The sequence below is a fragment of the Pseudomonas sp. IT-347P genome (genome assembly GCF_949768005.1).
In the GTDB taxonomy this organism is placed as follows: Bacteria; Pseudomonadota; Gammaproteobacteria; order Pseudomonadales; family Pseudomonadaceae; genus Aquipseudomonas.
Genome location: NZ_CATKPQ010000055.1, coordinates 287,945 through 345,615, shown reverse-complemented (window position 1 = coordinate 345,615; position 57,671 = coordinate 287,945). Strand labels below are relative to the sequence as shown.

At 60.9% G+C, this 57,671-nt stretch carries 47 protein-coding genes and 2 pseudogenes (2 of these 49 running past the window's edge); 32 read left to right on the top strand and 17 right to left on the bottom strand.

The window, feature by feature from the left end; genetic code table 11:
• Positions 1-3,081 carry the 3' portion of a trifunctional transcriptional regulator/proline dehydrogenase/L-glutamate gamma-semialdehyde dehydrogenase gene (putA, locus tag ACM6IV_RS21195; RefSeq protein WP_414871495.1) on the top strand. The gene continues 873 nt to the left of window position 1, outside the view, so only the last 3,081 of its 3,954 coding nucleotides appear in the window; its start codon lies off the left edge, out of view; its stop codon occupies positions 3,079-3,081.
• A gap of 258 nt (positions 3,082-3,339) precedes the next feature.
• Positions 3,340-5,142, top strand: a complete 1,803-nt coding sequence (locus ACM6IV_RS21190; protein WP_414871494.1) for an acyl-CoA dehydrogenase — start codon at positions 3,340-3,342, stop codon at positions 5,140-5,142.
• 216 nt (positions 5,143-5,358) lie between these two features.
• Here the strand turns inward: ACM6IV_RS21190 and ACM6IV_RS21185 are convergent, their stop codons facing one another.
• The 4 genes and pseudogenes from ACM6IV_RS21185 to ACM6IV_RS21170 form a co-directional block, all read right to left on the bottom strand.
• Entirely contained in the window at positions 5,359-6,090 is a 732-nt protein-coding gene (locus ACM6IV_RS21185; RefSeq protein WP_414871694.1) for a methyl-accepting chemotaxis protein, read from the bottom strand.
• Between the two features lie 135 nt (positions 6,091-6,225).
• Positions 6,226-7,251 (bottom strand): annotated as a pseudogene (locus tag ACM6IV_RS21180) (cache domain-containing protein); the annotation flags it as partial.
• Positions 7,252-7,395: 144 nt separating this feature from the next.
• The gene (locus ACM6IV_RS21175; protein ID WP_414871493.1) at positions 7,396-7,698 is read right to left on the bottom strand and encodes a cell division protein ZapA; all 303 of its coding nucleotides are present in this window, start codon (positions 7,696-7,698) and stop codon (positions 7,396-7,398) included.
• On the bottom strand, positions 7,695-7,925 hold the full coding sequence (locus ACM6IV_RS21170) for a hypothetical protein (RefSeq protein ID WP_007909525.1): 231 nt from the start codon (positions 7,923-7,925) through the stop codon (positions 7,695-7,697). Before ACM6IV_RS21170 ends, ACM6IV_RS21175 begins: the two co-directional genes overlap by 4 nt.
• A 248-nt stretch (positions 7,926-8,173) precedes the next feature.
• On the opposite strand from ACM6IV_RS21170, the pseudogene ACM6IV_RS21165 reads away from it, so the two are divergent.
• The 6 genes and pseudogenes from ACM6IV_RS21165 to trxC all read left to right on the top strand — a co-directional run.
• Positions 8,174-8,926, top strand: a pseudogene (locus ACM6IV_RS21165) (MCP four helix bundle domain-containing protein); the annotation flags it as partial.
• A 30-nt stretch (positions 8,927-8,956) separates the two neighbouring features.
• Entirely contained in the window at positions 8,957-9,829 is an 873-nt protein-coding gene (locus tag ACM6IV_RS21160; protein ID WP_414871693.1) for a methyl-accepting chemotaxis protein, read from the top strand.
• 323 nt (positions 9,830-10,152) lie between these two features.
• Entirely contained in the window at positions 10,153-11,895 is a 1,743-nt protein-coding gene (locus ACM6IV_RS21155; protein ID WP_414871492.1) for a potassium/proton antiporter, read from the top strand.
• 34 nt (positions 11,896-11,929) lie between these two features.
• A complete protein-coding gene (gene mscK, locus ACM6IV_RS21150; RefSeq protein WP_414871491.1) occupies positions 11,930-15,283 on the top strand; it encodes a mechanosensitive channel MscK in 3,354 nt (1,117 codons plus the stop codon).
• 48 nt (positions 15,284-15,331) lie between these two features.
• Positions 15,332-16,795 carry a protein adenylyltransferase SelO gene (gene selO / locus ACM6IV_RS21145; protein WP_414871490.1) on the top strand — a complete coding sequence of 488 codons (1,464 nt, stop codon included), beginning with the start codon at positions 15,332-15,334 and terminating at the stop codon, positions 16,793-16,795.
• A 79-nt stretch (positions 16,796-16,874) separates the two neighbouring features.
• Complete coding sequence (gene trxC, locus ACM6IV_RS21140) at positions 16,875-17,309, top strand: thioredoxin TrxC (RefSeq protein ID WP_414871489.1); 435 nt, start codon at positions 16,875-16,877, stop codon at positions 17,307-17,309.
• A gap of 130 nt (positions 17,310-17,439) precedes the next feature.
• Here trxC and ACM6IV_RS21135 read toward each other — a convergent pair whose 3' ends face one another.
• Positions 17,440-18,210: a ParA family protein gene (locus tag ACM6IV_RS21135; RefSeq protein ID WP_186531847.1), complete on the bottom strand. Its 771-nt coding sequence runs from the start codon at positions 18,208-18,210 to the stop codon at positions 17,440-17,442.
• A gap of 356 nt (positions 18,211-18,566) precedes the next feature.
• Between ACM6IV_RS21135 and ACM6IV_RS21130 the strand changes: the two genes are divergently transcribed.
• The 22 genes from ACM6IV_RS21130 to ACM6IV_RS21025 all read left to right on the top strand — a co-directional run bounded on the left by ACM6IV_RS21130 (position 18,567) and on the right by ACM6IV_RS21025 (position 38,169).
• Entirely contained in the window at positions 18,567-19,292 is a 726-nt protein-coding gene (locus tag ACM6IV_RS21130; protein WP_414871488.1) for a beta-ketoacyl synthase chain length factor, read from the top strand.
• Positions 19,268-20,080: a lysophospholipid acyltransferase family protein gene (locus ACM6IV_RS21125; RefSeq protein ID WP_414871487.1), complete on the top strand. Its 813-nt coding sequence runs from the start codon at positions 19,268-19,270 to the stop codon at positions 20,078-20,080. Before ACM6IV_RS21130 ends, ACM6IV_RS21125 begins: the two co-directional genes overlap by 25 nt.
• Positions 20,058-20,333 (top strand): phosphopantetheine-binding protein, encoded by a 276-nt coding sequence (locus ACM6IV_RS21120; RefSeq protein ID WP_414871486.1) that lies wholly within the window; start codon positions 20,058-20,060, stop codon positions 20,331-20,333. Before ACM6IV_RS21125 ends, ACM6IV_RS21120 begins: the two co-directional genes overlap by 23 nt.
• A 9-nt stretch (positions 20,334-20,342) precedes the next feature.
• A complete protein-coding gene (locus ACM6IV_RS21115; protein ID WP_064388843.1) occupies positions 20,343-20,597 on the top strand; it encodes an acyl carrier protein in 255 nt (84 codons plus the stop codon).
• The gene (locus ACM6IV_RS21110) at positions 20,594-21,139 is read left to right on the top strand and encodes a hypothetical protein (protein WP_414871485.1); all 546 of its coding nucleotides are present in this window, start codon (positions 20,594-20,596) and stop codon (positions 21,137-21,139) included. Before ACM6IV_RS21115 ends, ACM6IV_RS21110 begins: the two co-directional genes overlap by 4 nt.
• On the top strand, positions 21,136-22,815 hold the full coding sequence (locus tag ACM6IV_RS21105; RefSeq protein WP_414871484.1) for an AMP-binding protein: 1,680 nt from the start codon (positions 21,136-21,138) through the stop codon (positions 22,813-22,815). The genes ACM6IV_RS21110 and ACM6IV_RS21105 overlap by 4 nt, the downstream gene beginning before the upstream one ends.
• Positions 22,816-22,892: 77 nt before the next feature.
• Complete coding sequence (locus tag ACM6IV_RS21100; protein WP_414871483.1) at positions 22,893-23,627, top strand: glycosyltransferase family 2 protein; 735 nt, start codon at positions 22,893-22,895, stop codon at positions 23,625-23,627.
• A complete protein-coding gene (locus tag ACM6IV_RS21095) occupies positions 23,624-24,571 on the top strand; it encodes a glycosyl transferase (RefSeq protein WP_414871482.1) in 948 nt (315 codons plus the stop codon). Before ACM6IV_RS21100 ends, ACM6IV_RS21095 begins: the two co-directional genes overlap by 4 nt.
• Positions 24,552-26,096, top strand: coding sequence for an HAL/PAL/TAL family ammonia-lyase (locus tag ACM6IV_RS21090; RefSeq protein ID WP_150692986.1), 1,545 nt, complete (start codon positions 24,552-24,554; stop codon positions 26,094-26,096). Before ACM6IV_RS21095 ends, ACM6IV_RS21090 begins: the two co-directional genes overlap by 20 nt.
• A complete protein-coding gene (locus tag ACM6IV_RS21085; protein ID WP_414871481.1) occupies positions 26,089-26,514 on the top strand; it encodes an acyl-CoA thioesterase in 426 nt (141 codons plus the stop codon). Before ACM6IV_RS21090 ends, ACM6IV_RS21085 begins: the two co-directional genes overlap by 8 nt.
• The gene (locus ACM6IV_RS21080) at positions 26,511-27,113 is read left to right on the top strand and encodes an outer membrane lipoprotein carrier protein LolA (RefSeq protein WP_414871480.1); all 603 of its coding nucleotides are present in this window, start codon (positions 26,511-26,513) and stop codon (positions 27,111-27,113) included. Before ACM6IV_RS21085 ends, ACM6IV_RS21080 begins: the two co-directional genes overlap by 4 nt.
• Positions 27,097-29,436 carry an MMPL family transporter gene (locus tag ACM6IV_RS21075; RefSeq protein ID WP_414871479.1) on the top strand — a complete coding sequence of 780 codons (2,340 nt, stop codon included), beginning with the start codon at positions 27,097-27,099 and terminating at the stop codon, positions 29,434-29,436. The genes ACM6IV_RS21080 and ACM6IV_RS21075 overlap by 17 nt, the downstream gene beginning before the upstream one ends.
• Positions 29,433-30,596: a sodium:proton antiporter gene (locus tag ACM6IV_RS21070; RefSeq protein WP_414871478.1), complete on the top strand. Its 1,164-nt coding sequence runs from the start codon at positions 29,433-29,435 to the stop codon at positions 30,594-30,596. Before ACM6IV_RS21075 ends, ACM6IV_RS21070 begins: the two co-directional genes overlap by 4 nt.
• A complete protein-coding gene (locus tag ACM6IV_RS21065; RefSeq protein WP_414871477.1) occupies positions 30,583-31,830 on the top strand; it encodes an NAD(P)/FAD-dependent oxidoreductase in 1,248 nt (415 codons plus the stop codon). Before ACM6IV_RS21070 ends, ACM6IV_RS21065 begins: the two co-directional genes overlap by 14 nt.
• A complete protein-coding gene (locus ACM6IV_RS21060) occupies positions 31,827-32,552 on the top strand; it encodes a class I SAM-dependent methyltransferase (RefSeq protein ID WP_414871476.1) in 726 nt (241 codons plus the stop codon). Before ACM6IV_RS21065 ends, ACM6IV_RS21060 begins: the two co-directional genes overlap by 4 nt.
• Entirely contained in the window at positions 32,552-33,148 is a 597-nt protein-coding gene (locus tag ACM6IV_RS21055) for a hypothetical protein (RefSeq protein ID WP_414871475.1), read from the top strand. The genes ACM6IV_RS21060 and ACM6IV_RS21055 overlap by 1 nt, the downstream gene beginning before the upstream one ends.
• On the top strand, positions 33,145-34,341 hold the full coding sequence (locus ACM6IV_RS21050; protein WP_414871474.1) for a beta-ketoacyl-[acyl-carrier-protein] synthase family protein: 1,197 nt from the start codon (positions 33,145-33,147) through the stop codon (positions 34,339-34,341). The genes ACM6IV_RS21055 and ACM6IV_RS21050 overlap by 4 nt, the downstream gene beginning before the upstream one ends.
• Positions 34,338-34,802 carry a hotdog family protein gene (locus ACM6IV_RS21045; protein ID WP_414871473.1) on the top strand — a complete coding sequence of 155 codons (465 nt, stop codon included), beginning with the start codon at positions 34,338-34,340 and terminating at the stop codon, positions 34,800-34,802. The genes ACM6IV_RS21050 and ACM6IV_RS21045 overlap by 4 nt, the downstream gene beginning before the upstream one ends.
• Complete coding sequence (fabG, locus tag ACM6IV_RS21040; RefSeq protein WP_414871472.1) at positions 34,795-35,523, top strand: 3-oxoacyl-ACP reductase FabG; 729 nt, start codon at positions 34,795-34,797, stop codon at positions 35,521-35,523. Before ACM6IV_RS21045 ends, fabG begins: the two co-directional genes overlap by 8 nt.
• Complete coding sequence (locus tag ACM6IV_RS21035; protein WP_414871471.1) at positions 35,523-36,749, top strand: beta-ketoacyl-ACP synthase; 1,227 nt, start codon at positions 35,523-35,525, stop codon at positions 36,747-36,749. Before fabG ends, ACM6IV_RS21035 begins: the two co-directional genes overlap by 1 nt.
• A 25-nt stretch (positions 36,750-36,774) precedes the next feature.
• Entirely contained in the window at positions 36,775-37,578 is an 804-nt protein-coding gene (locus ACM6IV_RS21030; protein ID WP_277760276.1) for a hypothetical protein, read from the top strand.
• Between the two features lie 153 nt (positions 37,579-37,731).
• Positions 37,732-38,169, top strand: a complete 438-nt coding sequence (locus ACM6IV_RS21025; protein ID WP_414871470.1) for an excinuclease — start codon at positions 37,732-37,734, stop codon at positions 38,167-38,169.
• A 104-nt stretch (positions 38,170-38,273) separates the two neighbouring features.
• Here ACM6IV_RS21025 and ACM6IV_RS21020 read toward each other — a convergent pair whose 3' ends face one another.
• Complete coding sequence (locus ACM6IV_RS21020) at positions 38,274-39,176, bottom strand: LysR substrate-binding domain-containing protein (protein WP_414871469.1); 903 nt, start codon at positions 39,174-39,176, stop codon at positions 38,274-38,276.
• 118 nt (positions 39,177-39,294) lie between these two features.
• On the opposite strand from ACM6IV_RS21020, the gene ACM6IV_RS21015 reads away from it, so the two are divergent.
• Positions 39,295-40,569 carry an MFS transporter gene (locus ACM6IV_RS21015; protein WP_414871468.1) on the top strand — a complete coding sequence of 425 codons (1,275 nt, stop codon included), beginning with the start codon at positions 39,295-39,297 and terminating at the stop codon, positions 40,567-40,569.
• Positions 40,570-40,746: 177 nt separating this feature from the next.
• Here the strand turns inward: ACM6IV_RS21015 and hemE are convergent, their stop codons facing one another.
• The 11 genes from hemE to ACM6IV_RS20960 form a co-directional block, all read right to left on the bottom strand.
• On the bottom strand, positions 40,747-41,814 hold the full coding sequence (gene hemE / locus ACM6IV_RS21010) for a uroporphyrinogen decarboxylase (protein WP_414871467.1): 1,068 nt from the start codon (positions 41,812-41,814) through the stop codon (positions 40,747-40,749).
• 253 nt (positions 41,815-42,067) lie between these two features.
• Positions 42,068-43,486, bottom strand: a complete 1,419-nt coding sequence (locus tag ACM6IV_RS21005; RefSeq protein WP_007909438.1) for an FAD-dependent oxidoreductase — start codon at positions 43,484-43,486, stop codon at positions 42,068-42,070.
• A 33-nt stretch (positions 43,487-43,519) separates the two neighbouring features.
• Positions 43,520-47,965 carry a glutamate synthase large subunit gene (gltB, locus tag ACM6IV_RS21000; protein WP_414871466.1) on the bottom strand — a complete coding sequence of 1,482 codons (4,446 nt, stop codon included), beginning with the start codon at positions 47,963-47,965 and terminating at the stop codon, positions 43,520-43,522.
• Between the two features lie 351 nt (positions 47,966-48,316).
• Positions 48,317-49,915 carry an AAA family ATPase gene (locus ACM6IV_RS20995; protein WP_414871465.1) on the bottom strand — a complete coding sequence of 533 codons (1,599 nt, stop codon included), beginning with the start codon at positions 49,913-49,915 and terminating at the stop codon, positions 48,317-48,319.
• A gap of 10 nt (positions 49,916-49,925) precedes the next feature.
• A complete protein-coding gene (gene aroB / locus ACM6IV_RS20990; protein WP_414871464.1) occupies positions 49,926-51,026 on the bottom strand; it encodes a 3-dehydroquinate synthase in 1,101 nt (366 codons plus the stop codon).
• A gap of 151 nt (positions 51,027-51,177) precedes the next feature.
• Positions 51,178-51,696, bottom strand: a complete 519-nt coding sequence (gene aroK, locus ACM6IV_RS20985) for a shikimate kinase AroK (RefSeq protein ID WP_011332081.1) — start codon at positions 51,694-51,696, stop codon at positions 51,178-51,180.
• Positions 51,697-51,700: 4 nt separating this feature from the next.
• Positions 51,701-53,782: a type IV pilus secretin PilQ gene (gene pilQ / locus ACM6IV_RS20980; RefSeq protein ID WP_414871463.1), complete on the bottom strand. Its 2,082-nt coding sequence runs from the start codon at positions 53,780-53,782 to the stop codon at positions 51,701-51,703.
• 13 nt (positions 53,783-53,795) lie between these two features.
• A complete protein-coding gene (locus ACM6IV_RS20975; protein WP_414871462.1) occupies positions 53,796-54,323 on the bottom strand; it encodes a pilus assembly protein PilP in 528 nt (175 codons plus the stop codon).
• Positions 54,320-54,943 carry a type 4a pilus biogenesis protein PilO gene (gene pilO, locus ACM6IV_RS20970; protein ID WP_414871461.1) on the bottom strand — a complete coding sequence of 208 codons (624 nt, stop codon included), beginning with the start codon at positions 54,941-54,943 and terminating at the stop codon, positions 54,320-54,322. Before pilO ends, ACM6IV_RS20975 begins: the two co-directional genes overlap by 4 nt.
• Entirely contained in the window at positions 54,940-55,506 is a 567-nt protein-coding gene (locus ACM6IV_RS20965; protein ID WP_414871460.1) for a PilN domain-containing protein, read from the bottom strand. The genes pilO and ACM6IV_RS20965 overlap by 4 nt, the downstream gene beginning before the upstream one ends.
• The gene (locus ACM6IV_RS20960; RefSeq protein ID WP_414871459.1) at positions 55,506-56,570 is read right to left on the bottom strand and encodes a pilus assembly protein PilM; all 1,065 of its coding nucleotides are present in this window, start codon (positions 56,568-56,570) and stop codon (positions 55,506-55,508) included. The genes ACM6IV_RS20965 and ACM6IV_RS20960 overlap by 1 nt, the downstream gene beginning before the upstream one ends.
• 219 nt (positions 56,571-56,789) lie before the next feature.
• Here ACM6IV_RS20960 and ACM6IV_RS20955 point away from each other — a divergent pair, with 219 nt between their 5' ends.
• Positions 56,790-57,671, top strand: the 5' end (the start) of a protein-coding gene (locus ACM6IV_RS20955; RefSeq protein ID WP_414871692.1) for a penicillin-binding protein 1A. Its footprint extends 1,563 nt past the window's final position; only the first 882 of its 2,445 coding nucleotides appear in the window; its start codon is at positions 56,790-56,792; its stop codon lies beyond the right edge, outside the window.

Here is a 57,671-nt window from a genome sequence, read left to right as displayed (position 1 = left end):
GAACACGACGCGCAGAAGTACCTGGCGTCGTACGAACAAGCCATTCACTCGATCGGCAAAGCCTCCCACGGCCGTGGGATTTATGAAGGCCCGGGCATTTCCATCAAGCTCTCAGCACTGCACCCGCGTTACAGCCGTGCTCAGTACGAACGCGTGATGGATGAGCTGTACCCGCGCCTGCTGTCGCTGACCCTGCTGGCCAAGCAATACGACATCGGCCTGAACATCGACGCTGAAGAAGCCGACCGTCTCGAACTGTCGCTGGATCTGCTCGAGCGCCTGTGCTTCGAGCCGCAACTGACCGGCTGGAACGGCATCGGTTTCGTCATCCAGGCTTACCAGAAGCGTTGCCCGTACGTGATCGACTACGTGATCGACCTCGCGCGCCGCAGCCGTCATCGCCTGATGATCCGCCTGGTAAAAGGCGCGTACTGGGACAGCGAAATCAAGCGCGCCCAGGTCGAAGGCCTGGAAGGCTATCCGGTCTACACCCGCAAGGTGTACACCGACGTTTCCTACATCGCTTGCGCACGCAAACTGCTGTCGGTGCCGGAAGTCATCTACCCGCAATTCGCCACGCACAACGCCCACACCCTGTCGGCCATTTACCACATTGCCGGTCAGAACTATTACCCGGGCCAGTACGAATTCCAGTGCCTGCACGGCATGGGCGAACCGCTCTACGAACAGGTTGTAGGTAAAGTTTCCGAAGGCAAGCTGAACCGTCCGTGCCGCGTGTACGCACCGGTCGGCACTCACGAAACCCTGCTGGCGTACCTCGTACGTCGCTTGCTGGAAAACGGCGCGAACACTTCGTTCGTCAACCGCATCGCCGACCAGTCGATTTCGATCCAGGAGCTGGTGGCCGATCCAGTGGCGCAGATCGAGCAGATGGCGACCGTGGAAGGCGGTTTCGGCCTGCCGCACCCGCGCATTCCGCTGCCGCGTGATCTGTACGGTTCCGAGCGCGCCAACTCCAGCGGCATCGACATGGCCAACGAACATCGTCTGGCGTCGCTGTCCTGCGCTTTGCTCGCCACTGCGCACAACGACTGGAAAGCGGCGCCGATGCTCGGCTGCGCGTCCAGCAACGAAACGCCGGCAGCTGTTCTGAACCCGGCCGATCACCGTGACGTGGTCGGTCATGTTCAGGAGGCCACCGTCGAAGACGTCGACAACGCCATTCAATGCGCCCTGAATGCAGCGCCAATCTGGCAGGCCACCCCGCCGGCCGAACGTGCAGCGATTCTGGAACGTGCCGCTGATTTGATGGAAGGCGAGATCCAGCCGCTGATGGGCCTGCTGGCTCGCGAAGCCGGCAAGACGTTCGCCAACGCCATCGCCGAAGTCCGCGAAGCGGTCGACTTCCTGCGTTATTACGCGGTGCAGGCACGCAACGATTTCAGCAACGACGCCCACCGCCCACTGGGTCCGGTGGTGTGCATCAGCCCGTGGAACTTCCCGCTGGCGATCTTCAGTGGCCAGGTCGCTGCCGCACTGGCTGCCGGTAACCCGGTATTGGCCAAACCTGCAGAGCAAACTCCGCTGGTGGCGGCTCAAGCCGTGCGCTTGCTGCTCGAAGCCGGCATCCCGGAAGGCGTGCTGCAACTGCTGCCGGGGCGCGGTGAAACCGTCGGCGCCGGTCTGGTGGGTGATGAGCGCGTCAAAGGTGTGATGTTCACCGGTTCCACCGAAGTCGCCCGTCTGCTGCAACGCAACATTGCCGGTCGTCTCGACAATCAGGGTCGCCCGATTCCGCTGATCGCCGAAACCGGTGGCCAGAATGCGATGATCGTCGATTCGTCAGCTCTGACCGAGCAAGTGGTGATCGACGTAGTTTCGTCGGCCTTCGACAGCGCGGGTCAGCGTTGCTCGGCGCTGCGGGTACTCTGCCTGCAGGAAGATTCCGCTGATCGTGTCATCGAAATGCTCAAAGGAGCCATGGCGGAAAGCCGTCTCGGCAATCCTGAGCGCCTGTCCGTGGACATCGGCCCGGTGATCGACGCCGAAGCCAAGGCGGGTATCGACAAGCATATCCAGGGCATGCGCGACAAAGGGCGCAACGTCTACCAGGTCGCTATCGCCGACACCGAAGAGGTCAAACGCGGCACCTTCGTCATGCCGACCCTGATTGAACTGGAAAGCTTCGACGAGCTGCAACGCGAGATCTTCGGCCCGGTGCTGCATGTGGTGCGCTACAAGCGCAAAGAAATCGATCAACTGATCGGCCAGATCAACGCTTCCGGTTATGGCCTGACGCTGGGCGTGCACACGCGCATCGACGAGACCATCGCCAAGGTGATCGATAACGTCAACGCCGGTAACGTCTACGTCAACCGCAACATCGTCGGTGCCGTGGTCGGCGTGCAGCCATTCGGCGGCGAAGGCCTGTCGGGTACTGGCCCGAAAGCCGGCGGCCCACTGTACCTTTACCGCTTGCTGTCGACGCGTCCTGCTGACGCCATCGAACAATCCTTCGCTCGTGGTGATGCTGCCGTGGCGCCGGACGTTCGTCTGCGCGACGCCATGAGCAAACCGCTGACCGCGCTGAAAGCCTGGGCTGACAGCAACAAATACGCCGACCTGAGCACCCTGTGCGTGCAGTACGCGGCGCAATCGCAGAGCGGCATCACCCGCGTACTGGCCGGCCCGACCGGTGAGAAAAACAGCTACGCGATCCTGCCGCGTGAGCACGTGCTGTGCCTCGCGGAGGTTGAAGGTGACCTGCTGACGCAATTGGCAGCGGTATTGGCGGTAGGCGGTTCGGCGGTATGGCCGGAATCCGACATCAGCAAGGCATTGTTCGCACGCCTGCCGAAGGATATTCAGGCGCGAATCAAACTGGTTGCCGACTGGAATAAAGACGAGGTGGTGTTTGATGCGGTTCTGCATCACGGCCATTCCGACCAGTTGCGCAGTGTTTGCCAGCAGATTGCCAAGCGTGCCGGCGCGATCGTCGGGGTTCAGGGCTTGTCCCAGGGCGAGACCAACATTGCGCTGGAGCGTCTGGTGATCGAGCGGGCGTTGAGTGTTAACACTGCGGCGGCGGGTGGTAATGCCAGCCTGATGACCATCGGCTAATACTGATAAACCGGGCACCTGCATAGGTGCCCTGCATAGCAACAATCCCTGTGGGAGCGAGCTTGCTCGCGAAAGCGGTTTGCCAGTCAACTCATCTGTTGAACGTGCTGACCTCTTCGCGAGCAAGCTCGCTCCCACAGTGGTTTGTGGTGTTTGCAAAGTTGCCGCGCGGCTCCAACATCACGCTTATCAATCATCCTGTTCAGCCTTTATCAGCACGCCTAGACTCGGCCCAACCCCAATCTCAGGTAGGCCGCCATGTCCGAGACGCTGCTCAGTTCCCGCAATCTGGCTTTCGAGCTGTATGAAGTCCTTGATGCCGAGGGCCTGACCCGGCGTGAGCGCTTTGCCGAGCACAATCGCGAGACCTTCGACGCCGCCATCGGCACCGCGCGCAACATCGCCGAAAAGTACTTCGCGCCGCACAACCGCAAGGGCGACGAGAACGAGCCGCGCTATGAAGACGGTCAGGCGATTCTGATTCCTGAAGTGAAACCGGCGGTCGATGCTTTCCTTGAAGCCGGATTTCTCAACGCCGCGAGAAGTTTCGACGCCGGCGGCATGCAGCTTCCTACACTGCTGTCGCAAGCCTGCTTCGCGCACTTCCAGTCGGCCAATGCTGCGTCGACGTCGTATCCGTTCCTGACCATGGGTGCGGCGAACCTGATCGAGAGTTTCGGCACTGACGAGCAGAAACAGCGTTTCCTGCAACCCATGATCGACGGCCGTTTCTTCGGCACCATGGCGCTGACCGAACCCCACGCCGGTTCATCGCTGTCGGATATTCGTACGCGCGCCGAGCCGGCGTCCGACGGCACCTATCGCCTGAAGGGCAACAAGATTTTTATTTCCGGCGGCGATCACCCGCTCTCGGAAAACATCGTGCACATGGTGCTGGCCAAGCTGCCCGACGCGCCGCCGGGGGTGAAAGGCATTTCGCTATTTATCGTGCCGAAGTTTCTGGTCAACGATGACGGCAGCCTCGGCCCACGCAATGACGTGCTGCTGGCCGGGCTGTTCCACAAGATGGGTTGGCGCGGCACCACCTCCACAGCGCTGAACTTCGGCGATAACGGTGAGTGCGTCGGTTATCTGGTGGGCAAGCCGCATCACGGGTTGAGCTACATGTTCCAGATGATGAACGAGGCGCGGATCGGTGTCGGCATGGGCGCGGTGATGCTCGGTTACGCCGGTTACCTGTACTCGCTGGAATACGCTCGCGAACGCCCGCAAGGCCGGGTGCCGGATAGCAAAGACCCGACCACCGCGCCGGTTGCGATCATTCAACACGCCGACGTCAGACGTATGCTGTTGACGCAGAAATCCTACGTCGAGGGTGCATTTGACCTCGGCTTGTATGCTGCTCGCCTGTTCGACGACACCACCACGCTTGAGTCCGAAGCCGAGCGCAAACAGGCTCACGAATTGCTGGATCTGCTGACGCCGATCGTCAAATCCTGGCCATCGGAGTTCTGCCTCAAGGCCAACGAACTGGCGATCCAGATTCTTGGCGGCCACGGCTACACCCGTGAATACCCGGTGGAACAGTATTACCGCGACAACCGCTTGAACCCGATCCACGAAGGCACCCACGGCATTCAGTCGCTGGATTTGCTCGGGCGCAAACTGGCGCAGAACGGTGGCGCGGGATTGAAGCAACTGATCCGCCTGATCGCCACCACTGCCGAACGTGCAACGGCGTATGAGTCACTGACAGCATTGCGTGAGCCGCTGGAAAAACTGGTGGCGCGCCTGCAAGCGGTGACCATCGGTTTGTTGACCGATCTGGCGCAGGGCAAGGTCAACAGCAGCCTGGCGAATTCGGCACTGTACCTGAAGGTGTTCGGCCACACGGTGATTGGCTGGCGCTGGCTGGAGCAGGCGATTCGTGCCGAGGAAGGGTTGGCCAAGGGTAACGCGGCGGATGCCGACTTCTATAAGGGCAAGTTGCAGGCGGCGCGGTACTTTCTGACGTGGGAAGTGCCGGGTTGCCACCATGAGCTGGTGTTGCTGGAGGCGCGGGATGATACGTGTCTGGCGATGCAGGATGCGTGGTTCTGAAACGCTACCCTCACCCCAGCCCTCCCGAAACGTCGGACCGCCCGTAGGGAGAGGGGGCCGACCGAGGTGTCTGGCGCTATACATCGACCTGAAAAACCGCGTCGATTATGGATTCGGTAAAGCACTTTCAGGTCGGCGTACTTCTCAAGCATCCCGCATTCAGTCCCCTCTCCCTCTGGGAGAGGGCTAGGGTGAGGGGCTATTCTGGCTCAACACTCAGCTCAACTTGAACCCACCCATCTGCCGCGCCAGATCATCCGCCAGCCTCTGCAGCATCTGACAATCCTCACGACACGCTCGGACCTCACCCGCCGTCGCCCGCGCCAGATCAGAAATTCCCTGCACATTCCGGTTGATCTCTTCCGTCACCGCTGACTGCTCTTCCGTCGCCGTCGCCACCTGATGGTTCATGTCGCTAATGCGCTCGACCTGACCGGTAATCGCCGTCAGCGACGCCCCGGTACGCTGGCTCGATTCAACCCCTGTGCCCGTCGCCGCCTGACCGGTGCGCATCGACGACACGGCGTTTTCAGCACCTTGTTTGAGGCTGCCGATCATCTGTTGAATCTCGTCAGTGGACGCCTGCGTGCGGCGCGCCAAGGTGCGCACTTCATCGGCGACGACGGCAAAACCCCGACCCATGTCACCAGCACGCGCTGCTTCGATCGCTGCGTTGAGAGCGAGCAGATTGGTCTGCTCGGATACCCCGCGAATCACCGCCAGCACCGAATCAATCGAGGCCACCTGGTGCGCCAAATCACCCACCGCGCCAGCCGCCACGCCAATCTCATCGGACATGCTTTCAATATGCCGGATCGAACCGCCGACCACTTCCCGCGCCTGCATCGCTTCATCCCGCGCGGTTTGCGAGGCCAGTGCCGCGTTACCGGCGTTCTGCGCAATCTCCTGCACAGTCAGGCCCATCTCGTGGACGGCAGTCGCGACCATATCGGTCATTTCCTGCTGACGGCCGGAGCGTTCAGCGGTGTTCTCCACCACTTTCGCCACCTGCCCCACGGCCGTGCGCAGACGCTCGCTGGTGGTCAGCACTTCACCGATCATCCCGCGCTGGCTGTCGAGAAAACGGTTGAAGCCGCGGGCGAGGTCGCCCAGCTCATCGGCGCGGCTGGAATCTAACCGGTGGGTCAAATCTCCACCGCCGCTACCAATCGCTACCAGCGCGGCTGTTACCTGACGAATCGGCCGCACCAGCCCTTGCGCCAGCCAAACCACCAATGCCAGGCACACCAGCGCCACCGCAAGACCGATGCCGCCGCTCATCCACATCGCTTTTCGGGCTTCGGCATAGATCTGCGACTGTGGCACTTCGGCCACGAGGGTCCAGCCCAAATCACGCAAAGGCAGGCTGAAGGCGAGGAAGTCTTCGTCGTCTCTTTGGAAGCTGCTGCTGATTGCCGTTTTTTGGCCCATGACGGCCTGCGCGGCTGCAGCACCAATCTGCTCCGTAAGCGTGCGCTTGCCGCTGAATTGCGCCTCAGGATGCACCTGGATCAACCCGTCGGACCGCACGAGATAGACCCTGCCACGCTCACCAAAGCTGAAGTTGTGAATCAGCTCCGACAGCTCTTTCATGCTCAGACCGAGCCCGGCCACACCCACCACTTTGCCGGCCTGCTCGACCTTCAAATCGATGAACAGCGCCAACTCTCCGGTCGCCCCGTCGTTGTCGATATTGAGGGTGCGTGGCTGATTGCTGTCGAGGAAGGAATAGAACCACGCATCGGCCGGTTTTGAACGGCTGAGGGTGCGATCCAGGCCTTTTTCGGTGATGTAGTGATTGGATTCGGTGCCGATGATCAAAGCGGTGAAGGCTTTATGTTCGGCGCGGATGCCTTCCAGATACTGCGCGAAGGCCGCGGTTTTGCTGCTGTCTTCGCCCGAGGCGAGCCAGTCGCGGACCATCGTATTACTGGCAATATCCTTGGCCGCTGTCAGCGGTTGCACGAGGATGCGTTCGATATCGTTGCGCGTCGCTTCAATGCTCGACGGCAGTGCTTGCTCCACCAGATAGCTCTGGGCGAGGCGATTGACCACCAGGGTATATATGCCAACCACGATCAGGATACTGACCAGCAGGGCGGTGCCCATGCTGAGAATCAGTTGCCATTGAATACTGCGTCGCCACCACTGCATGGAGCACCCCCAAAGAATAAGTGGCCGAAACACTGCAACAGCCGTGCCGATTGTATACAAAACAATCGACAATCTATTCTTTGGTTGTGCGCAGCTCCGTCAACCCTGGTTAATGGTCTTGGCGATGGTGTCGACCGTGGCGCTGACTTGCTCTTGGTAACGGTCGAGTTCTTCCTGGTGTTGCTTCTTCATTTCGATCTGCTGCGAGCACAGGTTCATCGCCGCCAGTACCAGCAAGCGGTCACCGATCAGTGTCGGGTATTTGCGCTTGGTGTCTTCCAGCGTGGCCTTGAGCATCATGGCTGCGTCCAGCAGGGTCTGTTCTTCCCCGGCCGGTGCCTTGATCGAATAGTCCTCCCCGAGAATGGAGATGACTTTTACCCCTGCTGTGTGATGGTTCATGCGCTGACAGGACCGGCGTTGACGCGATCAACCAGGGCTTGAATGCGCGCAGCGGTGGCGCCGTGCTTTTCTTCCTGCTCCATCAGGTTCAGTTGCAGGCTTTCGTTTTCATCCTTGGCCTGGGCCAGTTCCGTGGACAGAGTCTGGTTGGTTTGCGCGAGAGTCTGGTTCTGTTGCACCAGGTCGCTGACGAGCTGTTCCAATTGGCTGAGGGATGCTTCCAACATTTTGATCTTCCAAGCGTTTTTCAAAGGGCGCGTACGATAAAGAAAAGTCACTGCGGATGCCAGGGTTAAACCGGCGCAAAGCCTTGATTTTCCTGGTGGCCGACCGTTCTCGCGAGTTTAAAAGACTGTGATCTGCCGATCTGGTTCCTGCACTTCGTCGCCCAAGCCCTTCTGCGACAAATACGCACAGTGCCTCAAGACTTTAGTCGTATGACCGATAAGTCATCCATACAGCCGTCTCAGCCCGCATGGAAGCGGCCCTCTCTTGGTATCCGCCCATGTCCCTCCGCAATATGAATATCGCCCCACGGGCGTTTACCGGTTTCGCCCTGATCGGCGGCCTGATGCTGATTCTCGGCGTGTTCGCGCTGAATCAGATGAGCAAAATCCGCGCAGCAGGCGAAGACATCGCCACGGCCAGCGTGCCTTCCATCAAAGCCCTCGACGAATTCACCCAACTGACCCTGCGCCTGCGCGTTTTGTCGTATCGGTTGCTGATCAACCGTGAACCGGACGTTCAACAAAAGACTGTCGAACTGTTCGAGTTGCGCAACAAGCAGATCGCCGACGCCCAGCGCGCCTACGAGCCGCTGATTTCCAGCCCCGACGAACGTACGGCGTACGATCAGTACGTGCAACTGCTGGCGCAGTACCGTCAACTCGAAGACCGCATGAAAACCCTGTCGCGCAACAATCAGGTCGACGAGTTGCGGCAGATGCTCAATAGCGATCTGCTGACCAACTCTGAAGCGGTAAACACCGCCCTCGCGCGCTTGCTGGAGATCAACACCCAGCAAATCGCCGAAACCGATCAAGGCGCCAAAGATCAGTATTCGATGTCCTTCGATCTGGTGGTCACCCTGCTGGTGATCGCCAGCGGCTTGACCCTGCTGTTCGCCTGGCTGCTGACCGTCAGCATCACCAAACCGATTTCCAAAGCACTGGAAGCTGCGGAAACCATTGCCGAAGGCAACCTGACTCAACCGATCCACGTTGATGGTAGCGACGAAGCAGGTCGTCTGCTCGCAGCCATGGCGAAGATGCAAGCGAAGCTGCGTGACACCCTGCAGCGTATTTCCGGCTCGGCCACTCAGTTGGCTTCGGCAGCTGAAGAACTCAACAGCGTCACCGACGAAAGCGCCCGTGGCCTGACCCAGCAGAACAATGAAATCGAACAGGCGGCCACTGCAGTCAACGAGATGACCAGCGCCGTAGAAGAAGTCGCGCGCAATGCGGTGAGCACTTCGGAAGCCTCGAAGAACGCCACCACCTCGGCGGGCGACGGTCGTGATCTGGTCCAGGAAACCGTCAGCGCCATCGAACGCATGAGCGCCGATGTACAGAGCACTGCCAGCCTGATCGGTGATCTGGCCAACGAATCCCGTGACATCGGCAAGGTGCTCGACGTGATTCGGGGTCTGGCGGATCAGACCAACCTGCTGGCACTGAACGCGGCGATTGAAGCGGCGCGGGCTGGTGAAGCCGGTCGTGGTTTTGCCGTGGTGGCGGATGAAGTCCGTGCCCTGGCGCATCGCACTCAACAGTCGACCAGTGAGATCGAGCGGATGATCGGCAGTATTCAGAGCGGTACCGAACATGCCGTGGACTCGATGCGCAACAGTACCGAACGTGCCGAATCGACCCTGAATATCGCCCGTGGCGCCGGTATGTCGCTGGACACCATCAACACCGCCATCGTCGAGATCAACGAGCGCAACCTGGTGATCGCCAGCGCCGCTGAAGAGCAGGCGCAAGTGGCGCGGGAAGTGGATCGCAACCTGGTGAACATCCGCGATCTGTCGGTGCAATCGGCGACCGGCGCGAATCAGACCAGTGCGGCAAGCAATGAGCTGTCTCGTCTGGCGCTGGATCTGAACAATATGGTTGGGCGGTTCAGCCTTTAATTTAGTAGATCAAGATCAAAAGCACCCCCACCCCAGCCCTCTCCCAGAGGGAGAGGGGAAAGGGAGCAGATCTTTGTGCTTTTCAAACCTGAGTTCGACTCAGAATTTTCAGGTCGATGTACCTCGCACAATCACCGCGATCAGTCCCCTCTCCCTCTGGGAGAGGGCCAGGGTGAGGGCCGCAATCGCCAGCCGAACCCAAACCTCGAATCCCCCAGCCAAAAAACCTTTTTGACAGCATCACATTTCAACAGGTTAGAATCGCTGGCACGCAGACTGCATGGTCAGTTTGTGCCCGTCTTTCCGCTTCTGGAGTACTGCCTTTGAATGCGACGACCATCAACAGCCTGTTCTTGATCGGCGCGTTGCTGGTAGGTGCAAGCATTCTCGTCAGCTCACTCTCTTCCCGTCTCGGCATCCCGATTCTGGTCATCATTCTTGCGGTCGGCATGGCCGCCGGGGTCGATGGCGGCGGGATCATTTTCGATAACTACCCCACGGCCTATCTGGTCGGCAACCTCGCCCTCGCGGTGATCCTCCTCGACGGCGGCTTGCGCACGCGGGTGTCGAGTTTCCGCGTGGCCTTGTGGCCGGCATTATCGCTGGCCACCGTCGGGGTGTTGATCACCACCGGGCTGACCGGCATGGCGGCGGCGTGGTTGTTCGATCTGAACCTGATTCAAGGCCTGCTGATCGGCGCCATCGTTGGTTCGACCGACGCCGCAGCCGTGTTCTCGCTGCTCGGCGGCAAGGGCCTGAACGAGCGGGTGACCGCCAGCCTGGAAATCGAATCCGGCAGCAACGACCCGATGGCGGTGTTTCTCACCGTGACCCTGATCGACATGCTCGCCAGTGGCCAGACCGGTCTGCACTGGAGCCTGTTGACCCACCTGATCCGCGAATTCGGTATCGGCGGTTTGATCGGCCTCGGTGGCGGCTGGTTGATGCTGCAACTGGTCAACCGCATTAACCTCGCCACCGGCCTGTATCCGATTCTGGTGATTGCCGGTGGTCTGGTGGTGTTCGCGCTGACCAACGCCTTGCATGGCAGCGGCTTCCTCGCCGTTTACCTGTGCGGCCTGGTGATCGGCAACCGCCCGGTACGCAGTCGTCACGGCATTCTGCACATGCTCGACGGCATGGCCTGGCTGGCGCAGATCGGCATGTTCCTGGTGCTGGGGCTGTTGGTGACGCCGCATGATTTGCTGCCGATCGCCCTGCCCGCCCTCGGCCTGGCGCTGTGGATGATTCTGTTTGCGCGGCCACTGTCGGTGATGGTCGGCCTGCTGCCGTTCAAGGCTTTCCATGGCCGCGAGAAAGCATTTATTTCCTGGGTTGGCCTGCGCGGCGCGGTGCCGATCATCCTCGCGGTGTTCCCGCTGATGGCCGGGCTGCCGAATGCGCAGCTGTATTTCAACCTCGCGTTCTTCATTGTGCTGGTGTCGCTTTTGGTGCAGGGCACGAGCCTGCCGTGGGTCGCCAAGCTATTGAAGGTGACCGTACCGCCAGAACCGGCACCGATTTCCCGGGCTGCGCTGGAAGTGCACGTGACCAGCGAGTGGGAACTGTTCGTTTACAAGCTCGGCGCAGAGAAATGGTGCATCGGTTCGCCCCTGCGCGAACTGAAAATGCCCGAAGGCACGCGCATCGCCGCCCTGTTTCGAGGCCAGCAATTGCTCCATCCGTCGGGTAGTACGGTGCTGGAAGTCGATGATTTGCTGTGTGTTATCGGCCATGAACACAATCTCGGCGCACTCGGAAAACTGTTCAGTCAGGCGCCGCAGCGAGGCCTCGATCTGCGCTTTTTCGGCGATTTCGTGCTTGAAGGAGACGCCCAGCTTAAAGCGGTTGCTGCACTCTATGGCCTGCCGGCCGAGGGTATCGATCCGGACATGACCCTGGGCGCTTTCATTGCCCACAAAGTCGGGGGCGCCCCCATCGTCGGCGACCAGGTGGAGTGGAACAACACCCACTGGACGGTTGCGGTCATGGACGGGAACAAGATCGGCAAAGTGGGCGTCAGATTCCCCGAAGGAAGTCGCCCGGGCCCCGGGCTCTTCCTCTAAACTGCGTCCACTCTCACTTGCTTGACCGGTCTCTATGCCTACCCTGCGCTCCTTTTTCGCCGCGGCCCTGCTGGGTCTGAGTCTTACCGTCGGCCCGCTGTACGCCGCCGATCCACCGTCCAGCGACGCCGTGCAGGCCAGTCTGGACAAACTCGCCGACAGCAAACTGCCGGATGCCGATAAAAAGAGCCTGCAGACTGTCCTGCAGAACACGCTCAATCAACTGAACAATCAGCGTGATTACGAGCAGAAGCTGATTGATCTCAAGCGGCAACTGGCCACCGCGCCCAAGCAGACGATCGAAAACACCCGCGAACTGACGCGCCTCAAAGCCACGCCCGTGGTACCGGTGGCGCAGCGTTTCGCCAAGGAGTCGATTCCGCAGCTGGAACAGATCCTCACCGATCGCTCGACCCAGCAAAGTGACATGCAAAAGGCTCTGGCCGACGCCAACAGCCTGATCATCACCGCCCAGACCCGGCCCGAGCGCGCCCAGGCAGAGATCTCCGCCAGTCAGACGCGCATCCAGCAAATCAATAACATCCTCAAGTCTGGCAAGGACGCGGGCAAAACCGTCAGCGCCGAGCAACGCGACCAGTTGAATGCCGAGCTGGCGGCGCTGAATGCGCTGATCCCGTTGCGCCGTCAGGAACTGGCCGGCAACAGCCAATTGCAGGATCTGGGCAACGCTCAGCACGACCTGCTCTCGGAGAAGTCTGACCGCCTCGACCGCGAGATTCAGGAACTGCAAACTCTGATCAACCAGAAGCGTCTGGCGCAGTCCCAGGAAACCGTTACCCAACAATCCATCGAGGCACAGAAGGCCGGCAGCAGCAGCCTGCTTGCCACCGAAAGCGCCGCCAACCTCAAGCTCTCGGACTATCTGCTCAAGAGCACCGACCGTCTCAACGAGGTCACTCAGCAGAATCTGCAAACCAAACAACAGCTCGACACGTTGACCCAAAGCGACTCGGCGCTGGATGAGCAGATCAACGTGCTCAAGGGCAGCCTGCTGCTGTCGAAGATTCTCTACAAACAGAAACAGGCGCTGCCACGCCTCAAGGTCGACCGCGATCTGGCGGACCAGATCGCCGACATTCGCCTGTACCAGTTTGATGTCAGCCAGCAGCGCGAGCTGCTGAGTAATCCGGCGGCCTACGTCGACAACCTGCTGGCCACCCAGCCACCGGAACAAGTCACCCCGCAGTTGCGCAAAAGCCTGCTGGATCTGGCCAACACCCGCGTCGATCTGCTGGAGCGCCTGAACCGCGAACTCAGCTCGATGCTCAACGAATCGATCACCCTGCAACTCAACCAGAAACAACTGCTCAGCACTGCGCAGAGCCTGCGCGCAACGCTGGACGAACAGATGTTCTGGATTCCGAGCAACAAGCCGCTGGACCTTGAGTGGATGCGTGGTGTGCCGGAGCGCCTGAAACGCCAGGTCGACACCCTGCCATGGGCCTCCAGCCTGAGCGAACTGACCGACGGTCTGACCCAACGGCCACTGCTGTTCCTGCCGCTGGCACTGTTGATCGGTGCCCTGCTGTGGCGACGCAAGCATCTGTACGCGCGGCTCAACAAGGTTCATCTGGACATCGGCCACTTCAAACGCGACAGCCAGTGGCACACCCCGCAGGCAATCCTGATCAACATCCTGCTGGCGATGCCGGTAGCGCTCGGCCTCGCCTTGTGCGGTCTGGCCCTGCAGATCGACGCGCGCGGCCAGAACGCCAACATGGGCGCGGCGCTGCTGCAAATGGGTCAGGCATGGCTGGTGTTCTACACCGCTTACCGGATTCTCGCGCCGGGTGGCGTGGCCGAATTGCACTTCCGCTGGGAAAAACCCCAGGTCGAGTTCCTGCAAGGCTGGGTACGCCGGCTCGGGCTGGTGGTGATGGCGCTGGTGGCCGTGGTGGCGGTCGCCGAGTTGCAACCGGCGGCGCTCGCCGACGATGTGCTCGGCATGCCAGTGGTGCTGACCTGCTACGCCTTGATGGCCTGGTTGCTCAGCCGCCTGCTGATCAGCAGCCCGACGCACCAGAATGCCTCGCTGTTCCGCAAAGCCGTCGGCGTGATGTTCACCCTGCTGCCGATCGCCTTGTTTGTCGCGGTGTGCTTCGGCTATTACTACACCGCGTTGAAACTCAGCGACCGCCTGATCAACACCCTGTACCTGCTGATGTTCTGGCTCGTGATCGAAGCCACTTTCGTCCGTGGCCTGAGCGTTGCCGCACGACGCCTGGCCTATCAGCGCGCCCTGGCCAAACGTCAGGCAGCGAAAGAGGCCGGCGATGGCGAAGCGGTGATCGAAGAGCCGACCCTGGACATCGAAAAGGTCAACGAACAGTCCCTGCGCCTGATCCGTCTGGCCCTGCTCGGCGGCTTCATCGCGGCGCTGTATTGGGTCTGGTCGGACCTGATTTCGGTGTTCTCGTACCTCGACAACATCACCTTGTACGAATACACCAGCGGCACCGGCGCCAACATGAGCATGGTGCCGATCAGCATCGGCGACATGCTCGGCGCGCTGATCATCATCGGCATCACCTTCGCCCTCGCACGCAACTTGCCCGGCCTGCTCGAAGTGTTCGTGCTGTCGAAGCTCAATCTGGCTCAAGGCAGTGCTTATGCGACCACCACGTTGCTGTCCTATGTGATCGCCGGTGTCGGTTTCGTCTCGACCCTGTCGACCCTCGGCGTCAGCTGGGACAAGTTGCAATGGCTGGTGGCGGCGCTGTCGGTCGGCCTCGGTTTCGGCATGCAGGAGATCTTTGCGAACTTCATCTCCGGCATCATGATTCTGTTCGAACGTCCGGTGCGGATCGGTGACACCATCACCATCGGCAACCTGTCGGGCACCGTGAGCAAGATCCGCATCCGCGCCACAACCATTACCGACTTCGATCGCAAGGACATCATTGTCCCGAACAAAACGTTCATCACCGGACAACTGATCAACTGGTCGCTGACCGACACCATCACCCGCGTCACGCTGAAACTCGGCGTCGACTACGGCTCCGATCTGGATCTGGTCAAGGAACTGCTGCTCAAGGCCGCCCGCGAGAACCCGCGCGTACTCAAGGAGCCCGAGCCGCACGTGTACTTCCTCAACTTCGGCGAAAGCACCCTCGACCACGAGTTGCGCATGCACGTGCGCGATCTCGGCGACCGCAACCCGGTACTCGATGAGGTCAACCGCTTCATCAACCGCGAGTTCAAGAAGCAACACATCAACATCTCGTTCCGCCAGATGGAGGTGTACCTGAAGAACCTTCACGGTCAGGAATACAAGATGGTGCCGATCGAGCCGGAAACGAAAACCATCGTGCCGATTGCCGACGATCAGAAACCGCTGCAAGAGCCGCCACCAGCCAAACTCGACTAACCGGTTTACTCCCAGCAGAATACTCGGACATTCTGCTGGAGCCGGCCCTTGAAAGCCCTCGACGAACTGACCTTCGACAATCGCTTCGCCCGCCTGGGAGATGCGTTCTCCGCCCATGTGCTGCCTGAGCCGATCGACCATCCGCGCCTGGTCGTTGCTAGCCCAGCGGCGCTGGCCTTGCTCGATCTCGACCCGGCGACTGCCGAAACCCAGGAATTTGCCGAACTGTTTGGCGGCCACAAGCTGTGGGCCGATGCCGAACCACGGGCGATGGTTTACTCCGGGCATCAGTTCGGCGGCTACACGCCGCAACTGGGTGACGGTCGCGGCTTGCTGCTGGGCGAGGTGTACAACGCCGCCGGCGAGCATTGGGACCTGCACCTGAAGGGCGCCGGACAGACGCCGTTTTCGCGCATGGGCGATGGCCGCGCGGTGCTGCGCTCGTCAATCCGCGAGTTTCTCGCCTCCGAAGCCTTGTACGCGCTGAACATACCTTCGTCGCGCGCGGCCTGCGTGATCGGCTCCGATACTCCGGTCTGGCGTGAAAAGCAGGAGCGCGCAGCGATGGTGCTGCGTCTGGCGCCAAGCCATGTCCGCTTCGGCCACTTCGAATATTTCTATTACACCAAACGCCCCGAGCAGCAAAAACAGCTCGGCGAGCACGTGTTGGCGATGCACTTCCCCGAGTGCCTGGAACAACCGGAACCGTATCTGGCAATGTTCCGCGAAATCGTCGAGCGCAACGCCGAACTGATCGCCAAGTGGCAGGCCTACGGTTTCTGCCACGGCGTGATGAACACCGACAACATGTCGATCCTCGGCATCACCTTCGACTTCGGCCCGTTCGCCTTCCTCGACGACTTCGATGCCAACTTCATCTGCAACCACTCGGATGATCAGGGGCGCTACTCGTTCAGCAATCAAGTGCCGGTAGGCCAGTGGAACCTCAGTGCGCTGGCGCAGGCACTGACGCCGTTCATCAGCGTCGAGGCCCTGCGTGAAACCCTCAGCCTGTACCTGCCGCTGTTCCAGGCGCATTACCTCGACCTGATGCGCCGCCGTTTCGGCTTTACCACGGCTGAGGACGACGACCAGCAACTGTTGGAGAACCTGCTGCAACTGATGCAGAACAGCGGAGTTGATTACACGCTGTTCTTCCGTCGACTCGGCGATGAATCAGCCGAGCAGGCCGTGGCCCGTTTGCGCGACGATTTCGTCGACATCAAAGGCTTTGATGCCTGGGGCGAACGCTACGTCGCCCGGGTTGCCCGCGATGGCGACGCCGATCAGGAACAACGCCGCGCCCGCATGCACGCAGTCAATCCGCTGTACATCCTGCGCAACTACCTGGCGCAAAAAGCCATCGATGCGGCCGAGAAAGGGGATTACTCAGAGGTACGCCGGCTGCACGCGGTGCTGAGCAAGCCGTTTGAGGAGCAGCCGGGAATGGAGAACTATGCCGAGCGGCCACCGGAGTGGGGCAAGCATTTGGAGATCAGTTGTTCTTCCTGAGTGCCAGCACCTGATCTTGATAAACAGTTCGTACGGCACCAGATAAGTCGTACGAACCGCTGAACTCAACGAGCCGAATATGACCACCCCACTCATCATCCCCTGCCCCTCCTGCAACGGCCTCAACCGCATCCCGGCCGAGCGCCTGGCGGATCAGCCAAAATGCGGCCGCTGCAAATCCGCCGTACTGTTGAGCAAACCGTTTGAACTCAAACAAGGCGATTACGCCAGCCAGATCAAAGGTGATCTGCCGCTGCTGGTGGATGTCTGGGCAGACTGGTGTGGGCCGTGCAAGTCGTTTGCGCCGGTGTTCGAGCAGGCGGCGGCGCAGTTGGCGGGCAAGTGCCGCTTGGCCAAGCTTGATAGCGAGGCCAATCAGCAGTTGTCGGCGCAGTTGGGGATTCGCTCGATTCCGAGTCTGATTCTGTTCAAGAACGGCAAGGAAGTGGCACGGCAGAGCGGCGCGTTTCCGCTGCCGCAGCTGATGGCGTGGCTGCGTAACCAGGGGATCTGACCCACCCAGAACCCACTGTGGGAGCGAGCTTGCTCGCGAAAGCGGTGGATCAGTTAACGAGGATGTCGACTGAACTGACGCATTCGCGAGCAAGCTCGCTCCCACAGGGGGTCATGGATAGCTCGAAAGATCAGTGATCTTCGAGCAGATTGTGCAGTTCGACGAACTGCTGGGTCAGTTTGTGGCGCGGGTCGAGGTGGATCAGCGGCATGCTCGCCTGGTGCGATTCGCGCATGCGCACCGAACTGCTCAGGTACACCGGCAACACCGGAAGACCTTCGGCAATCAGCTCATCGAGAATCTGCTGCGGCAGGCTTGCCCGAGCCTGGAACTGATTAACCACAATGCCTTCGACTTCCAGGCCTTCGTTGTGGTCGTCCTTCAACTCTTCGATCTCAGCGATCAGCCCGTACAGGGCCTGACGGGAAAAGCTGTCGCAATCGAAAGGAATCAGCACGCGATCGGCGGCAATCAGCGCCGATACCGCGTAGAAATTCAGCGCTGGCGGGGTGTCGAGGTAGATCCGGTCGTAATCCTCGGCCAGCTCATCGAGCAACTTACGCAGCTTGTTGATCTTGTGCTTCGCCTCGAGCTTGGGCTGCAGGTCGGCCAGTTCGGCCGTGGCAGTGATGATGTGGAGGTTGTCGAACGGGGTTTCGTAAATGTCCGCCTGGTTTTTTTTCGAAAACGGCCCTGAAGACAAGGTCTGCTTGAAGAAGTCGGCAATCCCCATCGGAATGTCGTCGCCGGTGAGCCCGGTCAGATACTGAGTGGAATTGGCCTGGGCATCGAGGTCCACCAACAGCGTGCGATAACCCTCGCTGGCGCTGACCGCCGCCAGATTGCAGGCAATGCTGGACTTGCCTACGCCACCTTTCTGATTGAACACCACGCGCCGCATGACCAAACCTCCGTGTATCAAAGAATGACCGAGTGTAGATGCGCGCGACCTCGCTTCGCTACCTTCATGGACATGGACTACAGCGTCAGGTGCGAATATCCGCAGACAGCACGCGCCATAACCGCCCTTGACCGCCAAGATGCCTGACAGACAAGCCGTGAATAATCTGGATAATGGCCAAGTGACACTTTTCTGGCGAACCGTTCGGTACATTTCGTTGCGCAGAATGTAACCAGCATTTGCTACACACTCGTCGCACCGGGATAATGCGCGCCACCCGGCGCCAAGCGCCACGTCAAGCCTGCTGCGGCTTTGGCGATTCAACGCGTCAACAAAAGCCTGCAGGGGCGGGATGAATGTCCGTGATCAACTTCAACATCGCCCAATGGCGCGCGTGGGCCCCTGGCCTCGACAGCGTGGACGCCTGGCAGGCCTGGAGCCGACAACCGGTCGTACTCCAGCGCAGTGATGCCGCGCCCGATGTGTCGTTTTTACCGGCCATGCAGCGCCGCCGCCTCAGTCGACTGGCACGCATGGCGTTCAGTGTCGGCTGGCCACTGGCCGACGGGCGGGACAATCTGCCGCTGGTATTCGTCTCGCGCCACGGTGAAACCCCGCGTACTTACGAGATCCTCAGCGATCTGGCGACCGAGCAGCCGCTGTCGCCGACCCAGTTCAGCCTGTCCGTGCACAACGCGATCATCGGCCTGTGGTCGATCATGCGTGGCGAAACCAGCGAGATGACGGCCCTCGCCGCGGCCGGCGACGGCCTTGAGCACGGCATGCTCGAAGCGGCGGCGCTGCTCAATGAAGGCGCCCCGGCGGTGCTCCTGGTAATCACCGAAGAACAACCGCCCGAAGCCTATTCGGCATGGATCGATGACGTGCCGTTTCCCTACGCGCTCGGTCTTTTGATCACCCCCGGTACCGACTGGCGGCTGACCCTGAACAGCACCCCGCAAACACGGTCAAAGGCGCACTGGCCACACGCGCTCAATCTGCTGCAGACCCTGCTTGGCCAGCAAACCCATTGCCAACATGCCTGGAAAAATCGTGTATGGACCTGGCAACGCAACCCGTGACCGAAAAAAAACGCGATGCCTATTACTGGCGCCTGCTGGCCACCGCCGCAAGCTTCGTCCTGTTCGGGCTGGGCGGGCTGTGCCTGCGGGTGCTGGTCTTTCCGCTGCTGGGTTGCCTGCCCGGTGACGCCGTTGCGCATCGCCAACGCGCACGGCAGACCGTCAGTCGGCTGTTCTGGTTCTTCGTGCGATTCATGGCTCGTACCGGCGTGCTGACCTATGACATTCAGGGCGCCGAACGTCTGGGTCGGCCGGGGCAGATGATCATCGCCAACCACCCTTCATTGATCGATGTGGTGTTCCTCATCGGTCTGGTGCGCCAGGCCAATTGCGTGGTGAAGAAAAGCCTGTGGGAAAACCCCTTCACCCGTGGCCCATTGCGCCGCACCGAATACATCAGCAATGACGGCAGCATGGACATGCTCGATGCCGCTGCGCAATCCCTGCAAAACGGCCAGACCCTGATCATCTTTCCCGAAGGCACACGCACCCGGCCGGGTCAGGCGCCGGCCTTTCATCGGGGCGCCGCGGCGATTGCCCTGCGCGGTGCGAAAATCCTCACGCCGGTGATCATCAAGGTCAGCCCGACTACTCTGACCAAAGCCGAACCCTGGTACCGGATCCCCAGCCGCCGCGTGCACTTCAGTTTTCGCGTCGGGGCCGATATAGACCCACAAGCCTTCGCCGCGCAAGGCCCTGCACCGCAGGCCTCGCGCAAGCTCAACGATTATTTGCATGACTATTTCATTAAGGAGCTCGCCGCAGATGAGCGAACTGAACACCGCTAGCCTGGTGCGTGACATCAAAGCGCTGATCATCGACGCCCTTGGCCTCGAAGACATCAGCATCGACGACATCGGTGATGACCAGACACTATTCGGCGAAGGCCTGGGCCTGGACTCCGTCGACGCGCTGGAACTGGGTCTGGCCATCCAGAAGAAATACGGCATCAAGATCGACGCCGACGCCAAAGACACCCGTAACCATTTCACCAACGTGGCCAGCCTTGCGGCGTTCGTCACGGCAAAACAGGCAGCTTGAGACCGGACCATGCAAACTCGTGACGATATTTTCAACACCCTGCGCGATGCCTTGGTCGAGCTGTTCGAACTGGATCCGGCCCGTGTGAGCCTGGACTCCAACCTCTATCAGGATCTGGAAATCGACAGCATCGACGCGGTCGATCTGATCGATCACATCAAACGCCAAACCGGCAAGAAAATCGCCGCCGAAGAATTCAAATCGGTGCGCACTGTCGGTGACGTGGTCGAGGCGGTCTACCGTCTGGTTCAACCGGCCGCATGAGCCGTTTGATCGGCCTGGGCCTGCTGCTGGCCGGTCTGCTGTACCCGTTTGCGGTGTATTTCGGCATGGAACACTTTGCGCCATGGCAGTTCGGCCTGCTGCTGGGCAGCCTGTGGCTGGCGCGGGCACTGACCGGCGAGCGCAAACCCGGCAGCCTGTGGATGGCCGCCGTGGCGATCGTGTTCTGCCTGCTGCTGGCACTGTTCGACAGCCCTCTGCTGCTGCGCTGGTACCCGGTGCTGATCAGCGCCTTCATGCTGGTGCTGTTCAGCCTGAGCCTGCAATTCGGGCCACCGATGGTCGAGCGCCTGGCGCGCTTGCGTGAGCCAGAACTCCCGGACATTGCGATTCGCTATACGCGAAAGGTCACCGTGGCCTGGAGTGTGTTTTTCTTCTGCAACGGTTTGTGCGCCGCCCTCCTGACGCTGTGGGCGCCGCTGAATTGGTGGATGTTGTACACCGGCCTGATCTCCTATGGATTGATCGGCCTGATGTTTGCCATTGAATGGCTGATACGACAACGGGTAAGAGGCCGTACATGAACTGGATAAAACTTGAGCAGCTGTTGCTCAAGCCTGTCCCGGCGCGGGCCATCAGCCACGCACCGGCCATTGAACATGGGCAACTGTGCGAACACGCGTTGAGCGTAGCCGCCGGCCTGCAAGCGCAAGGTGTGAAACGTCTGGCGGTGCACCTGGAAGATGCCGCTGAACTGGCCATCGCGCTGCTGGGTGCGTGGCGGGCAGGCGTGAGTGTTCTGCTGCCTTCGGATCTCCAAGCGCAAACCCGCCAGCGCTGGTCGAGTGAAGTTGATCTATGGCTGACGGATCAAGCCGATGACGCACAATTGAACGACTTTCAGCAGCCGCCGTTACCCGGCGCCGAACTGAATCTCGACCAATACCGTTTGAGCCTGTGCACATCCGGCTCCAGCGGCGAACCCAAGCGCATCGACAAGACCCTGCGCCAACTGGCCAATGAAGTCGAAGCGCTGGAGCAACTGTGGGGCGCGGATCTCGGCGAGGCCTGCATCATCGGCAGCGTCGCCACCCAACATATTTATGGTTTGCTGTTTCGCGTGCTGTGGCCGCTGTGCGCCGGGCGGCCGTTTGTGCGTCGGCAACTGGCATTTCCCGAGGACTTGCAACGCGCCAGCCGCGAACATCCGGCCTTCGCCTGGGTGGCCAGCCCGGCGCTGCTCAAGCGCATGGGCGACAACCTCGACTGGCCGGCCCTGAGCGCCGTGCGCCGGGTGTTTTCCTCGGGTGGTGCATTGCCACTTGAGGCGGCGCAAAGTCTGCAGCAACGCTTGCAGCAATGGCCGACGGAAATCCTCGGCAGCTCGGAAACCGGCGGTATCGCCTGGCGTCAGGGCGAACAGCTGTGGCAACCGTTCGCCGGTGTCGAATTGAGTCAGGACAGCGACGGCGCCCTGCTGATCGCTTCACCTTACTTGCCTGCCGGCCACGTCGAGCACAGTGCCGACGCCGCGCGTATCGCCGCCGATGGCCGCTTCGAACTGCTTGGACGCCTGGACCGGATCGTCAAACTCGAAGAAAAACGCATCTCGCTGCCGATGCTCGAGCAAGCCTTGATTGCCCACGAATGGATCGCCGAAGCGCGCCTGGGCGTGGTGCAAGAAAATCGCGCCTCCCTAGGAGCTCTGCTGGTGCTGACCGAGGCCGGCCTGTTTGCCTTGCGTGAGCACGGCCGCCGCAGCCTGACCGAAACCCTGCGCCAGCATTTGCGCCAACACTGTGAAGCCCTCGCGCTACCCCGGCGCTGGCGGCTGGTGCGGCAATTGCCGTTGAACAGCCAAGGCAAGCTGCCGCAAGCCGATATCGAAGCGCTGCTGATGGCGCCGCGACCGAAAACACCCGAAGTGCTGGAACAACTCGAAACCGCTGGCGAGTGGAGCCTGCAACTCAGCGTGCCACCGGATCTGGCCTACTTCAGCGGCCACTTCCCCAAGGCACCGGTCTTGCCCGGCGTGGTGCAGGTGGAATGGGCGCTGAACCTCGGTCGGCAATTGCTCAACCTGACCGGCCCGTTCGCTGGCATGGAAGTGTTGAAATTCCAGCAATTGGTGCGTCCCGGCGATGAAGTCCAGTTGCACCTGCGGTTTGATCCCGAGCGGCGCAAATTGTATTTCGCTTACCGTAATGACACGGCGACCTGCTCCAGTGGGCGGATTCTTTTGGGTGTAGAGCATGGTTGACCTTGGTGAGTGCTGCGCACTCAATCGCGAGCAGGCTCACTCCTACAGGGATCGCGGTCTTCCAGTGGAGAAAACGTATGCATAACCCTTGCGCCGTGATCCCGGTCTACAACCACGAAACGGCAATCGGTAGCGTGGTCGACGCTCTGCTCGAGCAAGGCCTGCCGTGCATTCTGGTGGACGACGCCAGCAGCCCGTCCTGCGCGAAAGTGCTCGACGCACTGGCCGGGCACGACAACGTGCATCTGGTGCGCCTGACCGCCAATCAGGGCAAGGGCGGCGCGGTGATGACCGGTTTGCGCGAAGCCGCGCTATTGGGTTTCAGCCATGCGCTGCAGGTCGATGCCGACGGCCAGCACGATTTGCACGATGTCGCCCGTTTTGTCGAGGAGTCCCGCGCCCATCCCGAGGCGATGATCTGCGGTTATCCGCTGTTCGACGAGAGCGTGCCGAAAGGCCGTTTGTACGCACGCTACCTGACCCACGTGATGGTCTGGATCAATACGCTGTCGCTGCAGATCCGCGATTCGATGTGCGGTTTTCGCGTCTATCCACTGGCCCCGACGCTGGCGGTGATCGACTCGGCGAAAGTCGGCAAACGCATGGATTTCGATTCGGATATTCTCGTGCGCCTGTCGTGGCGCAATCAGCCGATGCGCTGGTTGCAAACCAGCGTCCACTACCCGCTGGACGGTGTGTCGCACTTCCGCCTGTTCCACGACAACGCGCTGATTTCCGGCATGCATACGCGGCTGTTTCTCGGCATGTTGCTGCGTTTCCCGGTAATCCTCTGGCGCCGGTGGCGCGCATGACTGGCGAAGCCGACAAGCAGCACTGGGCTGACCGCGAAGAACGCGGCAGTTTTCTGCTGATGAAATTCACCGCGTTCGCCGCCAAGGTCCTTGGCCGACGCCTGCTCAGCCCGTTGTTGTACGGCATCGTCCTGTACTTTTTCCTGTTCGGCCGCACCGCTCGGCACAGTGCCTGGCAATACCAGCAGCGCCTGGCCGCGTGGAGTCAGCGCGAGGAATTGCGTCCCACCCATTGGCGCGTGTTCGGCCAGTTCATGGCGTTTGCCGATTCGATGCTCGACAAGCTCGACGTGTGGAACGGCAAGCTGCGCATCGAACAGATCGAAATCATCGACCCGGCTTTGCTGCGTAATCAGTTGCGCGGCAGTCGCGGGCAGCTGCTGGTCGGCGCGCACCTGGGCAATCTCGAGGTGTGCCGGGCACTGGCGGAGATCGGTGAAAAGGTCACCATGAATGTGCTGGTGCATACCAAGCACGCCGAGCAATTCAACCGTTTGCTGGGCGAAGCCGGGGCGACCAATCTGCGCCTGATTCAGGTCAGCGAACTCGACCCGGTGATCATGCTGCAACTGCACGAACGCCTGGAGCGCGGCGAGTGGCTGGCGATTGCCGGCGACCGCGTGCCGCTGCACGGCGGGCGGAGTGTCACCGTCGATTTCCTTGGCCATCCGGCGCCATTCCCGCAAGGCCCATGGCTACTCGCCGGTCTGTTGAAATGCCCGGTCAATCTGCTGATGTGTCTCAAGCAGCCCGATGGCCACTATCGCCTGACCCTCGAGCCCTTCGCTGACGCCGTGGTGTGGAAGCGCAGCGAGCGCGAGCAGGTCATTCATCAGTGGGCCACCCGTTATGCGCAGCGCTTGAGTCACTATTGCCTCGAAGCACCGCAACAATGGTTCAACTTTTACCCTTTCTGGAAGACCGATGACGACGCCAACCCATGAGCCGGTAACCTTCGGCGAACGCCCCTTGCGCATCGAAGACGTGCTGGCTCTGGCCAACCGTCAGGCGCCCGTGCAGTTGCAGAGCGACGCCGACTATCGCGAACGCATCGCCAAGGGTGCGCGTTTCCTCGATTCGCTGCTGGACAAGGAAGGCGTGATCTACGGCGTGACCACCGGTTACGGCGACTCCTGCGTGGTTGCAGTACCGTTGCATCACGTCGAAGCGCTGCCGCGTCATCTCTACACTTTCCACGGTTGCGGGCTGGGCAAACTGCTTGATGCGCAAGCCACTCGCGCGGTGCTCGCAGCACGTTTGCAGTCGTTGTGCCACGGCGTCTCCGGGGTGCGCGTCGAACTTTTGGAGCGTCTGCACGCGTTCCTTGAATACGACATCCTGCCGTTGATCCCGGAAGAGGGTTCGGTCGGCGCCAGCGGTGATCTGACGCCGTTGTCCTACGTCGCCGCAACCTTGTCCGGCGAGCGCGAAGTGATGTTCCGTGGCGAGCGCCGTCAATCTGCCGATGTACATCGCGAACTCGGCTGGACGCCGCTGGTGCTGCGCCCGAAAGAAGCGCTCGCGCTGATGAACGGCACCGCTGTGATGACCGGCCTCGCCTGCCTCGCCTTCGCCCGTGCCGACTATCTGCTGCAACTGGCCACGCGCATCACCGCGCTCAACGTGGTCGCACTGCAAGGCAATCCGGAACACTTCGACGAGCGCCTGTTCGCCGCCAAACCGCATCCGGGGCAGATGCAGGTCGCCGCGTGGCTGCGCAAGGATCTGGCGATCGACGCACCAACGGCGCCGCTGCATCGCCTGCAGGATCGTTACTCGCTGCGTTGCGCCCCACATGTCCTCGGCGTTTTGGCCGACAGCTTGAACTGGCTGCGTTCGTTCATCGAAACCGAACTGAACAGCGCCAACGACAACCCGATCATCGATGCCGAAGCCGAACGCGTGCTGCACGGCGGGCACTTCTACGGCGGGCACATTGCGTTCGCCATGGACAGCCTGAAAAACCTGGTGGCCAACGTCGCCGACCTGCTCGATCGGCAACTCGCCCTGCTGGTGGATGAGCGTTACAACCACGGCCTGCCGAGCAACCTCTCCGGCGCGCCGGCAGACCGGGCGATGATCAACCACGGTTTCAAGGCCGTGCAGATCGGCACCAGCGCCTGGACCGCCGAAGCATTGAAAAACACCATGCCGGCCAGCGTGTTCTCGCGCTCCACCGAATGCCACAACCAGGACAAAGTGAGCATGGGCACCATCGCCGCTCGCGACGCGATCCGTGTGCTGGAGCTGACCGAACAGGTCGCCGCCGCCACCTTGCTCGCCGCCAATCAGGGCGTATGGCTGCGCGCCCAGGCTGAAGATGCGCGACCGCTGCCACCCTCGCTGGCGGCGATGCATGAAGAACTGGCCAAGGACTTCCCGCCGGTCATCGAAGACCGCGCGCTCGAGGGCGAACTGCGCCTGTGCCTGCAACGCATCGCCGCGCAACACTGGAGGCTGCATGCGTAGCGCCGGAGTGCTTCACGCCGACACGGAAATCCTCGTGCCGTTCTTCGACGTCGACACCATGCACGTGGTCTGGCACGGGCATTACGTCAAATACCTCGAAGTCGCCCGCTGTGCGCTGCTGGACAGGATCGGCCATAACTACACGCAAATGGCCGAGTCCGGTTACGCCTGGCCGATCATCGACCTGCAATTGCGCTACGTCCGTGGCGCGGTGTTCGGTCAACGCCTGAATGTGCGCGCCAGCCTGGTCGAGTGGGAAAACCGCCTGAAGATCAACTACCTGATCACCGACCTGCAAAGCGGCGAACGCCTGACCCGCGCCAGCTCGGTGCAAGTCGCCGTCGAAGTGAGCAGCCGCGAGATGCAACTGGCTTCGCCGAAAGTCTTCACCGATGCCGTAGAAAGGATGCTGCGATGAATGTTTTGGTTAAAAGCCTGAGTGTATTGGCGCTGCTGACGCTGTCAGCGCTGGCCAACGCCTTCGATCTGCAACAGCTCAGCGAGCAACTGGCGAAACCGGACGTGATTCACGGCCAGTTCATCCAGGAAAAACACCTGCGCGCCCTGCCCCAGCCGCTGATCAGCAAGGGCAATTTCGTCCTGGCGAAAAATCACGGCCTGCTCTGGCTGCTGAAAACCCCGCTGCAACAGGACTACCGCATCACCGCCAAGGGCATCGCCCGGCGTGACGGCAATGGCTGGCAACTGCTGCCGAACAAGAGCGCCGGGGCTGAGCAGAACCGCTTGTTCCTCGCCGTACTGCAGGGTGACAGCAGCGGTCTGCAACGGGATTTCGAACTGGCCCTGAGCGGCGACGCACAGCAGTGGAAACTGACCCTGACCCCACGCTCGCTGCTGCTCAAGCAAGTGTTCAATCAGATCAATATCGACGGCGGCGCGCTGGTGCAAACCATCGAACTGCTGGAAACCCAGGGCGACAGCACCGTGCTGCGCATGCAGGACAGCACCGCCGGGCAACCGTTGAGCGACGCGGAGCAACATGACTTTGCCGAGTGAACGCAGGCTGCCTTGGCTGTTTCTGATCCTTTTGCTGGCGGTCGTCGCGCTGGCCGGTTGGCAGTGGCGCGACGGTGCGCCGCTGTCGGCGAACCTAATGGAACTCGTGCCCGGCACCCACCCCGACGCTCTCGAACAGCGCGCCGAGCAGCGCATGCAGGAACCGCTCAACCGCGAAATGCTGGTGCTGGTCGGCCACGCCGATCGTCAGCACGCGGTGGCCATGGCGCAGACGCTGGGCGAGCAATGGCAGGCCAGTGGCCTGTTCGAAAAAGTGCAGTGGAACCTGCAGGCGGATCTGCCAGCGCTGCGCACGCAACTGCTGCACGGGCGGCTGGCGATGCTCTCGGCGGATGATCGGCAACTGCTGATCGAACATCCCGACGTGTTCATTCAGCAACGCGTACAGGCCATGTTCGACCCGTTCAGCGGTTTCAGTCTGGTGCCAAGCCAGGATGACTGGTTGGGCCTGACCGGGCGCATTCAGAACAGTCAGCCGCAGCATGGTGCGGTGCAACTGGATATCGGCAGTGGGGCGCTGATTGCCGATGCCGACGGCAAGAGCTGGGTGCTGCTGCGCGCGCGCACCACCGGCAATGCTTTCGATATGAACCTGCCGCTGCAAGTCGCGGCGCTGTTACAGCAAAGCCGCGAGCAGGCGGCTAAATCCGACGTGCAATTGCTGGCCGCCAGCGGCTTGCTGTACGCGGCCAACGGCCAGCAGCAAGCCACACGCGAAATGACCTGGGTTGGCGGTGGCGCCACGGTCGGTATTCTGTTGCTGCTGTTGCTCGCCTTCCGCCGCTGGCGCGTGTTGCTGGCGTTCGTGCCGGTGCTGGTGGGCATGTTGTTCGGTGCGGTGGCGTGTGTGGCGCTGTTCGGTCACATGCATGTGATGACGCTGGTGCTCGGTTCCAGCCTGATCGGCGTGGCCGTGGATTACCCGCTGCACTATTTGTCGAAGAGCTGGAGCCTGAAGCCGTGGCGCAGTTGGCCGGCGTTGCGTTTGACGCTTTCCGGGCTGACCCTGAGCCTGATCACCAGTGCCATCGGTTATCTGGCGCTGGCGTGGACGCCGTTCCCGGCGCTGACGCAAATCGCGGTGTTCTCCGCCGCCGGATTGCTCGGTGCCTATCTGTCGGCGGTGTGCCTGTTGCCGGCGCTGCTGAACAACGTCGAACTGCGCCCCGCGCAATGGCCGCTGCATCTGGCCGAGCGCCTGATCGCGCTGCGGGAAAAACTCCTCGAACGTGTGCGCACGCCCGTATTGCTGGCGCTGCTGATCGCCTTCTGTGTCGGCGGTCTGCTGCAGCTGCAAAGCAAGAACGACATTCGCCAATGGGTCGGCGCACCGCAACAGCTGACCGACGAAGCGCAGACCATCGCGCGCATCACCGGCTATCAGCCGACCAGCCAGTTCTTCCTGGTGCGCGCCGACAATCAGCAGCAATTGCTCGAGCGGCAGGCCGCACTGAGCGAGCGCCTGGAGCAATTGGTCAACCTCGACAAACTGCAAGGCTATCTGGCCCTCGACCAATTGGTCAGCCCGCCGAACCAGCAGGAACAGGTACGCCAGGCACTGAATCAACTGCCGCAATACTGGCAGCCACTGCTCGAACTCGGCGTGCCACTCGCCGCCCTGCAAAACGAACTGCAACAGCTGCAGACTGTGCCCGCCGAAGACATCGACGCGGCGCTGGCCGGCCCGCTCGGCGAGCCTTATCGCACGCTCTGGCTCGGACCCAGCGAAGGCGGCGTGGCGGCGATGACCAGCCTGCAAGGTTTGAACAATCCGGCGCTGTTGCGTGTGCAAGCACTGGATTTGCCGGGGGTGACGCTGGTCGATCGTCTCGGTGAATTGAATGAAGTCTTTGCGGCGACGCAAATCAGTGCCGCTGAATTGAAACTCGCTTCCTGCGCGTTAATCGTGCTGGTGCTGATGCTTCCATTCGGTCTCGGCGGGGCGCTGCGCATCGTCGCCCTGCCACTGCTCGCCGCCCTGTGCAGTCTGGCCAGTCTGGGCTGGCTCGGTCAGCCGCTGACCCTGTTCAGCCTGTTCGGCCTGCTGCTGGTGACGGCGATCAGCGTCGACTACGCGATTCTCATGCGTGAGCAAGTCGGTGGTGCGGCGGTGAGCTTGCTGGGTACCTTGCTGGCCGCTGTGACGACGTGGCTGTCGTTTGGGTTGCTGGCGGTTTCCAGCACACCGGCGGTGAGCAACTTCGGTCTGGCGGTGAGCCTCGGTCTGGCGTTCAGCTTCATGCTCGCACCGTGGGCCGGGCGTCACGAACAGGCCGCCGTCGTCACGGAGCCCGCAGCGTGATGGTCGTCGGTTTCTGGCTGCTGGCCTTGGCGTTGTTCGCCATCGCCACTCGCATTGGGCGCCACTTCGGTCTGATCCCGATCGTCAGCCAGTTGCTGTTGGCAAGCTTCGGCCTGCCGCTGCTGATGTATTTCTGGATCGAGCCGGGCTGGCAGCTCAGCGGCGCACAGCTGATCGCGCCAGACTGGCTGAAAAACCTCTACAGCCTGAGTTTCGCCTTGCTGCTCGGGCATATCCTCAGTGATGTAATCGATCTGAAACTCGATCGGCAGAGCGTGAAAATTGCCCTGCCGAGTTTCGTCGTGCCGTTCGCCTGTGGTCTGGCCGCGGCTTATTGGCTATTGCCCGCGCAGCCGTGGCTCAACTCGTTGGCGATCGGCCTGGTGTTCGCGATTACCGCGATCCCGGTGCTGTACCTGTATCTGCGCCACATCGATTACCCGCCCGCCGCCACGCGCCGCCTGGTGCAGACCGCGATCCTCATTGATCTGACCTGCTGGACGCTGTTCGGCCTCGCCCAGGGCAGTCTGCATCTGAGCAGTCTGCTGCTGCCGCTGGGTCTCGCCTGTGTGCCGTTGCTATTGAATCTGTTGCGTGTGCGTCGGCCGCTGACCTACAGCCTCGGGTTCTTTGCGCTTTTGGTGATGGCCGAGCATTACAAACTCAACGCATTGATCTTCGGCATCGGTTATCTGCTGTGTATGGCCGCATTGAAAGTGCCACTGGTGCTACCGTTGCCGGCGCGCTGGATGAGCCGCTTGCAAACGTGGCTGGCGATTCCGCTGATCCTCACCTTCGGCGTTGTGCAGATCGACGTGCACAGCGCCCTCGCCAGCCTCGGCGCGGTGCAATGGGCGGCGCTGCTGCTGTTACCGATTGCCAGTAAACTGCTCGGCAACTGGCTCGGCCTCGGCTGGGCCGGCGCCTCGTTCGACGGCGCCAGCCGCTGGCGTGAAAGTGTGTTGCTGAACATTCGTGGCCTCAGCGAAATCGTCTTTCTCAATTTGTTGTTGCAACAACAACTCATCACCCCGGCGCTGTACTTCGCGCTGATGCTGATGGGCCTGATCGCGACGCTGCTACCGGCCCTGATCGGCCTGCATCGCGCACCCTTGAATCTGAAGCAGCCTCTGCCCCGGAGCTCACGTGCCAATCGTTGAAATGGAATCCCGTCAGGTCGTGATCATCGGCGCCGGCCCGTCCGGCGCCATCGCCGCCGCGCTGCTCAAGCACAAGGGCCACGATGTGCTGGTGCTCGAGCGCCAGCATTTTCCACGTTTTTCCATTGGCGAAAGCCTGCTCAGCCATTGCCTGGATTTCGTCGAAGAAGCCGGCATGCTCGACGCCGTCAACGCCGCCGGCTTCCAGCGCAAGACCGGCGCCGCATTCGCCTGGGGCGAGCGTTACAGCGCCTTCGATTTTGGCGACACGTTTACCGACGGCAAGCCGACCACGTTCCAGGTGCAGCGCGCCGACTTCGACAAACTGTTGGCCGATCAAGCGGCGTTGCAAGGCGCGGAAATCCGCTACGGCGATGCCATCGTCAGCGTCGATTTCGAGCGGACGAAACCGCAACTGGAGGTGCGTCGCGAGGACGGCAGCGCGTATCGCGTCGAAGCGGACTTCGTCCTCGATGCCAGCGGCTACGGTCGCGTGCTGTCGCGCTTGCTGGACCTCGAAGCACCTTCGAACTTTCCGGTGCGCCAAGCGGTGTTCACCCACGTTGAAGATCACATCGACAACCCGGCGTTCGACCGCGAAAAAATCCTCGTCACCACCCATCCGCAACACCGCGATATCTGGTTCTGGACGATCCCGTTCAGCAACGGTCGCTGCTCGGTGGGCGTGGTCGCGGCCGAGGAACATTTCAAGGGCCGCGACAGCGATCTGGATGCCTGCCTGCGCGGTTTCATCGCCGAAACCCCGAGCCTTGCCGGTGTACTCGATAATGCCGTATGGGACACCCCGGCGCGCACGCTCGGCGGGTATGCCGCCAATGTGAAAACCCTGCACGGGCCGGGCTTTGCCTTGCTCGGCAACGCGGCGGAATTTCTCGACCCGGTGTTCTCCTCCGGCGTGACCATCGCGATGCGCTCGGCGAGCATGGCCGCCGCAGTACTGCACCGTCAGTTGCAGGGTGAAACCGTCGACTGGCAAGGCGAATTCGCCGAGCCACTGAAGCGCGGCGTCGACACCTTCCGCTGCTACGTCGAGGGCTGGTACGCCGGCACCTTCCAGGACGTGATTTTCTATGAAGACAGCCAGGCCGACATCCGCCGGATGATCTGCTCGATCCTCGCCGGTTATGCCTGGGATGAGCGCAACCCGTTCGTCAGTGAAGCGCGCCGGCGCTTGAAGATGATTTCCGAACTTTGTGCAAAGGACGCCCCATGAATTACTTGAGCGACAGCTACGTCGAGGAAACCCGCTTCGGTTTCTGGTTCCTGCGCAGCCACACCTGGCAGCACCATGTGTTGCGCGTGGCGATCAATGATTTGCGCGGGCTGTTCAGCGAGTCGTTGCCGCAAAACCCGGTGTTGCTGGATGCCGGTTGTGGTCAGGGCAAGTCGTTCGCTCATCTGCGCCAGACCTTTGCGCCACAGCGTTTGATCGGCGTTGATGCCGACCCGCACAGCCTTGAATTGAGCGGTGAAGAAGCGGCGCGTCTGGATCTGCACGTAGAGCTGATCGGCAGTGACTGCGCGACGCTCAATGTGCCGGACGCCAGCGTTGATCTGTTGTTCTGCCATCAGACTTTTCATCATCTGGTCGAACAGGAAAAAGCCCTGGCCGAGTTTTATCGCGTATTGAAGCCGGGTGGCTATTTGCTGTTCGCCGAGTCCACCGAGGCTTACATTGATACGTGGGTGATTCGCTGGCTGTTCCGTCATCCGATGCACGTGCAGAAGAGTGCGGCGCAGTATCTGCAGATGATTCGCGAGCAGGGTTTCGAGTTTGGCGAACGCAATGTTTCCTACCCGTATCTGTGGTGGAGCCGGTCGAAGGATTTCGGTTTGCTGGAGCGGTTCGGGTTGCGCAAGCCGAAGCCGTTTGGTGAGCGCGAAGAGACCTTGGTCAACGTCGTAGCGCGCAAGCCGCTGGCAGAGGTTTCCTGATGTACACAAATACTTGTAGGAGTGAGCCTGCTCGCGATAGCGGTGGGTCAGCCAACCTGTATGTTGAGTGTGCGACCGCTATCGCGAGCAGGCTCGCTCCCACAGTGTCCGCGGTGTGGCGACTTTTTGTGGTCGGCGTGATGCTTCTGTTGAGTGCCTGCGCCAGCCAGGCGCCGTTGCCGGTGGGCAATCCAACACTGCCGCTACCGCTGCAACTGCACATCGAACGCCAACAAGCCGAGCAACGCCAGGACTGGCTGCTAGTGATCCAGCGCGAAGGTCCGGGCATTCGCTGGTCGATGATGGACCCGCTGGGCATTCCCCAGGCGCGTCAACAACTGATCGACGGCCACTGGCAAGCCGATGGGCTGCTGCCGCCGAACCCGGAAGCCCGGGAACTGTTTGCTGCGCTGTTGTTCGCTCTGACCCCGTCCGGCGAACTGCTGCGCAATTACCCCGCCGCGCAACAACTGGGACAACAACGTTCTCTGCCGGCACGTTGGGATATCCACTATTCACAACCGTTGAGCTTCGAATTGAACCTGCCCCAAGGCCCGCACTATCGCGTTTCCCCGCTCGGTGAATCGACGCCATGACCGCTTACCTGAATGCCCTCGGCGTGATCTGCGCACTGGGCCGCGACAAACAAACCGTCGCGCGCAACCTGTTCGCCGGCGACTGCTCGGGCATGCGCCGCGAATCCGGCTGGATAGCCGGGCGCGAGCTGCCCGTGGCCGCCGTCCAGGGCGAACTGGCGGCGATCCCGGCAGCACTCGCCGATCAGCGCAGCCGCAACAATCAGCTGCTGCTGGAAGCGGCGTTGCAGATTCGCGATGACATCGATCAAGCGATCCAGACCTACGGCCGTGAGCGCATCGGTGTGGTGCTTGGCACCAGCACCTCGGGCATCGACGAGGCCAGCCGTGGGCTGGCGCACTACATTCGCGAGCAGCAGTTCCCGGCGGAATACGATTATCGGCAACAAGAACTCGGCGCCCCGGCCAATTTCCTCGCTGACTGGCTGCAACTCAGCGGCCCGGCGTATGTGATTTCCACCGCCTGCACCTCCAGCGCCCGGGCGTTGATGAGTGCTCAGCGTTTGCTCGATCTGGGCCTGTGCGACGCGGTGCTGTGTGGCGGCGTTGATAGCCTGTGCAAACTGACCCTCAACGGTTTCTCGTCACTGGAAGCGATGTCCGACCAGCGCTGCAATCCGTTCTCGGCCAACCGCAACGGCATCAATATCGGCGAAGCCGCGGTGCTGTTCGTCATGAGCAAACAACCTGCTGGCGGCCCGGCCATCGCCTTGCTCGGTGCTGGTGCCAGTTCCGACGCCCATCATATTTCTGCCCCTGAACCAACCGGCCGCGGCGCCTTGCAAGCGATGCAGAAAGCCTTGAACCGCGCGCACGTGCAAGCGACGCAGATTAACTACCTGAACCTGCACGGCACCGCCACCCAACACAACGACGCCATGGAAAGTCTGGCGGTTGCCACGCTGTTCCCCGACGGCGTCGCCTGTTCCTCTACCAAACCGATGACCGGCCACACCCTCGGCGCGGCCGGTGCGCTGGAAGCGGCGTTCTGCTGGCTGAGCCTGAGCGCAGACAACCCCGATCGCGCCTTGCCGCCGCACGTCTGGGACGCGCAGGCCGACCCGGCGCTGCCGCCGCTGCACTGGGTGACCGCGAGCGAGCGCCTGACGTCCATTGCACCCCGCTACCTGATGAGCAACTCGTTTGCCTTCGGCGGCAACAACGTCAGCCTGATTATCGGAGACGCCCCATGACTCCCTGGCCGCTCGCCGAACTGCTGCCCCATGCGGGCGACATGATTCTGATCGACAGCATCACAAGCTTTGACGATGAGCAGATTTACACCCGGCTCACGGTCAAGCCCGATGGCCTGTTCAACCTGCCCGACGGCAGCCTGCCGGCCTGGGTCGGCATTGAGCTGATGGCGCAGAGCGTCGCCGCATTTGCCGGGTGCCACGCGCGGCACAAAGGCAATCCGGTGGAGCTGGGCTTTCTGCTCGGCACGCGCAAGTTCGAGTGCAATGTCGAAGCCTTTCCCGCGGGCAGCGAGCTGACCGTCCATGGCCTGCGCTCGCTGGAAGACGACAACGGCATGGGCGTCTTCGAATGCCATATCAACGGCGCCGGCATTCACGCCAGCGCGCGCCTGAATGTGTTCCGTCCGCCTCAGGTCAATCAATATCTGCAACAGACACAGGAGTCGAACGATGACTGAATCCGTACTGGTCACCGGCTCCAGCCGTGGCATCGGCCGCGCCATTGCCTTGCGCCTGGCACAAGCCGGGCACGACATCGTTCTGCATTGCCGCAGCGGTGTGGCTGAAGCGCAAGCCGTTCAGGTGGAAATCGAAGCGCTGGGCCGGCAGGCGCGGATCCTGCAATTCGACGTTGCCGATCGGGAAACCTGCAAAGCCATTCTTGAAGCCGACGTTGAAAGCCACGGTGCCTATTACGGCGTGGTGTTGAACGCCGGGCTGACTCGCGACGGCGCGTTTCCCGCGCTGAGCGATGACGATTGGGACGTGGTCCTGCGCACCAACCTCGACGGTTTCTACAACGTGCTGCACCCGGTGATGATGCCGATGATCCGCCGTCGCGCCGCCGGACGCATTGTTTGCATCACCTCGGTGTCGGGGCTGATCGGCAACCGTGGCCAGGTCAACTACAGCGCTTCCAAGGCCGGCGTGATCGGCGCGGCAAAGGCGTTGGCGATCGAGCTGGGCAAGCGCAAAATCACCGTTAACTGTGTCGCGCCGGGCCTGATCGACACGGCGATGCTGGATGAAAACGTGCCGGTGGAAGAATTGATGAAAATGATCCCCGCGCAACGCATGGGCACCCCGCAAGAGGTGGCCGCTGCGGTGAATTTCCTGATGTCGGCGGAAGCCTCGTACATCACCCGTCAGGTTCTGGCGGTCAACGGAGGCTTGTGCTGATGAAGCGCGTCGTCGTCACCGGCATGGCCGGCATCACCTCGCTGGGCAGCGACTGGGAGACCATCGCCGGCAACTTTGCGGCCAACCGCAGTGGCATCCGTCGCATGGACGAGTGGGATCGCTTCAGCGAACTCAACACACGTCTGGCCGGGCCGATCGATGACTTTGCAGTGCCCGCGCACTGGACCCGCAAGCAACTGCGCAGCATGGGGCGGGTGTCGCGACTGGCGGTCGGCGCGGCGGAAAAAGCCCTGGCTGACGCCGGTTTGCTTGGCGACGAATCGATCACGGACGGGCGCATGGGCGTCGCTTGCGGTTCGTCCACCGGCAGCACCGACGAGATCAAAGCGTTCGGCAATATGCTGCTCAACTCGGTGGCCGAGGGCCTCAACGCCAACTCCTACGTGCGGATGATGCCGCACACCACGGCGGCCAATATCAGCATCTTTTTTGGCCTCACCGGGCGGCTGATCCCGACGTCCAGCGCCTGCACCAGCGGCAGCCAAGGCATCGGTTACGCTTACGAGGCGATCAAGTTCGGCCGCCTGCCGTTGATGCTCGCCGGCGGCGCCGAAGAACTATGCCCGACCGAGGCCATGGTCTTCGACGCGCTCTATGCCACCAGCCTGAAAAACGATGCACCGCAGACCAGCCCGCGCCCTTACGACAAGGGCCGCGACGGCCTGGTAATCGGTGAAGGCGGCGGCATGCTGGTGCTCGAAGAGCTGGAACACGCCCTCGCCCGCGGTGCGCACATCCATGCCGAGATCGTCGGTTTCGGCAGCAACGCCGACGGCCAGCACACCACACGCCCGGAACAAGTGACCATGCGCCGCGCCATGGAACTGGCGCTGGAAGACGCCGGACTCGCGCCGGACGCCATCGGTTATGTAAATGGCCACGGCACCGCTACAGAACAGGGCGACATTGCCGAAACAATGGCGACCAGCAGTTTGTTCGGTGAACACATGCCGATCAGCTCGCAGAAAAGCTTCCTCGGCCACACCCTCGGCGCCTGTGGCGCGCTGGAGTCGTGGTTCAGCATCGAGATGATGAACCGCGACCTGTACGTGCACACGTTCAACCTCGACGAAGTCGATCCGCACTGCGGCAAGCTCGATTACCTGCGCGGCGAATTCCGCCAGATGCATCACGACTACGTGATGAACAACAATTTCGCTTTTGGTGGCGTCAACACCTCGTTGATTTTCCGCCGCTGGCAATGACCGCAATACCTTTGGAGTGAAGGGAATGACTCAGTTTCATCGCATCGCCGCGCTACTGGCCCTGGCTTTCGTGCTCGGCGGTTGCACCAGCAAACCGGTTTACAACGCCAAGGAAGAGTTCTCGCCCAACCTCGGCTTCACCCAGCAACAGATGAGCCGCGCGATCGTTACGGCGCTCAACGACCGCCAATGGGTCGTGCAATCGGTGCGTCCGGGCATGATCAAAGCGGCGATCACCGTACGCGGTCGCCATCACGCCGAAGTCGATATTCCGTTTACCCCGACTTCGTTTGAGATCGACTACCGCAGCAGCTACGGCCTCGACGCCAAGGATGGCAAGATCCACGGCAACTACAACCGCTGGGTCAACCGCCTGCGCGACAACGTGCTCAAAGAGCTGTCGATCAACCCGGACATCGAGTTCGTCAACGACCTGGGCATCGTCAAACAAGGCGCCGACGAGCCGACTTACCTGAGCTTTCGCGAAGGCGTCAAACGCGCCACCGACGCAGGCCTTCTCGACGGCAGCGTGAAGTTCTACCTGGCCGGCGAAACCCTGCCCAAGCAAGTGCGCAAACTCGACACCGTGAGCAGCAGCCGCAAGACCAACGGCTCGAACAAGTCCGACGAAGACGCCTGCTTCTGGGCGCTGCAATCGGCCCTGGCAACCTTGCAGAACGCAGCGAAAAAAGCCGACGCCAACGCGGTGATCAACATCGCCAGCGTCGACCAGCGCGACCTGTACAAGGACACCGAAAAATTCCAGTGCCGTGCCGGGATGGTGGTGTCGAGCGTGGCGTTGCGCGGGGATTTGGCGCACGTGGATTGATGGGATTGTAGAAACGACTAAGGGCGCCGGATGGCGCCCTTTGTCATTTCAGCATCTACACTCGTCCTGACAGGCCGTCGCACCGCGCCTGGTAGAACGGCGAGCCTATCCGCCCTGCACTCGCGGTTCTCTTTCACCGTCAAGGAGATGACTATGCAAGTGAAAGCCCTGATCGCCGCTGTGCTCTTTAGTCTGCTGCCCGGCGCCAGCCACGCCACCCACCTGATGTACATGCCCTTTGAAACCGTGCTGTCGGACGCGATTCGTGCCGGGCGGCTGGATGGCAGTGTGAAGTTCTATCTGCTCGGCAATGGGCCGCAGGGGACACAGCAATTACTGCGCCGGGGGGTGGTCAGTGATTTGAAAACCAACGGTTTCAACAAGAGTGACCATGATTCCTGCGAATGGGTGTTGCAGTCGAACCTGATCAAGTTGCAGGCTGATGCCAAACGGGTCGGGGCGAATGCGGTGGTCAATATCGTCAGTTATTACGACCAGCATGTACGCAAGGATTTGAATACCTACGAGTGCCGGGCGGGGATTTTTGTGACGCGGGTGGCGTTGAGGGGGGATTTGGTTCGGCTGCCCTGAAAGATTGGGTGTTCGGGCTGACGTCTTCGCGAGCAGGCTCGCTCCCACTCTGGAACGCGTTCCCCTGTGGGAGCGAGCCTGCTCGCGATTTGATTGCGCAGCAATCACGCCTTAGAGGGTTCGACCTTGCGCGTGAGCAGGTCGACAAACGCCTTGGCCATCGGCGATTTCTGATCCTTGCGCTGCACCAGCCACACCGCCGACACCGCCTCCGGATCCAGCAGTGGTCGATAGACCACGCCGTCGATGCGCATCCGCTGATAGGACGCCGGCAGCACCGAAACCCCCAGCCCTGCTGCAACCAGGCCGATGATGGTCATCGCCTCCCCCGCCTCTTGGGCGAAGTGCGGGCTGAACCCGGCATCACGCGCCAAGCTCAGCAATTGCGCATACAGGCCGCTGCCATAGCTACGCGGAAAGAACACGAACGGCTCCAGCGCCAGTGCCGAGAGGAACAAGCCCTCCTCCGAACCCTGCGCCAGTGGATGCTTGGAGCCGAGCACGGCGACCAGCGGCTCGCGCATCAACTCGACCACGCTGAGCGAATCCGGCAAACCCAGCGGACGCATGATGCCTACCTCGATCGACTCATCCACCAAAGCGTCGGCGACCATGGTGCTGCTCATCTCGCGCAGATTCAGATGCACCGCCGGAAAACGCTGACGAAAGGAAAAGATCGCCTGGGGAATGGTCGAGTTGAACGGCGCCGACGAGGTGAAGCCAATCTTCAACTCACCCAGTTCACCGAGTTGCGCACGCCGGGCAACATCCGCGGCTTTATCGACCTGCGCCAGCACCAGCCGCGCCTCTTCCAGAAACAATCGCCCCGCCTCACTCAGCTCGACCCGACGATTGGTACGCTCGAACAACCGCGCGCCAACCTCTTGTTCCAGCGCCTGAATCTGCTGGCTCAGCGGCGGCTGCGAGATGCCGAGCACCTGTGCGGCGCGGCCGAAATGCAGTTCTTCGGCGACGGCGATGAAGTAGCGCAGATGACGCAATTCCATGGAAACCCCATTAGGTCGTTAAAGCTATCAAACAGGTCGAACAATATATTGGATAGAAACATTAGCCAGCTATATGATTTTTTCAATGCCTGCCTGGCCGTGCCCTCCGAGGTCTGAAGTGAAAACTGCTGTCGCGCCCCTTGCCCATGAAGTCCCGCCGGCTGCGGCCGATGATGTCGTTGCCGAGCTGCAAGAGATTTACATCGAAAAAGGCACGCCGATGTTCATGCGTACGGTGTTGGCGCTGTTCAGCGGCGGCTTCGCGACGTTTGCCCTGCTCTATTGCGTGCAGCCGATGATGCCGCTGCTGTCCCACGAGTACGGGATCAACGCGGCGCAGAGCAGCCTGATTCTTTCGGTGGCCACCGGCATGCTCGCCATTGGTCTGCTGATCACCGGGCCGATCTCTGATCGGGTCGGGCGCAAACCGGTGATGGTGACGGCGCTGTTCGCGGCAGCGCTGTGCACCATGGCCAGTGCGATGATGCCGAGTTGGCAAGGTGTGCTGATCATGCGCGCACTGATCGGGCTCTCGCTGAGCGGGCTGGCGGCGGTGGCAATGACCTACCTCAGCGAAGAGATCCATCCGCAACACATTGGCCTGGCGATGGGTTTGTATATTGGTGGTAACGCGATCGGCGGGATGAGCGGACGCTTGATTACCGGAGTACTGATCGACTTTGTCAGCTGGCACACGGCAATGCTGGTGATCGGCGGTCTGGCGATGATTGCTGCAGCGGTGTTCTGGAAGATTCTTCCCGAGTCGCGCAACTTCCGTGCGCGCTCATTGCACCCGCGCAGCTTGCTCGACGGCTTCACCATGCACTTTCGCGACGCCGGCCTGCCGCTGCTGTTTCTGGAGGCGTTCGTGTTGATGGGCGCATTCGTCACGCTGTTCAACTACATCGGTTATCGCTTGCTGGCTGCGCCGTACAACCTTGATCAAGTGTTCGTCGGCTTGCTGTCGGTGGTGTACCTGTCGGGGATCTACAGCTCGGCGAAGATCGGTTCGCTGGCGGACAAACTGGGGCGACGCAAAGTGCTGTGGGCGACCATTGCGCTGATGTTTGCCGGCCTGGCGTTGACGATGTTTACCCCGCTGTTGCTGGTGATCGTCGGCATGTTGATTTTTACCTTCGGTTTCTTTGGCGCGCATTCGGTGGCGAGTAGCTGGATTGGCCGCCGCGCGACCAAGGCCAAAGGGCAGGCGTCGTCGTTGTATCTGTTCAGCTATTACGCCGGGTCGAGCATTGCTGGCACGGCGGGCGGGGTGTTCTGGCATCTCGGCGGGTGGAACGGGATTGGTCTGTTCATCGGTTCGTTGCTGCTGATCGCACTGCTCGTGGCGTTGAAGCTGGCGAAGTTGCCGCCGTTGCAGGGTGTCAAAGCCTGACACAAACCCCCTGTAGGAGTGAGCCTGCTCGCGATAGCGGTGTGTCAGTCGCTGAATGTACTGGCTGACACACCGCTATCGCGAGCAGGCTCACTCCTACAATTGATCTGTGTATGACTTTGGATAGTGCAAACAAAAACGCCCGGCATTTAGCCGGGCGTTTTTATTGTGTGGCGATCACTCGTGGTACTGCGCCGACAACTCGTGCACCGCGCGCAGGAACGCACCCGCATGCTCCGGATCCACCTCAGGCGTGATGCCATGGCCGAGGTTGAACACGTGGCCGCTGCCCTTGCCGTAGCTGGCCAGAATGCGCCCGACTTCGGTGCGGATCGCTTCCGGTTTGGCGTAGAGCACGGTCGGGTCCATGTTGCCTTGCAGCGCCACCTTGTCGCCAACCCGGGCGCGGGCGTTGCCGATGTCGCAGGTCCAGTCCAGACCCAGAGCGTCGGCGCCGGCCTCGGCGATGCTTTCCAGCCACAGCCCGCCGTTTTTGGTGAAGAGGATCACCGGTACTTTACGACCGTCGTGCTCGCGGATCAGGCCGCTGATGATCTTCTTCATGTAGGCCAGCGAGAACTCCTGGTAAGCCGCCGCCGACAGGTTGCCGCCCCAGGTGTCAAAGATCTGCACCGCTTGCGCACCGGCCTGGATCTGGCCGTTGAGGTACGAGGTCACCGACTGCGCCAGTTTATCCAGCAGCAGGTGCATGGCTTGCGGGTTGTCGTAGAGCATCGCCTTGGTCTTGCGGAAGTCTTTCGACGAGCCGCCTTCAACCATGTAGGTCGCCAGGGTCCACGGGCTGCCGGAGAAACCGATCAGCGGCACACGACCGTTCAGCTCACGACGGATGGTGCTGACCGCGTCCATCACGTAGCCAAGGTCTTTGTGCGGATCAGGGATCGGTAGGGCTTCGATATCCGCCAGAGTGCTGACGACTTTCTTGAAGCGCGGCCCCTCACCGGTCTCGAAGTACAGGCCTTGGCCCATGGCGTCGGGGATGGTGAGGATGTCGGAAAACAGGATCGCCGCGTCCAGTTGTGGGTAGCGGTCGAGGGGTTGCAGGGTGACTTCGCAGGCAAATTCCGGATTCATGCACAGGCTCATGAAATCACCGGCGTGGGCACGGCTGGCGCGGTATTCCGGCAGGTAACGGCCGGCCTGACGCATCATCCACACCGGGGTGACGTCAACGGGTTGCTTGAGCAGGGCGCGGAGGAAACGGTCGTTCTTCAGGGCAGTCATGTCGGCATCCGGAAAAAAAGTGCGGGCATTTTCTCAGAGCGCGACGCAAAAGGCACGGATGCAGGTCAGCCTTTTGTCTATCGGGTCAATTTGTCGCGCTGGAAACGCGTTATCAGCAACACCGGGAAACAACTGTGGGAGCGGGCTTGCTCGCGAAAGCGGCGTGTCAGTCACTACATCGGGTGACTGATACAAAGCCTTCGCGAGCAAGCCCGCTCCCACATTTTTGATCGCATTTCAGCTTGAAATGTAATCAGACGCCCAGGTAATCGAGGATCCCTTCAGCGGCATTGCGCCCTTCGAAGATCGCCGTCACCACCAGGTCGGACCCGCGCACCATGTCGCCACCGGCGAAGATTTTCGGGTTGCTGGTCTGGTGCTTGTATTGACCTTGCTCAGGCGCAACCACGCGGCCCTGACTGTCGGTCTGGATCTCGAACTGTTCGAACCACGGCGCCGGGCTCGGGCGGAAACCGAACGCGATGACCACGGCGTCTGCCGGGATGATCTCTTCGGAACCGGGGATCGGCTCGGGGCTGCGACGGCCACGGGCGTCCGGTTCGCCGAGACGGGTCTCGACCACTTTCACGCCTTCGACCTTATCCTCACCGACAATGGCGATCGGCTGGCGGTTGTAGAGGAATTTCACGCCTTCTTCCTTGGCGTTCTTCACCTCTTTGCGCGAGCCGGGCATGTTCGCTTCGTCACGACGATACGCACAGGTCACCGACTTGGCGCCCTGACGGATCGAGGTACGGTTACAGTCCATCGCCGTGTCGCCGCCACCGAGCACCACAACCTTCTTGCCTTTCATGTCGACGAAATCTTCCGGCGACTTTTCAAAGCCCAGGTTGCGGTTGACGTTGGCAATGAGGAAGTCCAGCGCGTCATAAACGCCCGGCAGGTCCTCACCGGCAAAACCGCCCTTCATGTAGGTGTAGGTGCCCATGCCCATGAACACCGCATCGTATTCGGCGAGCAGTTGCTCCATGGTCACGTCTTTGCCGACTTCGGTATTCAGACGGAACTCGATGCCCATGCCGGTGAAGACTTCGCGACGATTGCTCAACACGGTCTTTTCCAGCTTGAACTCGGGGATGCCGAAGGTCAGCAAACCACCGATTTCCGGGTTCTTGTCGAACACCACCGGGGTCACGCCACCGCGTACCAGTACGTCGGCACAACCCAGACCTGCCGGGCCGGCACCGATGATCGCGACACGTTTTCCGGTCGGTTTGACCTTGGACATGTCCGGGCGCCAGCCCATGGCGAACGCGGTGTCGGTGATGTACTTCTCGACCGAACCGATGGTCACCGCGCCGAAACCGTCGTTAAGGGTGCAGGCACCCTCGCACAGACGATCCTGCGGACACACCCGGCCGCAGACTTCCGGCAGGGTGTTGGTCTGGTGGGACAGCTCGGCGGCCTGGAGGATGTTGCCCTCGGCCACCAGTTTCAGCCAGTTGGGAATGAAGTTGTGCACCGGGCACTTCCATTCGCAATACGGGTTGCCGCAACCCAGGCAACGGTGGGCCTGGTCGGCCGACTGCTGGGGTTTGAACGGTTCGTAGATTTCCACGAACTCTTTCTTGCGTTGACGCAACAGTTTCTTCTTCGGATCCTTGCGCCCGACATCGATGAACTGGAAGTCGTTATTCAGACGTTCAGCCATTGTTAAAACCTCATCAAACTCTTCAGGCGCATATCACTGCGGGTTGGCACGAGTGCTGGAAAGCAACGACTTCAGGTTGGCAGCCTTAGGCTTGACCAGCCAGAAACGGCGCAAGTAGTCATCGAGGTTTTCGGCGAGTTCACGACCCCACTCGCTGTCGGTTTCCGCGACGTACTCGTTCAGCACGTTTTGCAGGTGGCTGCGATAGGCTTCCATCGCCTCGCCGCTGATCCGCTGGATTTCCACCAGTTCGTGGTTGACCCGGTCAACGAAGGTGTTGTCCTGATCGAGCACGTAGGCGAAACCACCGGTCATGCCAGAGCCGAAGTTGTAACCGGTCTTGCCCAGAACGCAGACAAAACCACCGGTCATGTACTCGCAGCAGTGATCGCCAGTGCCTTCCACAACCGTGTGGGCACCGGAGTTACGCACGGCGAAACGCTCACCTGCGGTGCCAGCGGCGAACAGCTTGCCGCCGGTGGCACCGTACAGGCAGGTGTTGCCGATGATGGCGCTTTCCTGAGTTTTGTAAACGCTGCCCTTCGGCGGCACGATGGTCAGCTTGCCACCGGTCATGCCTTTGCCGACGTAGTCGTTGGCATCGCCTTCCAGGTACATGTTCAGACCGCCGGCGTTCCATACGCCGAAGCTCTGCCCGGCAGTGCCTTTGAAGCGGAAGGTGATCGGCGCTTTCGCCATGCCCTGGTTGCCGTGCTTGCGCGCGATTTCACCGGAGATCCGCGCGCCGATCGAACGGTCGCAGTTGCAGATATCCAGATCGAACTCGGCGCCGCTGAGGTCATTGATCGCCGACGACGCCATCTCGACCATTTTCTCGGCCAGCAGGCCCTGGTCGAACGGCGGGTTGCGTTCAACGCCGCAGAATTGTGGCTTGTCCGCCGGGATGTGATCGCTGCCCAGCAGCGGCGTCAGGTCCAGGTGATGTTGCTTGGCGGTCTGACCTTCGAGGATTTCTAGCAGATCGGTGCGACCGATCAGTTCTTCGAGGGAACGCACGCCGAGCTTGGCCAGCCACTCACGGGTTTCTTCGGCGACGTAGGTGAAGAAATTCACCACCATGTCGACGGTGCCGATGTAGTGATCCTTGCGCAGCTTCTCGTTCTGCGTCGCAACGCCAGTGGCGCAGTTGTTCAGGTGGCAGATACGCAGGTATTTGCAGCCCAGGGCGATCATTGGTGCGGTACCGAAGCCGAAGCTTTCGGCGCCGAGAATCGCCGCTTTGATCACGTCGAGGCCAGTCTTCAAGCCGCCGTCGGTCTGCACCCGGACTTTGCCGCGCAAGTCGTTGCCGCGCAGAGTCTGGTGGGTTTCAGCCAGGCCCAGTTCCCACGGCGCGCCCGCGTATTTGATCGAGGTCAGCGGCGAAGCACCGGTGCCACCGTCGTAGCCGGAAATGGTGATCAGGTCCGCATAGGCCTTGGCCACACCGGCGGCGATGGTGCCGACGCCCGCTTCCGCCACCAGCTTCACCGAAACCAGCGCCTGCGGGTTGACCTGTTTCAGGTCGAAGATCAACTGCGACAAGTCTTCGATCGAATAGATGTCGTGGTGCGGCGGTGGCGAAATCAGCGTCACGCCGGGCACTGCATAACGCAGCTTGGCGATCAGCCCGTTGACCTTACCGCCGGGCAATTGCCCGCCCTCGCCCGGCTTGGCGCCTTGGGCGACCTTGATCTGCAACACCTCGGCGTTGACCAGGTATTCCGGAGTCACACCGAAACGGCCGGTCGCAACCTGCTTGATTTTCGAGCTCTTGATGGTGCCGTAGCGTGCCGGGTCTTCACCACCTTCGCCGGAGTTGGAACGCGCACCGAGGCGGTTCATGGCTTCGGCCAGGGCTTCGTGAGCTTCCGGCGACAAGGCGCCCAGCGAGATACCGGCAGAATCGAAGCGCTTGAGCACCGACTCCAGCGGTTCGATTTCACTGATGTCCAGCGGTGTGTCGAGAGTCTTGACCTTAAGCAAGTCGCGAATCATCGACACCGGCCGGTTGTCCACCAGCGAGGTGTATTCCTTGAACTTCGCGTAGTCGCCCTGCTGCACGGCGGCTTGCAGGGTGTTGACCACGTCCGGGTTGTACGCGTGATATTCGCCACCGTGGACGAACTTCAGCAGACCGCCCTGCTGGATCGGCTTGCGCGGACTCCAGGCTTCGCTGGCGAGTGCTTTCTGCTCGGCTTCGATGTCGACGAAACGCGCACCCTTGATGCGGCTCGGCACGCCACGGAAGCTCAGGTCGCAGACTTCTTCGGACAGGCCGATGGCCTCGAACAGCTGCGCACCACGGTACGAAGCGATGGTCGAGATGCCCATCTTCGACAGGATCTTCAGCAGACCTTTGGTGATGCCTTTGCGGTAGTTCTTGAACACCTCGTAGAGGTCGCCCAGCACTTCACCGGTCCGGATCAGGTCGCCCAGCACTTCGTAGGCCAGGAACGGATAGACCGCCGAGGCGCCGAAACCGATCAGCACGGCAAAGTGATGCGGGTCACGGGCGGTCGCGGTTTCAACGAGGATGTTGGAATCGCAGCGCAGACCTTTCTCGGTCAGGCGGTGGTGCACCGCCCCCGTCGCCAGGGATGCGTGGATAGGCAGTTTGCCCGGTGCGATATGACGGTCGCTCAGGACGATCTGGGTCCGACCGGCGCGCACGGCTTCTTCAGCCTGATCGGCAACGTTGCGGATCGCCGCTTCGAGGCCAACGCTTTCGTCGTAGTTGAGGTCGATGATCGCCCGTTCGAAGCCCGGGCGGTCGAGGTTCATCAACGAGCGCCACTTGGCCGGGGAAATGACCGGCGAGCTGAGGATCACGCGCGAGGCGTGCTCCGGCGATTCCTGGAAGATGTTGCGCTCGGCACCGAGGCAGATTTCCAGCGACATCACGATCGCTTCACGCAGCGGGTCGATCGGCGGGTTGGTGACCTGCGCGAACTGCTGGCGGAAATAGTCGTACGGCGTGCGCACACGCTGGGACAGCACGGCCATCGGCGTGTCATCGCCCATCGAACCGACGGCTTCGTAGCCTTGCTCGCCAAGCGGACGCAGGACCTGATCGCGCTCTTCGAACGTGACCTGATACATCTTCATGTATTGCTTGAGCTGATCGACGTCGTAGAACGCCGAACCGTGGTCGTTGTCTTCCATGGTCGCCTGAATGCGCAGGGCATTCTTGCGCAGCCATTGCTTGTACGGATGACGGGATTTCAGACGGTTGTCGATCGCATCGGTGTCGAGGATCTGCCCGGTTTCGGTGTCCACCGCGAAGATCTGGCCCGGGCCGACACGGCCCTTGGCGAGCACGTCTTCGGGCTGGTAGTTCCACACGCCGATTTCCGAGGCGAGGGTGATGAAACCGTTTTTGGTGGTGACCCAGCGCGCCGGACGCAGACCGTTACGGTCAAGCAGGCACACCGCGTAGCGACCGTCGGTCATCACCACGCCGGCCGGGCCGTCCCACGGTTCCATGTGCATCGAGTTGTACTCGTAGAACGCACGCAGATCCGGGTCCATGGTTTCGACGTTCTGCCACGCTGGCGGAATGATCATCCGCACGCCACGGAACAGGTCGATGCCACCGGTGACCATCAGTTCGAGCATGTTGTCCATGCTCGAGGAGTCGGAACCGACACGGTTGACCAGCGGGCCGAGTTCTTCCAGATCCATCAGATCATTGGTGAACTTGGTCCGACGGGCCTGTGCCCAGTTGCGGTTACCGGTAATGGTGTTGATCTCGCCGTTGTGGGCGAGAAAGCGGAACGGCTGAGCCAGCGGCCATTTCGGCAGGGTGTTGGTGGAGAAGCGCTGGTGGAACACGCAGATCGCGGTTTGCAGTCGCTCGTCGCTCAGGTCTGGATAAAACGCCGCCAGATCGGCCGGCATCATCAGGCCTTTATAGATGATGGTCTTGTGCGAAAAGCTGCAGATGTAGTGGTCAGAGTCGACGGCATTGGAGACCGACGAACGACGGCGCGCACTGAACAGCTTCACGGCCATGTCCTGATCGCTCAGGCCTTCGCCGCCGATGTAGACCTGCTCGATCTGTGGCAGGCGCTCAAGGGCCAGGCGGCCGAGGACGCTGGTGTCGATCGGCACTTTGCGCCAGCCGATCAGTTGCAGGCCTTCAGCGAGGATTTCGCGGTTCATGTTCTCGCGAGCGGCTTCGGCCTTGGCCGGATCCTGGTTGAAGAAGACCATGCCCACGGCGTATTGCTTGGGCAGCTCGACGCTGAAGGTTTCCCGGGCAATGGCTCGCAGGAACGCATCAGGTTTTTGAATCAGCAGACCGCAACCGTCACCGGTCTTGCCGTCGGCATTAATCCCACCGCGGTGGGTCATGCAGGTCAGGGCCTCGATGGCCGTTTGCAAAAGGGTATGACTGGGCTCGCCCTGCATATGGGCTATCAGGCCGAAACCGCAGTTATCCTTGAATTCATCTGGTTGGTACAGACCTGCTTTCATAGACACTTTCTCACCAGGCTGCCTCTTTTCGAGGCAAATTTCTTTTCAATTCAACCACTTGCATCCTGCGCCGAACGTACGCCGGCTTGGCGGGGGCAAAAGGGTGGTCATTGTACACAGCGACACAGAGGCTCACAAATTTGACGACGAACTGTCGCAAATTCATGTCGCATTTGTGAAAGGTTTAAAACGATCTGCTGTGCTAGTCAAAACTTTTTTAAATTCTGACCGCAACGACTCAAAAACTACTGTGACGCAGACACCACAAGGCACGCGACCTGTTCAGGAAGCGCGCACTCGTGGAGATTTTGAGGTGCCGGGAGAGGCGGCCTGGGTAAGGCCGCCGAATCTTCAGCGAGTTGTTGCCAGTTCCTGTTGGACGCTGGCGACAGTGCGAGGCCAAGGTTTACCAGCCTGAACCTTCGCTGGCAAGGCCTTGATGGCAGAAACGGCCGCATCACGATTGGCAAAGTTGCCATAGGTGATCACGTAAAGCGGTTTGCCGTTGAGGACTTTCTTGAAATAACGGTACTCACCACCCTGCTCTTTGACGAAACTTTGCGCTGCCGCTTCAGAGCTGGTGCCGAGGATCTGCACCACGTAATTGCTGGTCGGCTGACCGGCGTACCAGCTGCCACCGGCGGCTTTGGCCACGGTCACTGGCTTCTCGGCCGGTTTGGCAGCGACGGCTGGCTTGGCTGGCGCTGGAGCCGGTTTCGCCGCTGGTGCTGCCGGAGCCGGAGCCGGCTTGGCGGTGGCGACCTGGGTTGGCGCTGGAGTCGGTTTGGCCGCCGGTACCGGAACCGGTGTCGGCGCAGGACCTGCCGGGACACCCGCCGGTGGCGCGGAGGTGGTCACAGTCGGCGGTGTAGCGCTGGAGCCTTCCACAGGCACACCGTCGTCGCCTTCGGTGATACCGCCAGCGGCTTCAGCCAACGGGCCGCGCATGACCGGTTGCGAGTTGCCGACCAGCGGCAACGGCATCGGCTGCGTATTACCGGCGAACTCGACGTTCGGCGCGCCGCCATTGGCTGCGCCCTGACCCAAAGGCAACTGTGCCTGTTCATTGGCCGGTGCACCGGTGGTCGGCGCCTTGTTTCGACCCGGCATCAGCCAGGCGGCGGCGACCGCGACCACAACGACGGCGGAAATCGCCAATACGTGTTTCTTCGGCATGTTGAACCCCATACTTGGACGCTTGACCGCAGAGCGGCTGGCAATCATGACTTCGATCAGAGCATCGCGAGCGACCTGGTTGATGTTGCCCGGCCAACCCTCGGCACTTTCGTGAATATCAGAGATCTGATCCGCGGTGAAAAGTTCGACACCCCGGCCGGCACCCTCGAGCCGTTGGTCGAGATATTCGCGGGTCTCTTCTTCGGTGTACGGCTGCAATTCGATGACGTGGAAACGCTCTTCCTCAAGGTGCAAAGCCTCAAGCTGAGCGATCAGCGACGACTCGCCAAACAAGAAAACATGCGGGCGACCTTCCGGTGCGCCGGCGCCCAGCGCCATCAGCGCTTCGAGGGCGGATTCGTCGAGCTGCTCGGCGTCGTCCACCAGCAGATAGACTTCCTGACCGGTCAGTGCGAGTTGCACCACTTGATCGAGGATCGCGCCAACTTCGGCCTGAGCGACGTTCAGTGCCTGTGCCACTTGACGCAACACGCCAGCGGCATCACCGGCGCCACGGGCGGAAACCACCACGCTCTGTACCGACTGCTTGTTGGTGCTGGCGACCAGCGCCTGACGCAACAGAGTCTTGCCGCTGCCTTGCGGGCCGGTGACCACCAACAGCAACTGGCTGTAACGCGCCAGATGATGCAGTTGACCCAGCACCGGTTTGCGCTGAGCCGGGAAGAACTTGAAGCCCGGCACGCGCGGCGCGAACGGGTCGTGACTTAACTGGAAATGGCCGAGGAACGCCTCGTCGGCATGCAAACTAGTCATCGGAATCTTATTAACCTTTAAGCTGAGCCAGGGCGCGGTAATCCGCTCCCAGCGTGGCCTGTAGAACCTCTTTCGGATAATCGTCGGTCACTACCGCTTCGCCCATCCGGCGCAGCAGCACCAGGCGCAGACGACCGTCGATCACTTTTTTGTCGATTGCCATGTGTTGAAGAAAATCGGCTTCGGTCATTTCAGTGGGCGGCACCACCGGCAGGCCGGCGCGCTGGAACAGACGAATGCCGCGATCGCGCTCCTCGTCGCTGATCCAGCCCAAACGTGCGGACATCTCCAGCGCCATCACGGTGCCAGCCGCGACCGCTTCCCCGTGCAACCAGACACCATAGCCCATGTGAGTCTCGATCGCGTGGCCGAAGGTGTGGCCGAGGTTGAGCGTGGCCCGTACGCCGGTTTCCTTCTCATCGGCGCCAACCACGGCAGCCTTGGCTGCGCAGGAGCGCTCAATGGCGTAAGTCAGGGCCCTTTGATCCAGCGCGCGCAGGGCATCAACGTTGTCTTCGAGCCAGGTCAGGAACGGCTCGTCGCAGATCAGACCGTACTTGATGACTTCGGCCAGACCAGCGGACAACTCACGCTCTGGCAAGGTTTTCAGGGACGCCGTATCGATCAGCACCACGTTCGGCTGATAGAACGCGCCGACCATGTTTTTGCCCAGCGGATGATTGATACCTGTCTTGCCGCCCACCGACGAATCGACCTGGGACAGCAGAGTGGTAGGAATCTGGATGAAGTCGACGCCGCGCTGGTAGCAGGCAGCGGCAAAACCGGCCATGTCGCCGATCACACCGCCGCCCAAAGCGATCACAGTGGTGCGGCGGTCATGGCGGGCGGTCAGCAGACCGTCGAAGATCAGTTGCAGGGTTTCCCAGTTCTTGAAGGCTTCGCCGTCCGGCAACACCACGGAAATCACCGAGAACTGCGCCAGGCTGCGGGTCAGACGTTCAAGATAGAGCGGCGCGACGGTTTCGTTGGAGATGATTGCCACCTGCCGCCCATGGATATGCGGAGCCAGCAGTTCGGGCTGATCCAACAAACCTTCGCCAATATGTATCGGGTAGCTGCGCTCGCCCAGATCGACCTTGAGTGTCTGCATGTGTCCCCACAGTGAAGATGGAAGCAGGCGTCCTGCCCTGAATTATTGGTTGTCTGCGGCCTATAGCGGGTATGACGCCGCTCGCACGCCATCCGCCACAACTCGGCGGGCTGTGACAGGACGCCGAGGATAGCGCATTTCGAGCGCTGCTTTAACGGGGAGGAAGTTGCGCCAGACGATCGAGAATGTCGAGCACCACCATGCGCGGTGGCCGTTCGTCGGTTTCCACCACCAGATCGGCGATTTCCCGATAAAGCGGATCGCGGATCGCCAACAGGTCACGCAGGGTTTTCTCCGGATTGGCGGTGCGCAGCAACGGCCGATTGCGATCGCGCGACGTGCGGCCGACCTGCTGTTCGACGGAAGCATGCAGATACACCACTCGCCCACCCTCATGCAGGGCCTTGCGATTGGCATCACGCATCACCGCGCCGCCGCCGGTCGCCAACACCACGCCATCGAACGCGCACAGCTCGGCGATCATCGCCTGCTCACGGTCACGAAAGCCGGGTTCGCCTTCCTTGTCGAAGATCCACGGGATATTGGCGCCCGTGCGCAGTTCAATTTCCTTGTCGGAATCTTTGAACGGCAGGCGCAGCTCTTTGGCCAGCAACCGGCCGATGGTGCTTTTTCCAGCGCCCATCGGTCCTACAAGAATCAAATTTCGCACAGAATCAACGACTCACAGCAATCGCCTGGTTATTCATGATACGTGGTGTGAGAAATACCAGCAGCTCGGATTTTTTCTCCGAAACCACATCACGCCGGAAAAGGCGGCCAAGATACGGCACATCGCCAAGAAATGGCACCTTATCTACGACCTTGCTTTGAGTATTTGAGAAAACACCGCCAATCACGATGGTTTCGCCGTCGTTGACCAGCACCTTGGCGTTGACCTCGTTCTTCTTGATCGGCGGCACATCCTGTACTTTGTTCAGGTAATCCGGCTCATCCTTGGTGACCTTGACCTCCATGATGATGCGGTTGTCAGGGGTAATCTGCGGGGTGACTTCCAGTGAAAGCGAAGCCTCCTTGAACGACACCGACGTCGCGCCGCTGGAACTGGCCTCCTGATACGGAATCTCGGTGCCTTTGAGGATTTTTGCGGTTTCCTTGTCGGAAGTAACCACCTTCGGCTGCGAGACGATTTCGCCGTTGCCGGTCTTTTCCATGGCGGTCAGTTCAAGATCGAGCAATACGTTGTCAGTGATGAAGGCGATACCGATCCCCGAGGTATTGCCCACCGTGCCCATGTCAACGAACGGCGAGTTGGTGCTGGTGCTGCCCGGCGTGCCGATGGTGGTCGATGAGCCATTGCTCACGCCCGAAGTGTTCCAGTTACCCTTGTTCTGGATCGACCCGCCCCAGCGTACGCCCAGGCTTTTGTCGTAATCGACGTTGGCCTCGACAATCCGCGCCTCGATCATCACCTGGCGCACCGGAATATCCAGTTGCGCCACGATCCGTCGCAGTTCGTCGAGGCGATCCTGGGTCTGGTAGGCAATGATGTTGTTCGTCCGCTCATCGACAGTGATCGACCCGCGCTCGTCGATTTTCGCCTCGGCACTGGTCACCGACTGAAACAGCTTGGCGATGTCAGCTGCCTTGGCGTAGTTCACTTGCAGCAGCTCGCGGCGTAACGGCGCCAGTTCGGCGATCTGCTTCTGCGACTCCAGTTCCTGACGCTCGCGGGCAGCAATTTCGTCGGCCGGAGCCACCAGCAACACATTGCCGATTTTGCGTTTATCCAGACCTTTGGTTTTCAACACCAGATCCAGCGCCTGATCCCACGGCACGTTTTGCAGGCGCAGGGTGATGCCACCCTGCACCGTGTCGCTGGCGACCAGATTGAGGTTGGTGAAGTCGGCGATCAGTTGCAGCACCGAGCGCACATCAATGTCCTGGAAGTTCAGCGAGAGCTTTTCGCCGACGTATGCCTGACGGTCAGCGTTGCGTTTTTGCAGGTCATCGACCGTCATCGGGCGGATGCTGACGGTCAGTTTGTTGTCGGTCTGGAAGGTGGAGTACTCGTAGGTGCCACTGGGTTCAACCGTAATAACCGTGCGATCAGCGGTCACTGCGGCATTGACGAACTGCACCGGAGTGGCGAAATCCTTGACGTCGAGGCGTACCCGCAGCTTTTCCGGCAATTGCGTGCGGGCGAAGCTGAGGATGATCTTGCCGTCATGCTCCTGGATATCCGGAGCGATGGTCGGATCGGACAGGTCGATGACGACATTGCCTTCCCCCGCCGTGCCGCGCTGGAAGTCAACACCGCGAATCGCCCGGCTTTTCGGCACGAACGCCTTGGCAGGTGCAGCCGCTTTAGCAGTCGTGCGAGGTGCAACGGCAGCAGAACGCGGCGCGGTTGCCGATGCGCCCTGACCGACCACTACGAAGAGATTATTGCCCTCGACCCGCGTGTTGTACGGCGCCAGTTGCGTCAGGCTGACAATCAGCCGCGTACGCTCCTTGGCTTCAACCACGGTGGCCGTGCGCGCATTGCCGCTGCCCAGGTCGAGATTTTTGCTGGTCAACTGACTGGCGACACCGGGCAGATCCAGCGCGATCCGCGCCGGTGATTCGGTGGTGTAGCCCTTGGGTTGTGGCGGCGGGCCGTCGAATGACAACTTCAGCTCGATGCGATCACCCGGCAACGCTGCGACGTCCAGCGTCTTCAGATTGGCCGCGAGTACCATCGGCGACATCAGCGCTATCCATAGCGAAAAACCGAGGGTGGAGAAAATCCTGTTCATTATTCGACTTCCACTATGAGTGCTCTTTCAAAGGAATGGTGCGCGGACGCTCCAGCCAGGCGCCCTGTCCGTCCGGCACGATTTCGACTACATCGACCTGGGTGGCACTGATGGCGACAATGCGGCCGTCGTTGCGCCCCAGGTAATCGCCGACCTTCAACCGATGCACGCCGCCAGCACCGCGCAACAACGCGAAGGAGCCGGAAGCATTGGCAATCGTGCCGACCATTTCGAACTGCTCGATGTTGAAACCTTCGAGGTATTGCTTGACCCGATTGGGGTCGGGTTTGACGCTGCGTGAACCCTGTTTCTGCCCGGCCAGATCGACCCGCACCTGACGTGAGAACGGGCTGCGCAGGTTGGCCGCGCTGTAAGTGAATGTTGGGTAAGACCGGAATGTCGGGGTTGGTTCAATCTTGCCTGCCGGGCGCAGGCGCACTTCATTCAAGTAGGCGTCGAGATCGCTGAAGTCATCGCTGCCACCACAACCGTTCAACGCGAGCAGCGTCGCCAGCAACAGGAAATAACGAATCAGGCTCATTTCTGCAGCCCCTTGTCGTTATAGCGGTAGGTCTTGGCGAGGATGCTCATGCGCAGCTTCGGTCCGCCCTCTTTATCGGCAGGAGCGAGTTCGAAATCATGCAAGGTGACGATGCGCGGCAGCCCGGCCACGCCACTGACGAAGGTCGCAAGGTCGTGATAGGCGCCGGTGACGGTGATCTGGATCGGCAGCTCGATATAAAACTGCTGAGTGACCTCTGGCAGCAGTTTGATCTCTTCGAACTCCAGACCACTGCCCAGACCAGTGCGAGTGATGTCTTCAAGCAGGCCCGGCACTTCGGTGTCACTGGGCAACTGGCGCAACAGTACGCCGAAGGTGTTTTCCATCTCCTTCATTTGCTGGGTGTACAACTCAAGGTTGGCTGACAGGCGCGCCTTGCTGGCGAACTGCTCCTTGAGCGTGGCCTCTTCTTCGCGTTTGGCCTCCAGCTGGTTCTGCATGTCACTGATGAAAAAGTTATAGCCGAGCGCCAATACCAGCACCATCAACAGCGCACCGGCGATGGCTTTCACCGCTGCAGGCCACGAGCCGATATTGCTGGTATCGAGGTCGTTGAAATCAATGTCGCGCAGACTTTCCAGCCATTCGGACGGCTTCATGGCTCGTCCTCCACGGTACGGGGCTGAGTCTGCCGCACCGTCAGTTCAAAGGTGTTGGCTTGATCCACCTGGCCCGCAGTCGTCGCCTTCACCTCATTGAGGCTCGGCGCGTCGAACCAGTCGGAGGCATCCAGATTGCGCATCAGCTCGGAGACGCGGTTGTTCGATTCGGCGGCGCCGCTGATCGACAGGGTTTTGCCGACCCTCTTCACATCGGTGAAATACACCCCGTCCGGCAGCGTGCGCGCCAGTTGATCGAAGATTCGCCCACTGATCTGCCGGTTGCCCTGCAAGTCCTGGATGATGCGCATCCGTTCGACCAGTTGCTGACGGCGCGCCTTGAGATCGCTGATCTGTTTGATCCGTTCGTCGACCACTGCGATCTGCTTGCCGATGTAGTCATTGCGCGCCACTTGCCGCTCAATGGCTGCGCTGATCACCTGATCGGCGATCAGCACTGCGCCAACCGAGCCGACCACTACACCAATCAATGCCAGCAGAAAGCGTTTGCGCCGTTCTTCGCGACGCTCTTCGCGCCAGGGCAGGAGGTTGATCCGCGCCATCAGTCGAAACTCCTGAGCGCAAGCCCGCAGGCGATCATCAACGCCGGCGCATCACTGGCCAGTGCACCGGCATTGACCTTGCTGCTCAAGGCCATGCTGGCAAACGGGTTGGCCACTTGCGTCGGCGTGTTCAGGCGCTGCTCGATCAACCGGTCCAGCCCGGGCACCGATGCCGTGCCGCCGGCCAGCAGAATGTGATCGACCGCGTTGTATTGTCCGGAAGCGAAGAAGAACTGCAGCGAGCGCGAAACTTGTTGTACCAGTGCCTCACGAAACGGCTGCAAGACCTCACTGATGTAATCATCGGGCAGGCCGCCCTGCTTTTTCGCCAGCCCGGCCTGCTCGACGGTCAGGCCATAACGGCGCTGGATTTCCTCGGTCAGTTGCCGGCCGCCGAACAATTGCTCGCGGGTATAAATGATCTTGCCGTTGTGCAGGACGCTGAGGGTGGTCATGGTGGCGCCGATATCGACCACCGCGACGGTCAGGCGCTCCTGAGAGGCTGCCAGTTGCGTGGCCAGCAAGCCGAATGAACGCTCCAGCGCATAGGCCTCGACATCGACCACTCGCGCCGTCAGCCCGGCGAGGGCCAACGCTGCTTCGCGGACTTCGACGTTTTCCTTGCGACAGGCGGCCAACAGCACGCTGACCCGCTCGGGGTTGCGCGGCGACACGCCCTGGACCTCGAAATCGATGGCGACTTCGTCCAGCGGATAGGGAATGTATTGGTCGGCCTCGATCTTCAGCTGGTTTTCCAGTTCGTCGTCGGACAGCCCGGCGTCCATCTCGATGATCTTGGTGATCACGGCGGAACCGGCCACTGCCACCGCCACGCTCCTGAGCCCGGTGCGCGCCTTGACCAGTACACGGCTCAGGGCCTGACCGACGCCTTCAAGTTCGGCGATGTTTTTTTCAACCACGGCGTTGACCGGCAATGGCTCTACCGCATACGCCTCGACCCGGTAGCGATCACCCTGACGGCTCAGTTCCAACAGCTTCACTGACGTGGAACTGATGTCGATCCCCAGTAATGTATTGGCTTTTTTATTGAAGAGTCCCAGCACTACCAATTCCCTATGACTTTCCGTGAGTTACGGACTCTGTAATACGCATTGCGTTCCTTCACCCCGTCTTGACAGAAGCGCAAATGACGCCCCCAGCAGAAAAGTGCTTATAATGCCCAGCGTTTTTTTCCGCTTTTTACTGCAAGCGCGGATGGCTCTGTGTGTAGCCGGAGCCCCGTCGCCAAATTCATTCTTTGCCCTGGATGTCCAAAAGCCTTGATTCGTCTGCTGAAATTTTTCGGTTGGTCCATCGTCGCCGTTTTCTGCGGACTGCTTTTAGGTCTCAGCGGCGCGTTTCTTTACCTTAGTCCGGGTTTGCCTTCTGTGGAGGCTCTGCGAAGCATTCAGTTGCAGATTCCGCTGCGGGTCTACAGCAGCGACAACAAGTTGATCGCAGAATTTGGCGAAATGCGCCGTACACCGATCCGTTTCGCCGACATTCCCCCCAATTTCATTAATGCGTTACTAAGTGCTGAAGACGACAATTTCGCCAATCACTATGGCGTCGATCCGAGCAGCCTGATGCGCGCCGCGACCCAACTGGTCAAAAGCGGACACATTCAGTCCGGCGGCAGCACGATCACCATGCAGGTGGCGAAGAACTTCTTCCTGACCAGCGAACGCAGCTTCTCGCGCAAAACCACTGAAATTCTTCTGGCCCTGCAGATCGAGCGGCAGCTGACCAAGGATGAAATCCTTGAGCTGTACGTGAACAAGATCTATCTGGGCAACCGCGCCTATGGCATCGAAGCCGCAGCGCAGGTGTACTACGGCAAGTCGATCCGCGATGTCAGCCTCGCGCAGATGGCGATGATCGCCGGCCTGCCGAAAGCCCCGTCGCGCTTCAACCCGCTGGCCAATCCGACGCGCAGTAAAGAACGCCGCGACTGGATCCTCGGGCGCATGTACAAGCTTGGCAAGATCAGCGAAGCGGACTACACCGCGGCGATCAACGAACCACTGAACGCCAGTTATCACGTGCCGACCCCGGAAGTGAACGCGCCGTATATCGCTGAAATGGCCCGTGCCGAGATGGTCGGCCGTTACGGCAGCGACGCTTACACCGAAGGTTTCCGCGTCACCACCACGGTGCCAAGCAAC

Bases quoted from the DNA above. Each gene is read 5' to 3' on its own strand.
- ACM6IV_RS21115 (WP_064388843.1), top strand. From the start codon at position 20,343: ATGCAAACTCGTGACGATATTTTCAACACCCTGCGCGATGCCTTGGTC.
- trxC (WP_414871489.1), top strand. From the start codon at position 16,875: ATGACCACCCCACTCATCATCCCCTGCCCCTCCTGCAACGGCCTCAAC.
- ACM6IV_RS21030 (WP_277760276.1), top strand. From the start codon at position 36,775: ATGACTCAGTTTCATCGCATCGCCGCGCTACTGGCCCTGGCTTTCGTG.
- gltB (WP_414871466.1), bottom strand. From the start codon at position 47,965: ATGAAAGCAGGTCTGTACCAACCAGATGAATTCAAGGATAACTGCGGT.
- ACM6IV_RS21125 (WP_414871487.1), top strand. From the start codon at position 19,268: ATGGACCTGGCAACGCAACCCGTGACCGAAAAAAAACGCGATGCCTAT.
- ACM6IV_RS20995 (WP_414871465.1), bottom strand. From the start codon at position 49,915: ATGACTAGTTTGCATGCCGACGAGGCGTTCCTCGGCCATTTCCAGTTA.
- ACM6IV_RS21090 (WP_150692986.1), top strand. From the start codon at position 24,552: ATGACGACGCCAACCCATGAGCCGGTAACCTTCGGCGAACGCCCCTTG.
- fabG (WP_414871472.1), top strand. From the start codon at position 34,795: ATGACTGAATCCGTACTGGTCACCGGCTCCAGCCGTGGCATCGGCCGC.
- ACM6IV_RS20965 (WP_414871460.1), bottom strand. From the start codon at position 55,506: ATGGCGCGGATCAACCTCCTGCCCTGGCGCGAAGAGCGTCGCGAAGAA.
- ACM6IV_RS20975 (WP_414871462.1), bottom strand. From the start codon at position 54,323: ATGAGCCTGATTCGTTATTTCCTGTTGCTGGCGACGCTGCTCGCGTTG.
- pilQ (WP_414871463.1), bottom strand. From the start codon at position 53,782: ATGAACAGGATTTTCTCCACCCTCGGTTTTTCGCTATGGATAGCGCTG.
- ACM6IV_RS21020 (WP_414871469.1), bottom strand. From the start codon at position 39,176: ATGGAATTGCGTCATCTGCGCTACTTCATCGCCGTCGCCGAAGAACTG.
- ACM6IV_RS21075 (WP_414871479.1), top strand. From the start codon at position 27,097: ATGACTTTGCCGAGTGAACGCAGGCTGCCTTGGCTGTTTCTGATCCTT.
- ACM6IV_RS21095 (WP_414871482.1), top strand. From the start codon at position 23,624: ATGACTGGCGAAGCCGACAAGCAGCACTGGGCTGACCGCGAAGAACGC.
- ACM6IV_RS21105 (WP_414871484.1), top strand. From the start codon at position 21,136: ATGAACTGGATAAAACTTGAGCAGCTGTTGCTCAAGCCTGTCCCGGCG.
- ACM6IV_RS21060 (WP_414871476.1), top strand. From the start codon at position 31,827: ATGAATTACTTGAGCGACAGCTACGTCGAGGAAACCCGCTTCGGTTTC.
- ACM6IV_RS21130 (WP_414871488.1), top strand. From the start codon at position 18,567: ATGTCCGTGATCAACTTCAACATCGCCCAATGGCGCGCGTGGGCCCCT.
- hemE (WP_414871467.1), bottom strand. From the start codon at position 41,814: ATGACTGCCCTGAAGAACGACCGTTTCCTCCGCGCCCTGCTCAAGCAA.
- ACM6IV_RS21025 (WP_414871470.1), top strand. From the start codon at position 37,732: ATGCAAGTGAAAGCCCTGATCGCCGCTGTGCTCTTTAGTCTGCTGCCC.
- pilO (WP_414871461.1), bottom strand. From the start codon at position 54,943: ATGAAGCCGTCCGAATGGCTGGAAAGTCTGCGCGACATTGATTTCAAC.
- ACM6IV_RS21160 (WP_414871693.1), top strand. From the start codon at position 8,957: ATGGCGAAGATGCAAGCGAAGCTGCGTGACACCCTGCAGCGTATTTCC.
- ACM6IV_RS21170 (WP_007909525.1), bottom strand. From the start codon at position 7,925: ATGTTGGAAGCATCCCTCAGCCAATTGGAACAGCTCGTCAGCGACCTG.
- ACM6IV_RS21045 (WP_414871473.1), top strand. From the start codon at position 34,338: ATGACTCCCTGGCCGCTCGCCGAACTGCTGCCCCATGCGGGCGACATG.
- ACM6IV_RS21185 (WP_414871694.1), bottom strand. From the start codon at position 6,090: ATGGTCGCGACTGCCGTCCACGAGATGGGCCTGACTGTGCAGGAGATT.
- ACM6IV_RS21080 (WP_414871480.1), top strand. From the start codon at position 26,511: ATGAATGTTTTGGTTAAAAGCCTGAGTGTATTGGCGCTGCTGACGCTG.
- aroB (WP_414871464.1), bottom strand. From the start codon at position 51,026: ATGCAGACACTCAAGGTCGATCTGGGCGAGCGCAGCTACCCGATACAT.
- ACM6IV_RS21175 (WP_414871493.1), bottom strand. From the start codon at position 7,698: ATGAACCATCACACAGCAGGGGTAAAAGTCATCTCCATTCTCGGGGAG.
- ACM6IV_RS21005 (WP_007909438.1), bottom strand. From the start codon at position 43,486: ATGGCTGAACGTCTGAATAACGACTTCCAGTTCATCGATGTCGGGCGC.
- ACM6IV_RS21135 (WP_186531847.1), bottom strand. From the start codon at position 18,210: ATGCGGCGCGTGGTGTTCAATCAGAAAGGTGGCGTAGGCAAGTCCAGC.
- ACM6IV_RS21120 (WP_414871486.1), top strand. From the start codon at position 20,058: ATGAGCGAACTGAACACCGCTAGCCTGGTGCGTGACATCAAAGCGCTG.
- ACM6IV_RS21085 (WP_414871481.1), top strand. From the start codon at position 26,089: ATGCGTAGCGCCGGAGTGCTTCACGCCGACACGGAAATCCTCGTGCCG.
- ACM6IV_RS21110 (WP_414871485.1), top strand. From the start codon at position 20,594: ATGAGCCGTTTGATCGGCCTGGGCCTGCTGCTGGCCGGTCTGCTGTAC.
- ACM6IV_RS21050 (WP_414871474.1), top strand. From the start codon at position 33,145: ATGACCGCTTACCTGAATGCCCTCGGCGTGATCTGCGCACTGGGCCGC.
- ACM6IV_RS21035 (WP_414871471.1), top strand. From the start codon at position 35,523: ATGAAGCGCGTCGTCGTCACCGGCATGGCCGGCATCACCTCGCTGGGC.
- ACM6IV_RS21100 (WP_414871483.1), top strand. From the start codon at position 22,893: ATGCATAACCCTTGCGCCGTGATCCCGGTCTACAACCACGAAACGGCA.
- mscK (WP_414871491.1), top strand. From the start codon at position 11,930: ATGCCTACCCTGCGCTCCTTTTTCGCCGCGGCCCTGCTGGGTCTGAGT.
- ACM6IV_RS21055 (WP_414871475.1), top strand. From the start codon at position 32,552: ATGTACACAAATACTTGTAGGAGTGAGCCTGCTCGCGATAGCGGTGGG.
- ACM6IV_RS21190 (WP_414871494.1), top strand. From the start codon at position 3,340: ATGTCCGAGACGCTGCTCAGTTCCCGCAATCTGGCTTTCGAGCTGTAT.